47 protein-coding genes and 1 pseudogene (1 of these 48 only partly in view) are annotated in these 57,671 nt (G+C 44.8%); 24 read left to right on the plus strand and 24 right to left on the minus strand.

Annotation, left to right across the window (positions count from 1 at the left end; genetic code table 11):
• Nucleotides 1-203 precede the first annotated feature (203 nt).
• The 4 genes from K0I73_RS15850 to K0I73_RS15865 all read left to right on the plus strand — a co-directional run bounded on the left by K0I73_RS15850 (nt 204) and on the right by K0I73_RS15865 (nt 5,923).
• Nucleotides 204-1,847, plus strand: a complete 1,644-nt coding sequence (locus K0I73_RS15850) for an L-lactate permease (RefSeq protein WP_220062015.1) — start codon at nt 204-206, stop codon at nt 1,845-1,847.
• Nucleotides 1,848-1,916: 69 nt separating this feature from the next.
• Entirely contained in the window at nt 1,917-4,721 is a 2,805-nt protein-coding gene (locus tag K0I73_RS15855) for an FAD-binding and (Fe-S)-binding domain-containing protein (protein ID WP_220062016.1), read from the plus strand.
• A 265-nt stretch (nt 4,722-4,986) separates the two neighbouring features.
• Complete coding sequence (locus K0I73_RS15860; RefSeq protein ID WP_220062017.1) at nt 4,987-5,523, plus strand: DUF4124 domain-containing protein; 537 nt, start codon at nt 4,987-4,989, stop codon at nt 5,521-5,523.
• 88 nt (nt 5,524-5,611) lie between these two features.
• Nucleotides 5,612-5,923, plus strand: a complete 312-nt coding sequence (locus K0I73_RS15865) for a DUF4144 domain-containing protein (protein ID WP_220062018.1) — start codon at nt 5,612-5,614, stop codon at nt 5,921-5,923.
• Between the two features lie 50 nt (nt 5,924-5,973).
• Here the strand turns inward: K0I73_RS15865 and K0I73_RS15870 are convergent, their stop codons facing one another.
• From K0I73_RS15870 to K0I73_RS15900, 7 genes are all read right to left on the minus strand, one after another.
• A complete protein-coding gene (locus K0I73_RS15870) occupies nt 5,974-6,744 on the minus strand; it encodes an ABC transporter permease (protein WP_220064423.1) in 771 nt (256 codons plus the stop codon).
• 50 nt (nt 6,745-6,794) lie between these two features.
• The gene (locus tag K0I73_RS15875) at nt 6,795-7,733 is read right to left on the minus strand and encodes an ABC transporter ATP-binding protein (RefSeq protein ID WP_220062019.1); all 939 of its coding nucleotides are present in this window, start codon (nt 7,731-7,733) and stop codon (nt 6,795-6,797) included.
• Nucleotides 7,734-7,816: 83 nt separating this feature from the next.
• Nucleotides 7,817-8,347, minus strand: coding sequence for a hypoxanthine phosphoribosyltransferase (gene hpt, locus K0I73_RS15880; RefSeq protein ID WP_220062020.1), 531 nt, complete (start codon nt 8,345-8,347; stop codon nt 7,817-7,819).
• 18 nt (nt 8,348-8,365) lie between these two features.
• On the minus strand, nt 8,366-9,025 hold the full coding sequence (locus K0I73_RS15885) for a flavin prenyltransferase UbiX (protein WP_220062021.1): 660 nt from the start codon (nt 9,023-9,025) through the stop codon (nt 8,366-8,368).
• A gap of 28 nt (nt 9,026-9,053) precedes the next feature.
• The gene (gene mpl / locus K0I73_RS15890; protein ID WP_220064424.1) at nt 9,054-10,424 is read right to left on the minus strand and encodes a UDP-N-acetylmuramate:L-alanyl-gamma-D-glutamyl-meso-diaminopimelate ligase; all 1,371 of its coding nucleotides are present in this window, start codon (nt 10,422-10,424) and stop codon (nt 9,054-9,056) included.
• Nucleotides 10,425-11,011: 587 nt separating this feature from the next.
• Nucleotides 11,012-11,542, minus strand: a complete 531-nt coding sequence (locus tag K0I73_RS15895; protein WP_220062022.1) for a hypothetical protein — start codon at nt 11,540-11,542, stop codon at nt 11,012-11,014.
• Between the two features lie 757 nt (nt 11,543-12,299).
• Nucleotides 12,300-13,691, minus strand: a complete 1,392-nt coding sequence (locus K0I73_RS15900; RefSeq protein WP_220062023.1) for a hypothetical protein — start codon at nt 13,689-13,691, stop codon at nt 12,300-12,302.
• 135 nt (nt 13,692-13,826) lie between these two features.
• Here K0I73_RS15900 and K0I73_RS15905 point away from each other — a divergent pair, with 135 nt between their 5' ends.
• Nucleotides 13,827-14,981 carry an IS110 family RNA-guided transposase gene (locus K0I73_RS15905; protein WP_220061777.1) on the plus strand — a complete coding sequence of 385 codons (1,155 nt, stop codon included), beginning with the start codon at nt 13,827-13,829 and terminating at the stop codon, nt 14,979-14,981.
• 14 nt (nt 14,982-14,995) lie between these two features.
• On the opposite strand, the gene K0I73_RS15910 is transcribed toward K0I73_RS15905, so the two are convergent.
• From K0I73_RS15910 to K0I73_RS15930, 5 genes and pseudogenes are all read right to left on the minus strand, one after another.
• Nucleotides 14,996-15,154 (minus strand): hypothetical protein, encoded by a 159-nt coding sequence (locus tag K0I73_RS15910; protein ID WP_220061778.1) that lies wholly within the window; start codon nt 15,152-15,154, stop codon nt 14,996-14,998.
• 142 nt (nt 15,155-15,296) lie between these two features.
• Nucleotides 15,297-16,181: a DUF4231 domain-containing protein gene (locus K0I73_RS15915; RefSeq protein ID WP_220062024.1), complete on the minus strand. Its 885-nt coding sequence runs from the start codon at nt 16,179-16,181 to the stop codon at nt 15,297-15,299.
• A gap of 651 nt (nt 16,182-16,832) precedes the next feature.
• A pseudogene (locus K0I73_RS15920) lies at nt 16,833-18,057 on the minus strand (ISL3 family transposase).
• A gap of 518 nt (nt 18,058-18,575) precedes the next feature.
• Complete coding sequence (locus tag K0I73_RS15925) at nt 18,576-19,685, minus strand: glucosaminidase domain-containing protein (RefSeq protein WP_220062025.1); 1,110 nt, start codon at nt 19,683-19,685, stop codon at nt 18,576-18,578.
• A 137-nt stretch (nt 19,686-19,822) separates the two neighbouring features.
• The gene (locus tag K0I73_RS15930; RefSeq protein ID WP_220062026.1) at nt 19,823-20,902 is read right to left on the minus strand and encodes a methyl-accepting chemotaxis protein; all 1,080 of its coding nucleotides are present in this window, start codon (nt 20,900-20,902) and stop codon (nt 19,823-19,825) included.
• Nucleotides 20,903-21,222: 320 nt separating this feature from the next.
• On the opposite strand from K0I73_RS15930, the gene K0I73_RS15935 reads away from it, so the two are divergent.
• Both K0I73_RS15935 and K0I73_RS15940 read left to right on the plus strand, forming a co-directional pair.
• Nucleotides 21,223-24,312, plus strand: coding sequence for a DUF2339 domain-containing protein (locus K0I73_RS15935; protein WP_220062027.1), 3,090 nt, complete (start codon nt 21,223-21,225; stop codon nt 24,310-24,312).
• 458 nt (nt 24,313-24,770) lie between these two features.
• Nucleotides 24,771-25,880: a LysR family transcriptional regulator gene (locus tag K0I73_RS15940; protein ID WP_220062028.1), complete on the plus strand. Its 1,110-nt coding sequence runs from the start codon at nt 24,771-24,773 to the stop codon at nt 25,878-25,880.
• Nucleotides 25,881-25,913: 33 nt separating this feature from the next.
• Here K0I73_RS15940 and K0I73_RS15945 read toward each other — a convergent pair whose 3' ends face one another.
• The gene (locus K0I73_RS15945) at nt 25,914-26,891 is read right to left on the minus strand and encodes a LysR family transcriptional regulator (RefSeq protein WP_220062029.1); all 978 of its coding nucleotides are present in this window, start codon (nt 26,889-26,891) and stop codon (nt 25,914-25,916) included.
• A 511-nt stretch (nt 26,892-27,402) separates the two neighbouring features.
• On the opposite strand from K0I73_RS15945, the gene K0I73_RS15950 reads away from it, so the two are divergent.
• From K0I73_RS15950 to nrfD, 4 genes are all read left to right on the plus strand, one after another.
• Nucleotides 27,403-27,783 carry a DUF2726 domain-containing protein gene (locus K0I73_RS15950; RefSeq protein WP_258405213.1) on the plus strand — a complete coding sequence of 127 codons (381 nt, stop codon included), beginning with the start codon at nt 27,403-27,405 and terminating at the stop codon, nt 27,781-27,783.
• 108 nt (nt 27,784-27,891) lie between these two features.
• Entirely contained in the window at nt 27,892-28,362 is a 471-nt protein-coding gene (locus K0I73_RS15955) for a cytochrome c3 family protein (RefSeq protein WP_220062031.1), read from the plus strand.
• A gap of 10 nt (nt 28,363-28,372) precedes the next feature.
• Nucleotides 28,373-29,062: a 4Fe-4S dicluster domain-containing protein gene (locus K0I73_RS15960; RefSeq protein ID WP_220062032.1), complete on the plus strand. Its 690-nt coding sequence runs from the start codon at nt 28,373-28,375 to the stop codon at nt 29,060-29,062.
• Nucleotides 29,059-30,000: a cytochrome c nitrite reductase subunit NrfD gene (nrfD, locus tag K0I73_RS15965; protein WP_220062033.1), complete on the plus strand. Its 942-nt coding sequence runs from the start codon at nt 29,059-29,061 to the stop codon at nt 29,998-30,000. The genes K0I73_RS15960 and nrfD overlap by 4 nt, the downstream gene beginning before the upstream one ends.
• Before the next feature lie 846 nt (nt 30,001-30,846).
• Here the strand turns inward: nrfD and K0I73_RS15970 are convergent.
• Nucleotides 30,847-31,026, minus strand: coding sequence for a hypothetical protein (locus tag K0I73_RS15970; protein WP_220062034.1), 180 nt, complete (start codon nt 31,024-31,026; stop codon nt 30,847-30,849).
• A 278-nt stretch (nt 31,027-31,304) separates the two neighbouring features.
• Between K0I73_RS15970 and K0I73_RS15975 the strand changes: the two genes are divergently transcribed.
• From K0I73_RS15975 to K0I73_RS15985, 3 genes are all read left to right on the plus strand, one after another.
• Nucleotides 31,305-32,174 (plus strand): hypothetical protein, encoded by an 870-nt coding sequence (locus tag K0I73_RS15975; protein WP_220062035.1) that lies wholly within the window; start codon nt 31,305-31,307, stop codon nt 32,172-32,174.
• Between the two features lie 22 nt (nt 32,175-32,196).
• Entirely contained in the window at nt 32,197-35,766 is a 3,570-nt protein-coding gene (locus tag K0I73_RS15980; protein ID WP_220062036.1) for a zinc-dependent metalloprotease, read from the plus strand.
• A 209-nt stretch (nt 35,767-35,975) separates the two neighbouring features.
• Nucleotides 35,976-36,971, plus strand: a complete 996-nt coding sequence (locus K0I73_RS15985) for a diguanylate cyclase domain-containing protein (protein WP_220062037.1) — start codon at nt 35,976-35,978, stop codon at nt 36,969-36,971.
• Nucleotides 36,972-37,080: 109 nt separating this feature from the next.
• Here K0I73_RS15985 and K0I73_RS15990 read toward each other — a convergent pair whose 3' ends face one another.
• The 3 genes from K0I73_RS15990 to K0I73_RS16000 are packed head-to-tail and all read right to left on the minus strand — an operon-like array spanning nt 37,081 to nt 39,221.
• Nucleotides 37,081-37,806: an amino acid ABC transporter ATP-binding protein gene (locus tag K0I73_RS15990; RefSeq protein ID WP_220062038.1), complete on the minus strand. Its 726-nt coding sequence runs from the start codon at nt 37,804-37,806 to the stop codon at nt 37,081-37,083.
• A complete protein-coding gene (locus K0I73_RS15995; protein WP_220062039.1) occupies nt 37,799-38,479 on the minus strand; it encodes an amino acid ABC transporter permease in 681 nt (226 codons plus the stop codon). The genes K0I73_RS15990 and K0I73_RS15995 overlap by 8 nt, the downstream gene beginning before the upstream one ends.
• Nucleotides 38,480-38,486: 7 nt before the next feature.
• Entirely contained in the window at nt 38,487-39,221 is a 735-nt protein-coding gene (locus K0I73_RS16000) for a basic amino acid ABC transporter substrate-binding protein (RefSeq protein WP_220062040.1), read from the minus strand.
• 287 nt (nt 39,222-39,508) lie between these two features.
• On the opposite strand from K0I73_RS16000, the gene rluF reads away from it, so the two are divergent.
• The 4 genes from rluF to K0I73_RS16020 all read left to right on the plus strand — a co-directional run bounded on the left by rluF (nt 39,509) and on the right by K0I73_RS16020 (nt 43,431).
• Nucleotides 39,509-40,408, plus strand: a complete 900-nt coding sequence (rluF, locus tag K0I73_RS16005; RefSeq protein WP_258405214.1) for a 23S rRNA pseudouridine(2604) synthase RluF — start codon at nt 39,509-39,511, stop codon at nt 40,406-40,408.
• Between the two features lie 573 nt (nt 40,409-40,981).
• Entirely contained in the window at nt 40,982-41,227 is a 246-nt protein-coding gene (locus K0I73_RS16010; protein ID WP_220062041.1) for a transposase, read from the plus strand.
• 363 nt (nt 41,228-41,590) lie between these two features.
• A complete protein-coding gene (locus K0I73_RS16015; RefSeq protein WP_220062042.1) occupies nt 41,591-42,310 on the plus strand; it encodes an oxidative stress defense protein in 720 nt (239 codons plus the stop codon).
• Nucleotides 42,311-42,435: 125 nt separating this feature from the next.
• Nucleotides 42,436-43,431 (plus strand): WD40 repeat domain-containing protein, encoded by a 996-nt coding sequence (locus K0I73_RS16020; RefSeq protein WP_258405215.1) that lies wholly within the window; start codon nt 42,436-42,438, stop codon nt 43,429-43,431.
• 51 nt (nt 43,432-43,482) lie between these two features.
• Here the strand turns inward: K0I73_RS16020 and K0I73_RS16025 are convergent, their stop codons facing one another.
• The 4 genes from K0I73_RS16025 to K0I73_RS16040 form a co-directional block, all read right to left on the minus strand.
• Nucleotides 43,483-44,667 (minus strand): potassium/proton antiporter, encoded by a 1,185-nt coding sequence (locus K0I73_RS16025; RefSeq protein ID WP_220062043.1) that lies wholly within the window; start codon nt 44,665-44,667, stop codon nt 43,483-43,485.
• Between the two features lie 262 nt (nt 44,668-44,929).
• Nucleotides 44,930-45,715 carry a prolipoprotein diacylglyceryl transferase gene (lgt, locus tag K0I73_RS16030; protein ID WP_220062044.1) on the minus strand — a complete coding sequence of 262 codons (786 nt, stop codon included), beginning with the start codon at nt 45,713-45,715 and terminating at the stop codon, nt 44,930-44,932.
• A 250-nt stretch (nt 45,716-45,965) separates the two neighbouring features.
• Nucleotides 45,966-47,246 (minus strand): 4-aminobutyrate--2-oxoglutarate transaminase, encoded by a 1,281-nt coding sequence (gene gabT, locus K0I73_RS16035; RefSeq protein WP_220062045.1) that lies wholly within the window; start codon nt 47,244-47,246, stop codon nt 45,966-45,968.
• A 26-nt stretch (nt 47,247-47,272) separates the two neighbouring features.
• Nucleotides 47,273-48,730, minus strand: a complete 1,458-nt coding sequence (locus tag K0I73_RS16040; RefSeq protein ID WP_220062046.1) for an NAD-dependent succinate-semialdehyde dehydrogenase — start codon at nt 48,728-48,730, stop codon at nt 47,273-47,275.
• A gap of 115 nt (nt 48,731-48,845) precedes the next feature.
• Between K0I73_RS16040 and K0I73_RS16045 the strand changes: the two genes are divergently transcribed.
• Nucleotides 48,846-49,781, plus strand: coding sequence for a LysR family transcriptional regulator (locus K0I73_RS16045; RefSeq protein ID WP_220062047.1), 936 nt, complete (start codon nt 48,846-48,848; stop codon nt 49,779-49,781).
• Nucleotides 49,782-49,976: 195 nt separating this feature from the next.
• Here the strand turns inward: K0I73_RS16045 and K0I73_RS19195 are convergent, their stop codons facing one another.
• Both K0I73_RS19195 and K0I73_RS19200 read right to left on the minus strand, forming a co-directional pair.
• Nucleotides 49,977-50,231 (minus strand): hypothetical protein, encoded by a 255-nt coding sequence (locus tag K0I73_RS19195; protein ID WP_258405216.1) that lies wholly within the window; start codon nt 50,229-50,231, stop codon nt 49,977-49,979.
• Between the two features lie 78 nt (nt 50,232-50,309).
• Entirely contained in the window at nt 50,310-50,537 is a 228-nt protein-coding gene (locus K0I73_RS19200) for a hypothetical protein (RefSeq protein ID WP_258405217.1), read from the minus strand.
• A gap of 340 nt (nt 50,538-50,877) precedes the next feature.
• Between K0I73_RS19200 and K0I73_RS16055 the strand changes: the two genes are divergently transcribed.
• Entirely contained in the window at nt 50,878-51,615 is a 738-nt protein-coding gene (locus tag K0I73_RS16055) for a FadR/GntR family transcriptional regulator (RefSeq protein ID WP_258405218.1), read from the plus strand.
• Nucleotides 51,616-51,669: 54 nt separating this feature from the next.
• On the opposite strand, the gene K0I73_RS16060 is transcribed toward K0I73_RS16055, so the two are convergent.
• The gene (locus K0I73_RS16060) at nt 51,670-52,194 is read right to left on the minus strand and encodes a DUF3087 family protein (protein ID WP_220062049.1); all 525 of its coding nucleotides are present in this window, start codon (nt 52,192-52,194) and stop codon (nt 51,670-51,672) included.
• Nucleotides 52,195-52,563: 369 nt separating this feature from the next.
• Here K0I73_RS16060 and K0I73_RS16065 point away from each other — a divergent pair, with 369 nt between their 5' ends.
• From K0I73_RS16065 to K0I73_RS16080, 4 genes are all read left to right on the plus strand, one after another.
• Nucleotides 52,564-53,907, plus strand: a complete 1,344-nt coding sequence (locus K0I73_RS16065) for a Na+/H+ antiporter NhaC family protein (protein WP_220062050.1) — start codon at nt 52,564-52,566, stop codon at nt 53,905-53,907.
• 230 nt (nt 53,908-54,137) lie between these two features.
• On the plus strand, nt 54,138-54,839 hold the full coding sequence (locus K0I73_RS16070; RefSeq protein WP_220062051.1) for a DUF998 domain-containing protein: 702 nt from the start codon (nt 54,138-54,140) through the stop codon (nt 54,837-54,839).
• A gap of 12 nt (nt 54,840-54,851) precedes the next feature.
• Nucleotides 54,852-55,577: a pseudouridine synthase gene (locus tag K0I73_RS16075; RefSeq protein ID WP_220062052.1), complete on the plus strand. Its 726-nt coding sequence runs from the start codon at nt 54,852-54,854 to the stop codon at nt 55,575-55,577.
• A gap of 1,860 nt (nt 55,578-57,437) precedes the next feature.
• On the plus strand, nt 57,438-57,671 hold the 5' portion of the coding sequence (locus K0I73_RS16080; protein ID WP_220062053.1) for a hypothetical protein. The gene runs 75 nt beyond the window's last position; 234 of the gene's 309 nt are visible here — the first part of the coding sequence; its start codon is at nt 57,438-57,440; its stop codon lies off the right edge, out of view.

Below are 57,671 nucleotides of genomic sequence, written 5' to 3' on the forward strand. Positions count from 1 at the left end.
TAAGCTCACACACATTCCATCTCCTCCTACATAATCAATACAAGATGATCTAGATCATATTTGCTTTTAGTGAATTAGCGTTTAGTACGCATCAAAGCTTAATTGACCAATGAAATAATTAAGCCAACAAGCGCGGTGCTGTATCAATTGAGCCAGCCCTAACAAAAATTAGAATCCACAAGTAAAGACAGTAAGAGGCAATCATGACCCTACTTCAACTGCTCGCCAGTTTAACGCCAGTAATCAGCGTTATGCTATTTTTGGTACTATTAAAAATGCCAGCATCGCGCGCCATGCCGATCTCTATGGTAATGACAGGCTTAGCCGCCGTCTTTATCTGGCAGATGGACACCACGATACTTAGTGCATCTGTGGTCGAAGGACTACTTTCAGCCCTAACGCCGTTAACAATCATCTTCGGTGCAGTGTTCCTGCTCAACACCCTTAAATACTCCGGCGCTATGGACACCATTCGTGCTGGATTTACCAATATCAGCGGTGACGCTCGCGTACAAGTAGTTATCATCTGTTGGTTATTTGGCTCGTTCATCGAGGGGTCCGCCGGTTTTGGTACGCCTGCAGCAATCGGTGCACCACTGCTAGTACTGCTCGGTGTGCCGCCCATTGCTGCCGCCGTAGTCGCTTTGATAGCCGACTCTACCAGCGTATCGTTCGGCGCAATTGGCCTACCTGTATTATTCGGTATGGAGCAGGGCTTAATGTCTGGCGGTGTGAGTATGGCTGCAGACCAGATTGCCGAACATGGCGGTCATTTCTCTGACTATGCTCAGTTTATCGCAATGCACATGATCACTATCGATTTGATCATAGGCACCTTGATCCCATTAGTGTTGGTTTCTGTCCTGACAGGCTTCTTCGGTCGCAACAAGTCATTTAAGGAAGGCCTAGCCATATGGAAGTTTGCCCTCTTTGCAGGTTTAGCATTTACTGTTCCAGCTTGGTTAATCAACTTCTTCGCAGGCCCAGAGTTCCCATCAGTTATCGGTGCACTCGTCGGTATGGCCTTAGTTATTCCTGTTGCTCGTAAAGGCTATTTACTACCAGCAAAACCATGGAATGATTTTGCCGAAAACGACAACCAAGAGCAAAACAAAATAGAGACTAAAGCTCATTTTTCTCAAGTTGCTGCATGGACGCCATATATCATAATGGCGGCACTACTAGTGCTTTCTCGCACCGTAGCCCCACTAAAATCTTGGTTAACTAGCTTCAACATCAGCTGGACAGGTTTACTCGGCACAGAACTTAAAGCTGGCTTCGCCACGCTTTATGCGCCAGGCGCCTTCTTCGTTCTTGTCTGTATCCTTGGTTTCTTCCTGTTTAAGATGAAATCCCCAGCAATCAAAGAGTCTTTCACCGTCTCTTGCAAGTCAATGCTACCAACGATTATCTCTCTAGGCGCTTCGGTTCCTATGGTGAAGATCTTCCTAAACTCAGGCGCAAACGAATCAGGTTTAGCCTCTATGCCTGTGGCACTAGCCGATATGCTAGCTGGCTCTATGGGCGCAGTATGGGCTTGGATGTCACCGATAGTGGGTATCTTCGGTGCATTCCTATCTGGCTCCGCAACCTTCTCCAACATGATGTTCTCTGGTCTACAATATAGCGTAGCCGACAACATTGGCATGAACCACGCGGTCGTTCTCGCGCTTCAAGGCATAGGTGCTAACGCGGGTAACATGATGTGTGTGATGAACGTGGTCGCTGCTGCAACCGTTGTTGGTATGGCAGGTAGAGAATCTGAAATCATTCGTAAAACCATGCCTATTGCGCTTGGTTATGCCTTAGTCGCCGGTACGATTGCGACCGTGTGGGGCGGTTTCTAAGTATAAATTCTCAGGGAGGTGAGCAAATCATTGCTCACCTTTTACCCGTTCAAAATAAAGAGTAATCTCATGTCGATTAACTATTCAGCTGTTGTCGCAGATTTAAGAGCAAAACTAGGCCAAGATGCGGTCACCGATGATGCGGTGCGCCGTTTTGCCTGGTCAACCGATGCCAGTTATTTCCGTATTGTTCCTGAAGTGGTCGTACACGCAGAAACACTAGAGCAAGCTAAGCAAACTCTCGAGGTTGCGCGTGCTCATCAGGCTCCTATTACCTTCCGCGCCGCAGGTACCAGTTTATCGGGTCAGGCGATCGGTGAAGGTATTTTGTTGATCTTAGGCCATGATGGTTTTAGAAAAATTACTATCAGCGAAGATAAACAAAAGATCTCATTGGGGGCGGCCGTTATCGGTAGCGATGCTAACTTGGCGCTGAAGCCATTTAGTAAAAAAATCGGTCCCGACCCAGCAACCTTAGCCTCGGCGATGGTCGGCGGTATCGTAGCCAATAACGCTTCGGGTATGTGTTGTGGTACGGCGCAAAACAGCTATCAAACCATCTCATCAGCCAAACTACTGTTTGCCGATGGCACCGAGCTTGATACTGGTTGTGAGAAATCAAAAGCAGCCTTTGCTGCCAGCCATAAAGACCTACTTAACGAGTTGACCGAATTAAGCCAATTGACTCGTAATAACGAAGTGTTAGCTAACCGTATTCGTAAAAAGTTCTCAATAAAAAATACCACAGGCTACAGCATTAACGCCTTGGTTGATTTCGCCGATCCATTCGATTTAATCAACCACTTAATCGTGGGATCAGAAGGTACCCTTGCATTCGTAGAGGAAGTGACCTACGACACAGTTGAAGAAGCTAAGTTTAAAGCGTCTGCCATGGCGGTATTTTACAACATGGTCGATGCGGCAAGTGCGATTCCGCCGATTAAGTGCGACAGTGTTGCAGCAGCTGAGCTACTGGACTGGGCGTCCATTAAGTCAGTTACTGGCAAGAAAGGGATGCCAGAGTGGTTAAGCGAACTCCCTGAAGGCGCAGCAATTCTACTGATTGAATCCCGTGCTAACGATGAAGAAACCCTCAACCGTTACACTCAAGATGTGATCGCTAAGCTCGCCCATCTAGAAACTGAGCGCCCAATCACCTTCAGTAACGACCCTGAGGTTTATAGCAAATACTGGGCAATGCGTTCAGGTTTGTTCCCCATCATTGGTGGTGAACGTCCAAAAGGGACTTCGGTTATTATCGAAGATGTCGCGTTTGAGCTACAACATTTAGCCAACGCAGCGAGCGATCTAACCGCACTATTCCATAAACATGGTTACCCTGAAGGGGTGATCTATGGTCATGCGCTAGCGGGTAACTTCCACTTTATTATTACCCCAACCTTCGCCTCGCAAGAAGATATCAACCGTTTCCACGCCTTCATGCAAGACGTGGCCGAGATGGTTATCGACAAGTATGATGGTTCAATGAAGGCTGAGCATGGTACTGGCCGTGCGGTAGCGCCATTTGTCGAGATGGAATGGGGTGCTGACGCTTATACCTTAATGAAGCGCATCAAGCATATCTTCGATCCGCAAGGGCTACTTAACCCAGGCGTGATACTTAACAACGACGCCAATGTGCACGTGAAGAATATCAAGCCTTGTCCTGTGGTCGATGACTATGTCGATAAGTGTATCGAGTGTGGTTTCTGCGAAAAAACCTGTCCAACCTCGGCGCTTAACTTCACGCCGCGTCAGCGTATTGCGACCTTACGTGAAATTGCTCGTCTCGAAGCCTCGGGTGATAAGCAAGCGGCAGAAGAGATGCGCGCAGCCGCCAAGTATGATGTCGTTGATACCTGCGCCGCCTGTCAGCTATGTACCATTGCCTGCCCAGTTGACAACAGCATGGGTAATCTGGTGCGTAAGCTACGTACCCCTTATATCACCACCACTGAGCAGAAAGTACTGGATTTCCAAGCCAAACATTTTGGCGCGGTAAACCAAGTGATCAGCACAGGTTTCAACATACTCAACATCATTCATAAAGTGACCGGTGACAGCGTGACTAACGGGCTGATGAACGTTGGTCGTATGGTGTCTAAAGAGGTACCTTATTGGAACCCTGACTTTGCTAAGGGTGCTAACCTGCCTACCCCTTCGCCAATCAACCCAGACAAGGAAACCGTGGTCTACTTCCCAGCATGTGGCGGTCGAACTTTCGGGCCAACACCGCTAGATCCAGACAATCGCACCCTACCAGATGTCGTGGTGACGCTACTTGAACGCGCAGGCTACAACGTCGTGACGCCAGATAATACTCGTCACCTATGCTGCGGCCAGATGTGGGAATCAAAAGGTGACTTTAAAAACGCCGATGCTAAACGCGATGAGCTAATCGATGCTCTAAGCGCACTGAGCGAAAACGGCAAAGTCCCGGTAGTGGTCGATGCACTATCTTGTACATACCGCACACTAACAGGTAACCCTAAGGTTGAGATCACCGACTTAGTCGAGTTTATGCACGACAAGATTTTGCCTAAGCTGACCTTCACCAAGAAGGTCAACATCGCGCTGCACTTTGGTTGTAGTGCGCGTAAAATGAAGCTTGAGCCTAAGATGCAAGCGTTAGCCGACGCCTGTAGTGCTGGCGTTAAGCTACCTGAAGGTATCGAGTGTTGTGGTTATGCTGGCGAGAAAGGCTTGTACAAGCCAGAGATGAACGCTAGTGCCCTGCGCAACATTAAGAAACTGATCCCTGTCGATATCAAAGAGGGCTATTACGCTAACCGTATGTGTGAAGTGGGTCTGTCACATCACAGCGGTATCTCTTATCGTCACTTGGCTTATCTTCTAGAAGAATGTAGCCGTTAGTCACAAATTAGGTTTTAAATAACCCCACCCAAGCAAACTCCGCGATATGAACTGATTTCATATCGCGGTTTTTTATTTCTGGCCTCATTTGCCGTTATTACAGTTATTTAACGTTACAAATACTGGTGTTAATGACCGACTTGCGCCATAGTAAGGGGGTTTACTAGGCGAAATAGGGATGTGCGGCGCTGCCGATAAATTTCTCCCATCGACTAATATGATCACTAAACTGTCTTTTTTAGGCTGATAGAGGATATATCGCCAAATGGGAAAACTGCTCCTGACCCTCACTTTCATGATGCTATCTATGGGTGCCCATGCTAATAGTATTTATAAGTGTATAAAAGGAGACAAAATTGTCTTCAGCCAGTCATCTTGCCCTAAAGAGTTTCGCCAACATGAAATTCAGTATCAACTTGGGATCACCACTGAAACCGACACAGATAAAAAGCGCCAATCGGTCGACCCACTGCAAGCTCTGCTCACTAAAAACACCATCTCGAAAGAGAAACTATTGCTACTTATCGGTAGTGAGATCTATCGTCTCAAGCAGGAAAACAGCTATTACGAGATCTTACGCGCCAGTGAAAAACAGAAGCTTGATCGCAAGCGTTATTGGCAGAAGCAGGCTAAAGACGATCCTGAATTCATAACCAAAATCGATGAGATGAATGCCCATTTCGATAATTTGATTCAGATTAACCTTGAAGCGATAGACGTACTAAAACAGCATCAAGCTAAGATCCAAGCCGAATCGACCGAAGATGAAAAGCCGAGTCCCGCCTCAGAAGCTAAGCAGTAACAATACCAAGATATATTCATTAAGCTTGGGTAACTTTAGTTGCCCCAAATAATAGGTAACTTCAGTTGCCCAAATAACAGGTAACCTAATGCTACAGTGGCCGATACTCATCAAGCATCCACAACAACCCCAGTTACAACTGATTGAGCACTTAGCTCAATGGCAGCAAGAAACGCTTCACCTATCCCCACAAGAGTTGCAGATCATAGATAGCCAAGGCATGAGTTATCACTGGAGGGGATCGCAATTTCAGCTTGCAGCTGAGCAGATGACGCTAGCGACTATTATCGACTGGGTACGCGCCCATGCTAGCCTTAATGGCCACTGTTGTACGGCCAAACTTGGGGCTAACAGTATCGCCCAAGTGTTCGATATGATGCGGTATTTAGAGGATATCTAGTTCCTAGGAGCTAAAGCCTAGAAACTAGATAGAAGAAGTGATATCTGCAACTAGGTGCGCAGGCCTATACCTCGGCTGATCAGGTAATACGCAACCGCCCATAGCGCGCTGCAAAAGCCCACCATAATGGCTATCGATAACGGAATGCTGATATCGGCGTAGCCTAAGAAACCATAGCGAAATACGTTAATCATATAGACCACAGGGTTAAGCTGCGACACCCCTTGCCAAAACTCAGGCAACAGGCTCAGCGAATAGAACACCCCGCCCAGATAGGTCAGTGGCGTTAACACAAAGGTGGGCACTATGCTGATATCATCATAGCTCTTAGCAAATACCGCATTAATCAGTCCACCAAGGGCAAACAAAATCGCGGTAAGTAGCACGGTAAGCGCCACAAGCCCCGCATGGTGCAAGCTAATATCGACAAAGAACATCGCCACTAAGGTAACTATGGTGCCGACACACAAACCGCGAGCCACTCCGCCCCCAACATAGCCAGCAATCATCACATAGTGAGGCACAGGCGCAACAATCAACTCTTCGAGGTTACGCTGAAACTTAGCACTAAAAAACGAGGAAGCAACGTTAGAATAGGATGCGGTGATCACCGACATCATGATAAGACCCGGGGCAATAAACTCCATATAGGTAACGCCGCCCATCTCACCGATGCGCTTACCGACTAAGTTACCAAAAATGAGAAAATACAAGGTCATAGAGATCGCGGGCGGTACTAAGGTTTGCACCCAAATACGGGTAAAACGGGTGATCTCTTTGATCAAGATACTCTTAAATGCGGTGAAATAGACATGCTTCATGTTCGCACCCTGGGTCGCGTCTGTACTCAGCTGATTATTCATCTCTTTACTCATTGCGCAGCCCCCTTACCCTTCTCAACCAACTCAACAAATAGCTCCTCTAAACGGTTCGCCTTATTGCGCATCGATAACACCTCGATCCCTTGCTCACTGAGCTGAGCAAACACACTGTTGATACTATGCTCTTTGGCCACATCAACCTCTAAGGTGTGCGGATCGGTTAAGCGACAATTGATCCCAGAGATCTCGGGGGCTTGATTAAGATCCTCGCGCAGATCAAACACGAAGGTTTCCATGTTCAAGCGGCTTAACAAGGATTTCATGCTGGTGCACTCAACCAATACCCCTTTATCGATAATGCCGATATTGCGGCACAGCATCTCGGCTTCTTCAAGGTAGTGAGTGGTCAAGATAATAGTAACGCCTTGTTGATTTAGCTCGGTTAAAAAAGTCCACATCGAGCGACGTAGCTCAATATCAACCCCAGCCGTCGGCTCATCGAGGATCAGCAGTTTTGGCTCATGCATTAAGGCGCGAGCGATCATCAATCGACGCTTCATGCCGCCCGATAATGCGCGGGCTGGGGAGTTACGCTTCTCCCATAAATCGAGTTGACTTAGATACTTCTCCGCTCGCTGCAATGCCACTTCACGTGACACACCAAAGTAACCAGCCTGATTGACCACGATCTGCTGCACGGTTTCAAACTGATTGAAATTAAACTCTTGCGGCACTAAGCCTATCGACATCTTGGCTAACTCAAGATGAGTATCGATATCGTGCTCGAACACCTTTACCTTACCAGCGCTTTTCTGCACCAAGGAACAGATAATACCAATGGTGGTCGACTTACCCGCCCCGTTAGGGCCTAACAGGGCAAAGAAATCCCCGGCGTTAACCTTAAGGCTTATTCCTTTTACCGCTTCGACGCCGCCCTTATAGGTTTTCTTGAGCGAGTCGATGACTAAAGCATATGGCTCGTTGGTCATTACTTACTTCCGTTAGTTGGGTTAAACACAAAACAAAAACTCCCGCACAGGGCAGGAGTTATAGATCTAATTTACACTCGAACTTAATCGAGTGGCACCACTTTAGCGATATACGGCAAGTTGCGATACTGCTCCGCATAATCGATACCATAGCCAACGATAAACTCGTCAGGAATAGTAAAACCGATAAAATCGACATGTACGTCCACTTCGCGGCGCTCAGGCTTATCGAGCAGGGTACACAGCGTCAGACTCTTTGGTCCACGCAGCATCAACATCTCTCGCACCTTGTTCAAGGTATTACCAGAATCGATAAGATCTTCGACGATCAATACATCGCGACCTTCGATATCCGACTGCACATCTTTAAGGATCTTCACATCTCGTGAGCTGCTCATCGCGTTGCCATAGCTAGATACCGACATAAAATCGATCTCCACATGGCCTTTGATACGACGACAAAGATCGGCCATAAAGACCACAGAACCTTTTAATAAACCCACCATTAATAAGCGCTCGCTATTGGCGTAATGCGCATTAATCTGCTCTGCTAGGATATCCAGTTGTTGCTCAATCTCATCTGCGGAGATCATCACTTCGATGGTGTGTTTCATACTACTCTCAAAATTGTATTAATTGTCGCTATTGCTGGCACTGTGCTTATCATAGCCCCAACGCTTAGTTAACGCGTGGTCGACGCCCAGATGATCTAAAATCCGAGCGACCATGAAGTCTACCAGATCTTCGACCGATTTGGGATCATGATAAAACCCCGGTGCGGCGGGCATAATGGTCGCACCTAGCTTAGAGAGCGACAACATGTGCTCTAAGTGTATGCTGCTAAAAGGAGTTTCCCTAGGTACCAAAATTAACTGACCACGCTCTTTTATTACTACATCCGCAGCACGTTCTAACAAACTGTTGCTCATTCCGGTTGCAACCGCCGCCAAGGTGCCCGTGCTGCAGGGGCAGATCACCATCTGCTTAGGCGCTGCCGAGCCCGATGCCGGCGGCGAGAACCACTCCTCTTTGCCAAGCACGTGCAGTTCACCGCTAATATCTATTCCCTTTTCCGCAAACAAGGTTAGTAACTGGACCTTGGCTTTATCGCCATTGGCGCTGAGTTGCAAACCATGCTCCGTCGCCAACACGACCCGCGCGGCACTCGATATCATCAAGAACACTTGATAGTCGGCCACCAGCAAACACTCTAGCAACTTAAGCCCGTAAGGGGCGCCCGAGGCCCCAGTCCACGCTAAACTGATCGCTTTAGCCTTCTTTGGATAATTCATATAAATCTCTTCAATGCTAGCTCATAGCTTATTTTAGCCTTTGTAACAGCTTACCGTGTAAGCCACCAAAGCCGCCGTTACTCATTACAATAATGGTATCACCAGGTTTGGCCTCGCTAGCGACCGCCTCGACCACATCTTCTATTTGATATAACACAGCCACAGGCAGTGTCGCTTTAGCCATTGCCGCCTCAACATCCCAATCGATATTATCGGCCTGATACAAAAACGCGGCATCGGCGAGGGCCATAGATCCCGCCAACGTCGCTTTATGCACGCCACGCTTCATGGTGTTCGATCGTGGCTCAAGCACCACTAAAATACGCCCCTCACCCACTTTAGCTCGGCATCCCTGCAAGGTCGTGGCTATCGCAGTTGGATGGTGGGCAAAATCATCATATACCTCTATGTCATTAGCCGTACCAATCAACTCCATTCGGCGTTTGGGCGGGGCAAACTTGGCTAACGCCTCTATGGCCGCTTGAGGCTTAACGCCCACATGACGCGCCGCGGCGATCGCCATGGTGGCATTTTCCACATTGTGCTGACCAATCAACTGCCAATCTAAGATGCCTTGGGACTCGCCCTCGAAGAACAGCTCGAACCTGTGGCCATCTTCATTCAAAAGCTCAGTGTGCCAGCCCGTATTGGCCGTATTAACACTATAGGTTTCCTGCTCACTCCAGCAGCCCATGTCGATCACTTCGCGCACGGCAATGCTATCGCTTGGCCAGATAACCTTGCCTTGCCCCGGTACCGTACGTATTACGTGATTAAACTGACGTTGGATCGCTTTTAAATCATCGAAAATGTCGGCGTGATCGAATTCGAGATTATTGATCACTAAGGTACGTGGCTGGTAGTGAACAAACTTAGAACGCTTATCGAAAAACGCGCTGTCATATTCATCGGCCTCGACCACAAAAAAGGGCGAGCCACCAAGACGCGCCGACACACCAAAGTTTTGCGGTACGCCGCCAATCAAGAAGCCTGGCTCGTAGCCGCAATCTTGTAAAATCCACGCCAACATACTCGAGGTTGAGGTTTTACCGTGAGTCCCCGATACCGCCAACACCCAGCGATTGGTCAGAATATGTTCGGCTAAAAACTGCGGCCCCGAGGTGTACTTGAGGCCACGATTGAGTACCGCCTCAACACACGGATTGCCGCGACTCATGGCATTACCTATCACCACCAGATCCGGCGCATCATCTTCATTGTGTCCTAGCTGGCTAGGATCAAAACCTTGGATCAGTTCAATACCCTGCTCTTCGAGCTGAGTGCTCATCGGCGGATAGACGTTGGCATCGCTGCCAGTCACCTTGTGACCATTGGCTCTGGCAAGCAGTGCAAGGCCACCCATAAAGGTGCCGCAGATGCCAAGAATATGTACATGCATGGGGTTGGCTCTAGATGAGGAATAATCTGTCGGTATTCTATCGATTTGGGATGCCATTGTCAGTTAACAATACTTTAAATAACTATTTGAATTCTGGCTGGAGCCACTAGGAAGTGGTTTTCAAACTGCGTTTGAATGGCTGACGCCGAGAGTGCGGCCTTGCGGCCGAAGGGGATTTTCCAAACTCCGTTTGGAGCAACGTCGTGGGATTCCATCCCACACCCGGGCAAAAGGGGGATCAACAGCAATCCCCCCTCTTGCATCTCCCCGTGTCGCCCCAGACGAAGTTGTTATCCCTACGTGGCTATTTGAAAATGACTGACGCTTCCGATGGGGCGTCTGATAGGCAGGATGCCTGAATGTCTTGAAGTGCATGGATGCACGAGAAAGACCAAGCCCCCCGAAAGCTAGCCTCACATCCATGTGAGTCTCACGACCCTTTTGTTTGATAAAGAGCCTGCTATCCACTCCAGCAACTTCGATGGGGACTTGTCGTAGCCTCTACCTGCAACCTCACTAACTAGAACAAACTTAACTCTGACCCAACTTTTCATTTATAAGTATCATTAGTGATCGGGCGCAACGCTTCAAGCAGAGGCGCCAGCTTTGCTGGCGTCCTGCTGCCTTGACTTGTTATGCATTACTTCACTGGAAAGCTCTGGAGTAACTACTGGGAAAAGCAACTCAACTCCAAGCTGGTATATATGAAGTGCAACATACCATAGCAACAATGCTGAAACTCCAATCAATACATATATATCTAGTTGATCGAACTTTAGAAAGTAAGTTACATCATAGAACTGTTGGAGAAATGCACCCTCAAGCAAAGAACAAGCAGTCGTCGAAACGGCCATGTATGTGCCGATAGTTAATGATATATCGATAGGCAAAAAACCACTTTTAACTAATAGGCTACGACTACTATTTTGAGACTGTACTTTCAAAGAATGTGTAAAAACGATAATTCCTATCGCCATATTAAGAAATATTTTCAGGTACCCCTTTTCAAGTATCAGCCGCACTGTACCCATCGCTATATCTTGATAAAAGTAAGCGACTGTCGCCAATGCGGCTACAAATATGATTGAAATACCAGAGCTAAAATCAAATTTCCTCATGATAGGCTCCGATTGAAGGAATCTATAGCTAGCGATTCTTTCTTATCGGCCTCATTACCAAGAAGAGCCCCTAGGGCTCCTCCGATTAGTACCCCAGGCATTCCACCGAAAAGCCCAAGAGCGCTGCCAATGACGGTTGAAACAGGAGTATTATCATTAGACTTCTCTGCGTTAACTTGCGAAATATGATAGGTAGTTCCATCAACAGAAAAGTAAGCCCCACCTAGCTTTTGAGCAAGTTCATTCCTTGATACGGCGACTATATTTAAGTACCGTTTTTTTCCGTTCATATCACTAATGTATAGCTTCATAATTCATGTCTATTCTGTGCATAACGGTCGTGGTTCACGAGCCGAAGGTCTCGTGTAACGGGTTGTTCTTTAACTTTCGGAGAGAGGAGGTTATCGCAACTCAATCCGTGAGTTTATATTCCATGCCCTTGGGGCTTAATTGATGCCCCCTGCGGCGTGAGGGAAGCATCGCTTCTTTACTTGAAATCAATTGCAGGTCTCTTTGAAAGCTTCGCTTTACGAGCCTTAGCAAGTGCCTTCAAGCTATCATAAATGAGGCGTTTCTTCCATCGCGTTTGGCTCTATCTATTCCTTCGGCTAGACTTAAATATCACTTCTTTTTTGCTGAAAATCGTCTACCGCAGGTCAAGAACGCCTTACTAATGGGCGCATAAATGCTTGGCTAAAATTAGCGACGAAGGTGCGCAAGCCTAGCGTTTTGCGTCCTTTTGAGTAACTTGTTAGTTTTATTCGAATGTAGGTACTGTTGGCAAACCACACCATGATGCGACTTTGTTATATTTTTTAACTAAGTCTACCGCAACTTCGTAGCCTTGCTGAGTTGCGTCAACAGCTTTGCGTATTGAGCTATTTTCATCTAGCAAGCTATCCACAAAACGGGAGAATTTCGCCATTGCCGACGACTTTCTTACAACGTCTGTATTTTGCTCAGCTTCAATTCTTTCTAACGCTGAAGTTAAATCAGAGATTGGCAATGCAACATCATCATCTTTTGAGAGAAGTTCTTGTAGCTCACTCAAACAGCCCAAGCTTTCTGATACGTCTGAATTGACCGTAATAGCGATGTGATTTTGGATGCAAGGATTAACTTGAACATTAATGGGAACTGATTCACGTTGAAGTCCTAATCCAACCATTGAGAGAAGGGAGTCAACACGAGCTTCACTTGTTTGCAATTTCTGGTTTTGCAGTAGCATTATATCTTGCTGAGACTCGATACGGGCTTTTGCCACCCGTAGTTCACTACGCAAATCCAAAACTAGTTTATCGTTATTTGTGAATTTAGATGCTGACTCCTTACCTGTCATTATCTGCTCATACTCGTGTAATGCTTTCTCGATAACTTCTGAATTTCCATCCTCAGACTCTACAATCATTCTGACATTCATTCCACGTTGTTCAATTTTCACGGTGGCATCTTGATCAGGATAGTTTTGACTTAGATATGAAGAGAAAAAGTTAAGAATACCAACGCCAGCCTGATGATACTCAGGTGGAAATTCTATACTTTTATTTATAACTACATTTTTAGGCTCGTGGTTAGGAACATGCTCGGATTCGATTTCATGTACTGCCGTTTCGAGAAGTTGAGGATGCTTTGAGTAACCAATGATAACAAATGGAATACCCAAACTAAGTGGAGACAGCATCTCAAGTTGTTCTAAATAGTGCTCAAAAGATGTTCTTCGACTCATAGGTCGATTCCTATCGTTTTCTGGCATAGAGTCTTCCATGGGCACAACAAGTATTGCTACTTCACACACGTCATGACGCACAGCCATGTTCGCATAGTTGTATAGCCACCGATTAAGAAACTCAGGATTATTAAAACCAATCTGTGCAGCTAAGCCATTGCTAGTCGGCCCCGCAAATCTTACCGAAACCTTTCTTCCCGTGTTACTAAAAATACTTTTTTCGGACAAGTCCCAACCTTGATCGAAAAGTGCTTTTTCCCAGGTTTCTCTATAAGAAAAAGAAGATAACTTTCGTTCTTCCACCAAAGTGACGTTTCCATTGACATAATTTTCTATTGCCAATTGAAGAGATTCCAACTCTGCTGTTTTGTGGTGGCAGATTTTTTCCCACGCACCCATGAAACTAATGACACTATGTATCAAATTATACTCCTAGCCATAATTATAAAACTAGACATAATGACTCCCCACAAAGATGCTGATCTCCAATCAATCGTGGGTTAGCTGAAAGTCAGAGCCATACTAGTTTTGTTCATAAACTAAAAATTGGAGATCAGCATGAAACAACATAGCACACTTTTTATTGGCCTTGATACGCATAAAGAATTCGTTGAAGTTGCTTATATTGAAGAACAACGTGGAGCGCAAGCCGTTCATTACGGTAGAGTTTCTAGTGCGAAGGCCTCAATCACCAAACTCGCTCAACAATTCCAATCAAAATATCCTAACGCTATATTGCATTTCGTCTACGAAGCTGGACCTTGTGGCTATTGGGTTTATCGCTTACTCACAAGCCTTGGTCATTGTTGCTATGTAATAGCTCCTTCTCTAGTTCCTAAAAAGCCTGGGGAGAAGGTCAAAACGGATAAGCGAGATGCGCTTAAATTAGCAAAGTTACTTAAATCTGAAGACTTAACCCCAATATATGTACCAGAGCCAGAAGATGAAGCTATCCGTGACTTATCACGTGCGCGAGAAACGGCAATGAAAGATTTAAAAGATGCCAAATATCAGCTCAAAGCGCTGCTATTACGAAATAATATCAACTATAAAGGCACCGCTAACTGGTCACTACAACATTTACGCTGGTTAACAGAACTCATCTTGCCCCATCCTAGTCAACAGATTGTCTTACAAGAATATTTACAAACCATTACCGAACGCCTATCAAGGCTTAAGCGGCTCGATAATGAATTGGAACATCATGTAAAGAATTGGCGCTATTATCCTGTTGTGAAAGCAATCCAAGCTCTTAGAGGTGTAAGGCTGTTAGTGGCTACCGGAGTGATTGCTGAACTAGGAGATCTCACCCGGTTTGATCACCCTAGAAAACTGATGAGCTATCTGGGGTTAGTACCTTCAGAACATTCAAGCGGCGGGAAACGGCATATTGGAGCCATCACAAAATGCGGTAATAGCCGTGCTCGCCGATTATTAGTAGAAGGTGCTCATACTTACCGTTACTCAGCTAACATCTCAACGGATTTACAAAAACGACAAGAAGGCTTACCAAAGCAGATTATTGATATCGCATGGCAAGCGCAATTAAGGTTATGCAGACGCTATCAACGATTAATGTATAAAGGTAAACACTACAATGTCGTCGTGACGGCTATTGCACGAGAGATGATTGCTTATATTTGGGCTATTGCAAGAGAAGTGGTGTTAGTACAAGTTGACCCTAAATTACGGATAGCGAGAGTTCCTGCATGAGTAACGATTTTGAGTTAATGCGGTTGATTAGGCATCGGGTGTGGCACAACCACCGACGGCGTTAGGATGGCAATACGGCTAATCCTGTATTGAACCACGAACATAGACTGACGACAGGTGCCACGACGGATCAAGTAAGGTAGGCGCTGCTTATTGAAAAATGAGTAATCCACGGACCCAGCATGACAACCGACGAAAGTACTTGCCTCATCGTCTGCATTAACTCAATCCCATAGGGGGTAAACTAAAATTGGCTTAAAAATTTAGGCCTATATTGTTACGTTCTGCTTGACGTGGGGAGTCATACCAGACGCCTCAATCAGCCGCCGAAGGCGGTCGGCTGGATTGACTTGTTACATTCTGGTTGTGCTGCTCTCTTTGATTCTGTCTCTCTTCACGTATTTTCTCCCACTCCTTCTGCTCTTTTTCTCTTTCTTTGGAGTTGTAAGTGTCAACGCAGATTCGCTTGCTTGAGCCACGAGTTAAGCTCTCAGCCCATTTTGCAATTTTCTCAATATTTTTCGATATTCTGTGTGTTGGGTCACCATCTCCAACTTCCACAACACCATCATACTCAGAAGTGTCTATTGTCACTTCATTCTCATAGCTATGACCATTCGCATCTGCAAATGAAATTCTTACGATGAACCTTGTAGAGAATGCTGCTGTTTCACCCATTTCCCTCATCATATCCAAGAAGCTGAACAGGAATGAACTGTAGGTCTGCTCCACACCCAAGGAAGCTATACCAGTATTTACTGCACCTAATTTTTTTATTTTGCTAATGATTGCATTGTCCGTGGCAATCTCTCTTGTTTCTGGGTCGAGAAAGGTAAAGCTAATATTTTGAGCTATTCCTTTGCCTGTATTTTTTATTTCAAGCTCGATGAACTGCATCGATATTTTGCTTGTTACGAAAGTAAAATCTACGGATGGCCTTATCGCATCTAAGCGAAGCTGCTCCAGCTGTTCACTTTGAGCTGCTCGTAAGTACCATGTTTCTTTTGCGAGTATAAAGGTCAATATGGCAATTGAGACTGTAGCAATCGCTGAAACCCATGATGATAAAGAATCAGCTGTGAGTGTGAAATCTGTTTGCAGAGAACCACCAAAGATCATTCCACCAATGAAAGCCAAGGGTGCAACTACAGCAAGTATTATCACTGTTAGTATCAAAGTGTTGCTTTCATTTTTTCTCATGTTTACTCGATATTTGACTGAAGAATGTAACGGTCGTGGTTCACGAGCCGAAGGTCTCGTGTAACGGGTTGTTCTTTACTTTCGGAAAGAGGAGGTTATCGCTACTCAATCCGTGAGCTCTTATTCCATGCCCTTGGGGCTTAATTGATGCCCCCTGCGGCGTGAGGGAAGCATCGCTGCTTTACTTGAAGTCAATTGCAGGTCTCTTTGAAAGCTTCGCTTTACGAGCCTTAGCAAGTGCCTTCAAGCTATCATAAATGAGGCGTTTCTTCCATCGCGTTTGGCTCTATCTATTCCTTCGGCTAGACTTAAATATCACTTCTTTTTTGCTAAAAATCGTCTACCGCAGGTCAAGAACATTTTATTAGTGCGCATGCGCGTTTACCTCGTTGGACCAGTGAAAACGCGCACAGTTAACTATCTGTATGTAATGAACTTATCAGCATTTTGCCGCTTTTCATATAAGTAATCCATCAGGAAAAACGCGCATGCGCGTTTTCCAAACCTATTATCTCAAGTAGTCAACACATAACTGATTGATAAAAATGAATTATACGGATTAGTAGGTATATAAACGCGCAAAATTATTTCACTATTTTCCTTAATATTCGGAAATACCAAACAATACTGTATAAATAAGGCTCTTCGTCGTTAATGGTGGAACCCCATATCCAACTTCCCAAAGTGAAACAGTATTGCTCGCTTAAATCGCTCTGTATTTCTATACCCCATGGCCTTTACTCTCAGCAGCCTTATTTGACTATTGATAGCTTCTGCTAGACCATTTGAAACACCAAAACGCATCGCATTAAGTATTCCCCATAATTTAGACTCAACTGTTTCAGCTACGGAAATTAAAGGCTTGATATTACTTGCCTTGATTAAAGCTATCCATTCTAGCCATCTCTGCTTAGTGCCGCGAACGCAGTTCGCCATACCATATGTCACGAGCTTGCTCTTTAAAATACCAAGCTAGCGCTGTATTCATTAACGAAGGCACGAGTTTATTTAGTCTTTCTTTCCTATCTGCTGATAAGTTGTGCCTCTGCTTAAGCCAGAAGAAGCGTGTGCGATGAGCTTCTTGTCTCATTGAGGGAGACAGCCTGTATATTTCATCCCTTCGTATAGCATTGACGGCTTCAGTCAGTAATTTAGCAATATGGAAATGGTCAAATGCAATCCGCTTTTCAGCGTCAGGAAATGCTGCCTTTGCCGCTGAAATATAAGCAGGGCTCATGTCCATACAAATGGTTTTAGTTTGTGATTTCGTATATGAAGGCAATTGCGCAAAACAAGCGTTAAAACTGGCTTTAGAGCGACCGTCTGAGACGGCTAACACTTGGCCTTGAGAGTTGGAAAGCACAGTGACGTAATCATGCCCTTTTTTAATCGCTGTTTCATCAATCAGCAACGACTCTGTCGAACAAGCGGTTCGATGCGCTAACCCTCTAGAGACGGCTCTCTCCATTATTCGGTCAATGGCTCCCCAGCTTAGTTTAAAAAATTTACTGACCGCATTTAGCGTACTCATTGCTAACATCGCCAACACTCTCATTTCCAGTAATTCAGTGTAGCGACTGCTTTCATGCGCCCAAGGAACTTGGAGTGTCTGATAGCCATGGTTAGGACAATGAATACGAGGCACATTTGAGTGGATTATCGTTTCAAATTGGCAAGTATCTAGATGACGCCAAGTTCGAGGGCGTGAGTCATAATGACGAGCTAAACCCTGACAGACAGGGCAAACTGAATCACCACTATGTACATAGTCCACAACGACGATAATACGTTGATGCTCTTCATCAAGTTGAACTTTAGAAACTAACCATGGAGCCTTTAGGCCTAATACTTTCTGGTATAAAAGGGTTTCGCTCATGACTATCGGGAATATGAAATTGTACGAAGAAGTTTATCTTAAAAGCTACGTTTACCACCACTTTCGACGAAGAGCCATAAATAAACAGCACCTTAGGGTGAGGTAATCATGAGTCTAAAAAGCCCATTTCTAATCGGTGTTCAAGAAACAATGCGTATGCGTGGTTACAGTATTAGGAATAGTCGGGTCAGAGTAAACTTTTACTTACTTGCTGCAAATGCCGGTTGTGGCTACAACAGATCCCCATCGAAGTTGCCGAAATGCGTAGATGAAAATGCCGTATAGCCATCATGGACGATGGCTAAGACTCGGGGGGACAGGAGTCCCATCCGAGTCGTTAGGCGATTTTTATTGAAGCATGAGGAGCAACAACTTCGTCGGGGGCGCTGGGGGATTTCCAAAAGGGGAACAAGCGCTTTTCCCCTTTTGGTCGGGTGTGGGTTGAAAACCCACGACCTTAATCCAAACGAAGTTTGGAAAAGCAGACCTCGGTCGCAAGACCGCACTCCCTAAAACCTTTAATCATTCCCAGAAATCAGATGTAACGGCGCATCATCGCTAAGATAAGCTTCATCGACTTGATCGAGCTTGTTATAACGTATCATCTCGCGGATACCATCGATATACGCCAGCCCTCGCTCAGAATACTTATCTAAAGTGCCAGCAAGCTCCAGCCCGGTAATGGGCTGATCATCGGCACGCAGGGTAGCTCGCAGAGCACGTAACTTCTTATAGGCATTATTGGTATTTAGGTTAAGCAGATAACCTTCGACCGAATGCAGCGGCGTGTCGAAACGCGCTAATCCATAATTACCAAGCTCTTTGCGCTGCTGATTAGGGGTCATGCCATTACCGCTAAAATCCCATTGACCAAAAAAAGCGTTACCCTCAACCGTAAATCGAGAGGTTGCCCAGCCGCTCTCCTCTGCGGCCTGAGCTAAGACCAATGACGGCGGCATAATATCCACTTGTTCAAGCAGTTGCTTACGCTGCTCTTCAGTCAAGGCAGTGACAGCCTCGCCTCGACTCAGAAGTCGATACTTTACCGCCATATCGATCAAACTAGGATCATCTAACTCAGCCTCGGCAATAAGTTGACGGTCAAGCAGAATGTTTTCATTGGCGACTAGGATCAGTGGCGCCATCAAGCGGAAAAATATCATTTTCTTCTGTTGAACAGGAATGGTCGATGAGGCTTGTTGCCAGCTTTTACTTACAGCGTTAAAAGTTAATCTAGGAACCTCGCGATTGCCCTGCTGCCAACTTTCGGTGGTGTAATTAAGCTTATCAAATAGCGCCGATAACTCGTCCAAGGAACTTAGTTTAATATCTTTGGGCGCTTTTTCGGGACGATGTTGTGACACTGTTTTAAAGCTGGTCTGTGTCTTATCAGACCCAGGTGCGGTGGCTAACTCACTGGCATTAGACACCGGCATCTCCATCCCTGCCGAAGCGAGTGCCTCTTCCATTAACGCTTGCTCTGTATCACTACGCTGCTTTGTGAGATAGAAGATGAGTAATAAAATCGCAAGAGTGACAACAATGAATAGGCCGATATTCTTTTTAGTTACTTTTTTTACATCGCCATCGCCATCGCCATCGTTCGACTTTGTGTCATTTTGTGGCATAGGGTCGTCCCACATTTCAAGTATTTACCTTACTCTAGCCGTTTGTTGACCTCGAGTCAGCAGTGATTATTCGCTTATGAACATTCGCTCAACGATAGTAGCGATTTAAACCAAGTGTTTTAGAGCAAACGGTTTAGCTAAACCTCTGATAGCAAATTATCGATACAATGCACCACCCGCATACTGGCATCTTCCATCTCAGACAGTTGATTGACCGCCAAAGAAAGATCGCCTCGATTACGGGCCTCTAATGCAAGTTTACCCGCATCATGAACGGCCTTATGAGGTGCATCTATTGCTTTAAAATTATGTAGATGTTGATAGTGAGTACTGCCATAGCCAGTAAAATACCACTGCCCAAGGCGACACTCAGTATGGGAGTTAACCTCCTGACTATGATCTGGCTTTTCGATGAGGCGATAGATATTACTCTTCCAAACGGCGTGGTCGAGTTTAGTGGTATTTAAAAATGAAGTGGTCGCGGCAGTATGAATAACCTGTTGCATCTTTTGTGAACGTTGAAGTACATCTTCAACCACCTGACCTATCTGTGTCGATGAAGCGGAAACATCGGCGGCACTGGTTTGATTATCTAACACTATCTCTTTGATCTGCGTCGCTTGCGATACGATTTGTTTAACCAGATTTTCAATTTGGCTGCTAGCCTCATGTGCCTTACTGGCAAGTTGGCGAACTTCATCGGCAACAACGGCAAAACCTCGGCCCGCTTCCCCTGCTCGCGCAGCTTCGATAGCAGCATTTAGCGCAAGTAAGTTAGTTTGATCGGAAATCCCCTGAATCGCTGCCACAAATTGATTAATCGATGAAGTACTTTCATCTAAACGCGTTACCGCATTCATGTTCTTTTCGGCTTGAGCATTAATCTCTGTTGCTCGTTTTCCTAGGCTAACGATGGCACCACGGGTTTGGTCAAAAATCTTATCAAGTTCAGATAGCTCTGCTTTTTCGGCCACTAATAACTCAGCACTTCGGCCAAGAGCATCACGAACAGCGTTGAGCATATTCCCACCTTGATTTTGGCAAGCGATCACTGCCGTAAGGTGATCGGAGGCCTGTCGTGAACTTTGTTGCATGGTCTCATTTTCACGAATAATCGCCCGCAATTCTTCAACTTCAGCCTGATGTGCCGCTTTGAGTCGATTAATTTCCTGCTCGAGTAATTGATTTTTCGCATTAGCTTGAGAACTAAACCACATAGAGACCTCTAAAATACCTAAACACAAAGTTAATAAGGCGATAAAATCAATCTTACTCAACTTAACTATAAGTAATAAAAGATAAAAAACGACCAACGCATTATAGGTGAAAGTGTGATCGAAGTCCTACTTTTTACAGGGCTATTTTATCCACCTTTAGTCTAACGAGCAGACACGGTTAACCATCAAGAATCATGGATTAAACCTAAGCCATTGCAATACTTCATCGACAAAATAAAAATCAACAGCTTCCCTTGGGTCAAAATATCGAAGTACAATATCCGACATAAGAAACGCGAACAGATCATAGGGATAGCGTGATGCCGTTAATGGATGACGTCGAAAAGCTAAAAGCGGAACTTGCCGCTCTCAAATCACAACAATCATCGAGCCAGGCTGCGTTAAATAAACAACTCGCCCTATTCACACTTAAGCTAGAGCAACTGAATCAACAGGTCGCGTCACAGGCAGACGCTACTCAGGAAGCGGAACAAACAGCCGCCGTAAGCTCTACAGGATTAACAGATGCCCCTAGCGATGGAGCATCTAACATCGGCAGCACGTCTGAATATGGAAGCCAATATCGCGACGATGTTTGGCAATCTGTGGCGGCAAATCGCAAGGCTCAGCGACCAGAGCCAGCCCCAACACGACCGTCGCCAGCAGAAACTAAAACAGCCTCAAATCATCCTGTAAAACCTTCATTTATCAGCACGTTAAGCGAGCAGTTTAGTACTTCTTTTTACCAATTAACCGATTCTTTAGGTCAACTCATATTACTGTTACTCGGCCCATTTGCTGGTTTAGGCGAGCAAGCAAAAACCTTTTATCGACACTATCAAGCGAAAGGCATTGGGCCTGTATTTCTAATGACACTTGCAGGCATCATCACCTTTACCTTAGGTTTTGGTTACCTACTGCAATACTCAATCAATCATTGGTTCTCAGAGTTTGGAAAGGCGCTGTTGGGGTTCGCCACGGCCAACACCATTATTGCTGGTGGCGTATTCATTCGTCAAAAACGCTCCAGAATGAAAGACTTTGGGTCAGGTATCGTCGGACTCGGATTAATTCTTAACTATTTATCGATCTTTTTCCTCGGCCCCTATTTCGACATCATTCCCCAAAGCGCTAGCTTTGCGCTACTACTGATAAATACCCTGTTTGGCTATGGCCTCTCATTTAAGCTGGACACTAAAGTGATCGCAATTGTGGCACTGCTTGGTGGTTCTCTAGCCCCGTTAATGCTGCTCGACGGTGGTTATGTGCCACTGTTATATTTCCCCTATTTACTACTTATTGGCATTTGCTCTCTGGCTCAAAGCCGCAAACTCGCTTGGCCAATACTGATCGAAATAACCGCAGTGCTACACATCGGCTGTATCCAAATATTAAGCTATTTCTTGGCCTTGCCATTTAATGAGCTTAACGGGTTAACTGGCCTGGCATTATTGGCCATCAATGGCTTGTTCTACTTGTACGGCATTGGCAGTCTTTGGCTGCTGATCAAGACGCCCCTCACGGCGCGTCTGCTGATGGTGCCTATCGCCCTGCTGGTGTTTACGCTTTATACCGTCGGCGAGATGACCCCGCTTGCCGGAGAAGTTTTTCTCCTCAATGCCTTAGTCTGTGGCCTCATCTATCGACTCGTAAAACGAGACAAGCAGATCGCTGCACTGACCTTAGTTTCGATGGGAAGTTTCGCGGGCTTTGGTGCCTTGTATCTACTAAGCCCTGATCTATTGGGCTTAGTCTTACTACTCGAAGGTTTATTATTGCTCTGGCTAGGTAGCAAAGAGGACTTTGTTGCAGTGCGCGTCGAAGCCTATCTGGTGCTGCTTCTTGGTGTAATGAGTAATTTCATCACTCTGTTTGATCGCTTGAGCTTGGGTGGCTATGACAATAGCTCATTATTGGGGTATCAAGCGTCGCTTAGTATTAGCATGATATTAACCTGCGCAGCGATCTTCTTTGGTTGTCGACTCATGGCGAGCATGCCACTTGGAATGATGAGTTTTGAACAAAAAGTGTATCGCGCTTTTCAAGAATCCCTTGGTTTACTCTATTCCATTACACTGCTGTTATTAGGCTATTTTATTAGCGATGAATACTGTTTAAATACCCTGCCTTTAATCAGTATATTGCTGTTATATCTCAGCGCCAAACGGCAGCTGCGCCTAACAGAAATATTGGCTTGGCTATGGTTATTACCACTGTGTGGATTAGTGCTGTTTGGCGTAGTAGATGCTAATAGTCTGCATTTTGCCGATCAGGCATTCAATGTAAAACTGGCACGGATCGAGTTATTTATCAGCTTACTGCTAGCCTACTACTGGTATCAAAAATTTAGCCCTGACAGCAAGTTAATCCGCTTTGCTTTCTATGTGCAGTTACTGTGCTATATCTCGCTACCGCTATTGTTGTTACCGAAAATTGTTCACAGCTACCCCGACTATCTCGCTCCCTATTTATGGCTAGCGAGCTTTATGACGCTCGGGTTAGCCACTTGGGTAAAACATAACAGCCTAAAACTTGAGGCCCAAATACTAACTGGACTCGCCGTCGCGATGACAGCAATAAGCTGTCTAGAGCAATTATGGCAAGGCCTCGTTGCCCTCGCTCTTGGTGCGTTGTTTATGGGCGCGCTGACCATACGTTATGCAAGCCTTAGCGAACGTTGGCAAAACTGGCTCTCATTGCAGTGGCATATTGCCCCTTTCTATTTCGGTTTAGTCCTTGCGGTTATCATTCAGACACTTATGGACCAATCCAACCCAAGCTGGGCCATTACGGCATTTGTATTGTGCGGATATTTCGCCTTGTTGCTAGAGGCCAGATCGCCGATCGGAAAGATATTTCAACAAGCACTCAAACCCGCTTTTAGCCTGGCCTATGGGTTTCTATTTGCTTTTGGCTTTGCCCCGACAATAATGCATAGCGAAACAAGCTTGGCGCTCAATTTCGACAACCTGCTATTTAATCTGGCCGAAGTTGGAGTGCTGGCTATCTTAGCCTGGTATTTAAGTGGCAAACGACTTGCGATGAGAGTACACAGTAAATCAATTCCCACCGAGGTACTTATCTGGGGCTGGCACATCTTGCTGGCATTAAATTACTTCTCATGGAGTTATCAGTTAGATAGCCAGCTGACCGCTGCCGTCAGTGCGGTCTTATTGGTAATACATGGCTGCGCCTTGATGTTTATAAGCCTGCGTCCACATCGGCAGTCCATCATACGTCTCGCGGGTATCCTGTTTGCTATCACCATGTTTAAAGTGCTATTTGTCGATATGGCATCTTTCCAGCTGGTGCAGAAAGTCGGGGCCTTTATGCTCATCGGGGTGATTTTATTGACCGTGGCCTATTTTTACCAAAAAGCGCGCGACCGGGCAGAAGTCGTCAATGTCTAAAGCAGATTGATACAACTGGCGAAGCGTGAGTTTTCATAAGAAGACTTCGCCAGCAATTATCTTCTCACTAGGGCCAGTTGATCTTTGCTGGTTGAACCTTGTTCGAGACAAAAACGTTTTAACTGAGGTGAGTGGATTGCTGCCTAGTGATCTCAGCAAAACTCATTAGCTATTCATCGAATATCCATACCATCAAATATTAACCTCCCTTTCGGGACCGTGGCAGGGGTAATTAGAGTCGTTTTTCTATGCTTATCTCTTGTTACTATCACAGATCTCCAAACGACTCCGTCATAAATCCCGCTCCAAGTGTGATATCCGCCGCAGTTTTATTAACCAGTTCATGGTACAAACAGAAACTACCTACCGTTCATTTTTTAGCCAACTCAAGATGTGTAAAATTAACATCTTATAGCTGAAAAGGTGGGTTTTATGCAGTTAATGCAAAGGATATCGTTATGCTGAAAAAAGTCAGCCGCCTCGATTACTTTACACTACAAGTGTTTACAGGCTTGATTGAGCTTAAAAATGGCAGTGCGGTTGCCGATAAAATGCAGACGACTCAATCTAAAATCAGCCGTAGCCTCACCTGTTTACGTGAAGTATTGGAAGATGAACTCTTTGTACGCCAACAGTATGGCTTTGAGCCAAATCAAGTCGCACTCAAAATCTACCCCATGGTGCAAACCATCCTAGAGCAATACGACAAGATCGTCGCAACGACCATAGATAAAGGCGCCGAGCCATACCAGCTCAGTGTCGCTACCTATGAGCAATGGTCACTAATGGCAATGAACTGCGTGCATGAAACTTGTCACTGCATCGAAGGCGGCGTGAGTATCAATATTCAACCTTGGACTGACAATGTTGATCAGCGTTTATGTCAGGGAAAAATCGATTGCAGTATCTCGACCGAACCGATTAACCATCCTATGGTGAACAACTACAAGCTCGGCGATATTATCTACTTCTTTATCGTCGCCAAAACCGGCCACCCTATTTTGACCTCAAACCAGCCCTTGATTGAGTTATTCAACTATCCTCTTGCCCTGGTAAATACCAACTTGCATGAACAACAATCCCATCCGATTGAAGTGTATGCAAGGGCGAAAAAACTCGATATCAAGATCGCACTGAAGAGCCCAAGTCTAAGAATGCTGGTCGACCATGTAAGCCACAATGATGATATCGCCTTGCTGTCTTCGGCCATGTCGATGGTCTATTTTGAAGAGCGCAGCGATGTCGACTATATCGACATATCTCAGCTTTGGCGTGAAACCAGTGGGATAGAGTGCGAGAGCTACTATTTACATTGCCATAAAAGCATCAAGCCCCAATTAGCCAACTGTCTAAAAACAGTGCTTAGGGAGAAACTAACACAGATGCAGTCTCACTATGAGGCGGTCGCTTCGGGTCATAAGTTACCAAGTAGTAAGTCAACAGAGCATGTTTCCAAGCACTGCTGCTCCCATGAGGTAGGCAATGGCTCGTCGACAAGTTGCACGACGAAACCTCACTGCCCTAACGACACCAGCGATGATCCCGCGCCACGATGCTGCGATAACTAACTATCAATCAGTATAAGGCTTGAATGCCTTAAGTTAGTGGACGCTCTGATTGATCAGCAATGTGACCTCATTTTTAAGCCAATCGAGATGTGAACTAGGATGATGCTTTGCGCTGATAAGATAGAGCATAGGTTGCGGTTCCTCTCGGTAAAGCAACTCGGTATCGATAGCGGATAAACAACAAACGTGCAATCCAGGTAATAGATGACTCTGATCATATACCTTGTTGTAGGGCAGCAAACTCACCGTCTTGTTATCAGACAGGTAACGGAACAGATCGTGAAATCCCAGCCCCGTTTGCGCATTGTCATAGGGAGCCTGATGACAAAATAGTTTTTGCTGACGACAAAAGGTTTGGAACGGATCTAGGGACGATCTATTTAATAAACTAAATGCACTGAGATAGGGATAACTCGCAATATTAACTAAGCTAATCTCCTGACTTAATATGGGATGATGCAGGCCACACAAAAGATAGAGATGCTCTAATTGCTTTAGCGGCATCACCTCAAGACGAGGATCATTTTGTAATAATTCAGGGTTAGATTCACTCAGGATCGCAATATCAATCAGTCCATTAGCCGTATCTTCCAAAATATCTTCCGAGCCACTGCGTAACTCAAAACTGAGCGGCAGATGTGCAGCGTTGATCGCGGCGCTTAGCTGCTGAGGAAAATGCTGGATCAACAGGTCGCTGACATAAATCACCATAGCCGTGTTTAACTCTAGCGGGTTAAGTTGATTCAATTGATATAGATGCTCGGAACATTGCACCAACTCCTTCACGATTGGATAGAGTTGCCGAGTAAACTCGTTCGGTTCGAGGCCATGCTTTTTTCGAATAAACAGTGGATTATTAAAAATCATCCTCGCATGTTGTAGGCAACGACTTACTTTAGGTGCGGGTATATTCATATCTATAGCGACAGAAGAAGCTGAATGCTTTTCGTAAAGATTAACCAATATATTAGCACTAAGCATATCCAAGCTATCTAGAGTTATATTTTTCATTTGAAAATACCTCTCAAAACATTAAATATACCAAGTTAAATTATAGCCAGCATAATATCTTTAACAATAATTTTATGCACAAATAATTAAATAAATAAAATAGATCTAGATCATACTTCTTAATTTCAATGATTTACAAAAATACAGCAAACAGCTAATTTACAATAAAATTTAAAGCGGTAAGCCTTAAGCAACCAGATATCCTAAATTTAATAAACACATATCCAACTATCGATTATCTACAATTCGAAATAGCTAAAACCAGCTATCAGACCCACCACTAAATTTTAATAATTTGATTTTAATAATTGTTGTAAATATCGCGCATAAAGTAATAATTAAATGGAGAGTTAAGAAATAGAAGTACTATTGGAGGTTTATCATGAACGCCACCGCTACAGTTATTTTAAGTTATGCATTTATGTATTTTGTTTTATTCATAATTGTTCCTCTCGTAATCGTGACCTTCGTAATGACTTGCATAAAGTTCTTTAGATCAAATGAGGTTCAGATGGTCGATGCAACGGTAAGCATCAAACCCCACTTGCTCGATAAGGAATCTATGCATTTCCTAAAAAGCTTAAAATCAATTGCGAGTAATCGCTACGATGTGCTGTACGGGGCGTCTCTGGTTAATGTGGTCGATATCGATGATTCAGTAAAGAATCACGAAGAGGTTCAGGACTTCATGGAGCATTGCCACCTAGACTATGTGGTAGTAGACAATGAATCATCAGCGGTCAAACTAGTGGTTAGCGACCCAAATGCGAGCTCTGCTGAACAGATGAAGTTTGTCGAAAAATGCTTAGATTACATCGGTGTGCAATTTATCAAATTGGATAAAGATAAGCACTGTGATGAAGCCCTACTGCGCAATGCCCTCGCCGCCTAATGGTTAACAGTGCTCAAGCAGTAATCGCACAACCGAGCGTCAAACTAACCACTTGGCGCTCTCCTCTAAAGCCGAGATCATGTTCACCATGAGGTGTAAGGATACGGTATGTGCCAAATTAGCCGTTATATCTCAATTCTGCTCTATGTCGCCATGACGACATGCCTTTGGTACGGTATCCCTACCCCAAGCATTGCAGCAGATAATGCAACACGCAGCAACACATGCATGAAATGTCATAAGCGCAATGGTCAACTGTTAGGCATACATGCAAACCCAGGACTTGCGATCCAATGCCAAGATTGCCATGGCGAAAAAGGCAATCATCCTAAGAAAGGTTCACCCATAAATACCTTTGGCGCCGATAGCCAGATGCCCGTCGATGTGCAAGTTGCTATTTGCCTAACTTGTCACGATCATCAAGCCTTGGCCGAAGTTGAGTGGACCCACAATGTTCACGCAACCAAACTCGCCTGTGCCCAATGCCACCAGCTACATCCTGAATCCGATCCTATGTTGACGTTAGACAGCAAACAACATAGCCAATTATGTGTTACCTGCCATCGGGTCAATCAATAGGAGGCCTGTTATGGAACATTCAAAACGACAATTTCTCAAAGGCTGCGGCGCACTGCTTGCTGGGGTTTCGGTTTATACCGTCACTAAATCCCCTCTAGCTGAAAACACCGAGGCAGAGCCACACTCTGAGATAAAGTATGCCATGGTTCACGACGAGAACATCTGTATAGGCTGTAACGCCTGCGTCGAAGCCTGCCGTGAAGTCAATCATGTCCCAGAGGGCGTCACTCGACTTAACATTGAGCGTTCGGGCCCCTTTGGGGAATACCCGGAACAGAGCTACCGATTCAATCGCGTCTCTTGTCAACACTGTGAGGCCGCACCTTGCGTTAGAGTTTGCCCAACGGGGGCTGCTTACATAGATAAAGAAACCGGTATCGTCGCCGTGCACGAAGAGCGTTGCGTCGGCTGCCAATACTGTATTGCCGCCTGCCCGTATCAGGTCCGATTTATTAATCCTGAGACCCGCACAGCCGACAAATGCGATTTTTGTCAGCAGACCCAATTGAAAAAAGGATTAGCGCCTGCTTGTGTGCTTGCTTGCCCAACTAAGGCATTAACCTTTGGTAACTTGAAAGACCCTGACTCAGACCTAGTACGACTCCTAAAGAGTAAACCGACCTATCGCTCAAAAGTGGACCTAGGTACTCGGCCTAAGTTGTTCCATGTGCAAAACATTGATGGGGAGATAATGCTATGAGTGCTTTTCACTTTGAAGGCCTAGTATGGCATTGGCCTATAGCCATCTATCTGTTCTTAGCGGGATTATCAGCTGGCGCAGTGTTTTTCGCCATCATGCTAAAACATTTTAAATTAGCAGGCGAAGCCTATCACTCCCCCTTCGTACAGGCGGCGGCAATCATAGCGCCAATCGCCGTATTTGGCGGCCTTGGAATATTGGTCCTCGATCTGACCAAGCCATTAGATTTTTGGAAGATATTGGTGTTTTACAATACCACTTCAGTGATGTCGATGGGGGTCTTGGTATTGATGGCTTACCAGGTTGCACTATTTGCCTGGATGGCCTGTATCTTCAACCAGATGATACTTCAGCTGCTAGGCGATAGATTGGCATTTGTCAGCAGTTTCATTAAATGGCTAGTTAAACAAGAAGCGGCTATTACCGGCGTGTTGGTGATCCTATCTATCTCTCTGGGGGCTTATACTGGCTTCCTACTATCGGCGTTGATTGGCTTCCCATTGCTGAATAACCCTGTGCTGCCTTTGCTATTTTTAATCTCAGGTTTATCCTCTGGTGCGGCGGCAACACTGCTCGGTGGGGTGCTGTTACGAGGTAACCCTAATGGTATCGAAGTACGCTTCATCCATGGTATCGAAATTCCGATGATCTTGGTGGAGATAGGCCTAATATTCACCTTCTTTGTCGGGCTCATCCTCTCTGGTGGCCAAAGCCAAGTGGCTGCACTCAACGCCATAGGTTATGGCTTCTGGGGCTGGATATTTTGGGGCGGCGTGATCGGTGTCGGACTGACGCTACCCCTTGCCGCCAACCTATGGATGAAAGTGTCAGCCGACCGTAAGTTTACCTATGTCGCAGTGACCGCCAGCTTTAGCCTTATCGGTGTATTTTTGCTGCGAAACTTTATCCTCTACACCGGACAAATGACGGGGATCTAACGAATCTTTCTCAGAATAAAGAGGTGATCAAACAGTCAAAGTTTACTCCGTTGACGCCACGCCCTTAATTGATCCAGTATTGAGGGCGTTGTGCGCTTATCTACCCAATTATCTTTCACATCAATCGCCTTGTTAGCCCACTGCCATCCCATCAGGAAACTCAAAATAAACCATAAATAAAGTCAGGGTCAGTAGATCTATCAAGCTTGCTTTTTGCAGCGAGTTATTGGGTATTTATAGAAAGTAAGAAGCTTTATGGTGAAGTTATTCTACATAAAAAGCTGACAATGCGAGAAATGATTAACAAACGCAGACCGAAGAGTTCTGCTAAAAACATTCTACTCTTTATTAAGCGAATTTTGCTTAGATTACTTGGCTGTAATCCACTCGACTCGATTAGCACATTTCTGTCTCGAAAAATTAAAAAAGTTCATAAGCCCTAATCAACACTAAGACTATTTTCCTATCGATGACCATTAACATATACAAAAGTAATTTCTTCTAATTTAGCTCACCGGTGTTAATTAATTAGATGACAAAGTAAATCAACAGAAAACCAATAGTTAATACACGTTAAAAACACACAACAAAAATAGCAACCCTTGTGACAAAGCTCTCAATATCAATCACAAAACCGTATTTACATTGAATAAAAACCAGCTATTTCATACAGTGGTCTTTCGTCTAAAAAACAAATGTATCGCTTTGTATCACCAAAGCGAATAATAACTTTATTACACAGGTGCATTTTGAAACAAGGAACCGTATCAAGCTTAACACTACTTGTTGGTATTATATTACTCACAAACATCAGTGCCAGTCTGTTAGAAAGTGATTTAGCATTCCCTAATCAATCTCATCAAGAATCCAATATTGTTCAACATGGGACTGGACAACTAAATACCCTATTAAAATCTGATAACCAGACGGTAAGCCACTCACTATACTGGCATTACATTGAGAGATGTGGCAAGCAATACCTAAACCTTCTCCCAGCTGAAATAGCACAGAGCCAGTTAAGCTCATTAATGTTGACCTGTATGTTTTTTCTCTTATTCCTTTCTGCAGGCCTACCCTCTTATGAAAAACTAAAATATAGGACGCCTAAAAACATCCTAGAATTCACTTCACTTCTTATGAGGTGGATTAAACCGATCAAAGGTACACCCTCTTAACTTATCTTCACCCAATTATTAAAGGCGTTAGCCGATAATAATTTTAAAACTCGTCTGAGCCAACCTAATACACCATTACTACGGTTTATTAGTCAGTTTCTACAAACTTATTTAAATTAGGTTATTTATATGCCTTATAAAAACTCAAGCCATCTGAGGGTATGCGGCTGCGCTGATAATAAATGCCGACAAGTGATATCTACAGGCTTATTATTCGCAACGCTGCTATCAAACTCGGCTGTGGCCGATAATGAAAACGTTGCCGCGGCAATCAATAGCAAAACATCGCATTGGTCAGGCTATGTTAGTGCATCTGTCACCAGCAACACCTTCGAACAATCTGCACCTAGCTCCTATCAAGCAGTCAGTGGCAGTGGCCGTATTGGCTATCGTGATACCTGGGGTAGCATCCGCGTCTCTACTGGGGGTGAAATTGAGACTCATCACAATGAATCCTACTTCTACGACACCTTTCTTGAATACCGAACGCCAACGGCTCAACTCGGCGATAACTGGAGTTATATAGGAAGTGCAGGGGTATATCTCCCCACCAGCCATACCAGCAAGGAAAACAAGCTCAGAGCCGCCCCGAGGCTGGCGGGATATCTGTTCTATCGTCCGAGTCAGAATTGGAATTTCTATATATCACCACGGATAAAATACAACGCCTATCAATATGAAACGGGTCGCCATGGAGAGCATTTCGTTGAACACCGTATCGACATACTCGCCGATATGACCTGGCAGTTTATCGATAACTGGTATCTGGATATCAACGGTTCTTATGCCATGGCCAAAGCCTTTAATACCAACAGATACGACAACCGTTTCACCATTAGTGAGGAGATAGGTTGGTCGTTTTCCCCTAATTGGGTAGCGGCTATCGGGCATAACAACAGCGGCTATTTCTACGACCCGGATCGCGGCGCTTCCCATGGCTTTGAAGTCTATGACGAGCGCAATTCGGTGTTCTATCTATCAATCACAAAATACTTATAAAGTTAAGCAGAGAAGAGGTTTTATGTATAAAAGCAGTGTCGCTATCGCCATTTTAAGTGCGATAGGATTAAGTGCCTGTGGCACAGACGAGCCGTATCAAGAAGTCAAAAAAGATGAGCGAATGATCGTCGTACAAGACTTTAAAGATGCTACCACTAATGCTGACGCGAGCACAGATAAGCTCACCTCAGCCACCACACTTGCTGAACTGGCAGCCAAACAACCAGAGCGACTATTTCTTTACACTCGTAGTCTGGGTGAAGCCCCGCGTTACTCGGCGCCGATCCATGGTTTTTCTCAAGGCGCAGAGAAGTTAGTCACCCTAAGAATGACAGAAAATGGAATTCAAATCAGACAGATAGACCGTGACAACATAGGGCTAGGCCATGATTCTCGTTATGATAACGAGTACAACAAGGCGCCAGTGCTCACCATTCCTGGTGACTATATCGACTTCCAATGCCAACAGGACAACTGGGGCGATTGCACCAACAGAGAAGAGGAAGTTAACGATCGTAATGTCACTTGGGATCAAAAGAAATTCTTTATCCCTAAATTTGAAGCCGCCCAGATCGCCGAAGAGAACTATACCGATCTGGTAACCTTCAAACAGTGCACCACAGAAACTGAATCTGCCCACTTAGTACAAGATGGTAACTGGAAAGGCTACCAAATGGACTTAGCCGACGGTGTGCTTAACTTTGAGATTGAACATACTTATCAAGCTAATCCAGCCTGTTTTGGTAAGTTCTTCAAAGGGAACTTCGATAACCTTTCTTTCACTACCACAGAATACATATCTATTGTGGCGATCGATAAGTTGGCCAGCGACGACTTTGAAGCCGTACCTTATAGTGAAGATGAAAATGGGACCTTTGGTTTCTTTAGGACTCAACACCAGTATCGTGATGGTAACCATGCAGCGGGTAAAGATGGTTATGTTCGTCAATATTTAAACCACTTTAATCCCAAGAAGGAATCGATCACCTATTACCTGAGTAACAACTTCTATGAGCCGAAGAATAAACCATTCTTAACCGCTGCTCAGCAGAGCATTACTGCGATTAACATTCAGAATAAGTTGTTTGAAACAGGTTTACCCGAGATCAAACTGGCACAAGCCGGAGAACATCGTCATGGCGACCTGCGTTATAGCAACATCACCTTATTCGATGAGCCACTCGATAACGGCTTAGCAGGATATGGTCCTTCAGCGGCCAACCCACTCACAGGCGAAATCGTCAGTGGCCGCGTCGACCAATACAGTGCCAACTTAGAGCAAGGTTCAACACGTTACTATCGTCGTGTGCAGCTTGACTATAACCGCGGCATGTTAGATGCGAACTCAGTTAAGGATTTGACTGGCGTAGACTACACGCCGTCAGAGGAAGCGGTTAATCGTGCCAAAGAAGTAGCAGCCAATAAACTGATCGCTGCGCAAAATAGCACAAGCACAGATCCTATGGTGCATCAGCCAAGAAACCAAGCGTTGCCACAGACGGTGATCCCCGATCTGTCTACCACTGACGCAGATGATGCACCTTTCGAAGCACTAGTGGCTAAGCAAGATAAAACGGAGGCTTTCTGGGCCGAACATAACCTGATGAGCGTAGATAAAGCCTTTGGCCTCACTGGCGGCGCTTTACGCGAACTACCTAGAGGAATTAACGGCTATGAGATCGACTGGAAAGATGCCAACTTCTGGGTAGATGGTGTTGTGGGCGCTAAGCTTAAAGATATCGAGAGTATGCCTACAAGCTTCCAAACAAGCCTGGTTACTAAGTTAGCCGCGCAGGCATTTGCTGGCACACTAACCCATGAGCTGGGTCATACCTTAGGCCTAAGACACAACTTTGCAGGTAGCCGAGATCAGGCCAACTTCTTTAACGAGCAAGAGATAGCTAAGTTCAACGAGGCATTTGCCAAGGCTGGCTACCCTAACCTCAATGTGAAAGCCGACTTCTCCAGCCAAATGGATTATAACGCTGACCGCTTCGCGACGACTTTCCAAAAATATGATCTTGCGGCGCTGCGTTTTGGTTACGGACGAAATGTCGAAACTCAAGATGGCAACCTTGTCTCGTTGAAAGATGAAGATGCTAAACGTCGTGAAGAGCTAAGAGATGGCAATATCACCGGAGATACTCAATATGGGGCGCTGCACAATATCGCCGCAGAAAATGATCTTCGTTACTTTGCATTCTGTACCGATGGCCACGTGTCACTCAACAGCAACTGTAACCGCTTCGATGCTGGTACCAATAACGACGATATCGTGCAGTATTATATCGATAGCTACCATGACAGCTATGCCACTATGAACGTGCGTCATAATCGCCAGACGTTATTCGAAGATAATATCCTGCCTTACACCATTAACCGTCTACGTGGCTTCGACGACATCCGTCAGTTTGTCGAAGATACTGCGACTGTCGAAGCGCTATTTTCATTTAACCAAAATGATTTAGCCGAATTTTGTCCAGGCCATGAAAACTACTGGTTCTGTGCATCGCAACGAGCGGTAGACAAAGCAGCGGATACCTTTCTCACTGTAGCGGGACTCAACGATATCTACTTGCATGTGACCTACAGAATGAATAGCGACGACAGTCGTGCCTTAACTAAGGTGCATTCACTGGAAGATATCCTGACACGCATCTATCGACTTAATGCCAGTAAGCTTGATGAAGGTTTCGAACTGGGTAAGATCATCACTGATTATCATCAGGACAGCGAGAAGTTAAAAGAGCTACTGGTTAAAGCCGATATCGTCGCCGACTATCAAGATTTGGTTTACGCCGACATTAGTGTCAACAAGGGTCATCTACTTAACGGCCTTAAGGCGCCAGCTTCTAGTCCAAATCACCCCTATGTTAATGAGCGTGATGTTCTTGGCATGTGGCCTGATAAACTGCTGGCGATGCGTCAACTACTGACTCGAAAATCACCTCGCAGCACGACAGGCCGCACCTATTACGCGCTAGCCGACGCGCCAAAAGTGAAGGAGCAGTTGCAAGGCATGTTGTGCCAAATGACCATGGGGAACACGGTAGCCGAACTTAATGGATACCTGACTAACCCAGTGCTAAGTGATGAGTGTAAGCCTGTCGAGGCTAAATACTATATTAACGATGTGGACTATGCCGACCAGCATATTGAAGCTTTACCAAGTTATGCGACCTCGCTAGGACGTTACTTTGGCTTCCCTCAGACCAGCTATGACATGAAAGGCAAGAGCAACCTGCTACAGATGATGTTAAAGCAGGTGGTACTCGCGTCACATGATAGTGATTATCGCGGTGAAGAGAAGGCCAGAGTATGGCGCGAATATGTCGGTATTCATCTATCAAGTGATGCTATCGATGCAGCAAAAACCATCTCACTGCAAGGCAAAAACTATGTTGCCACTTCCGAGAATATACTGGCGAGTATGTTAATCGATCAGATCACCGTCCTTAAGGCACTGATCGCAAGCTCACCCACCTTAATGGATCATGTGATGAATAGAAATGGTGAAACATTCCAGCAACTGGTTGTCGACCCTATCATCGAACGTGATGAGCGAGTATTAACCTACCTGCCTGTGCTGTAATTTATTCCCTCGCATCGTCATACCAAAGAAGCCGTTTAACGGCTTCTTTTTTTGCCGTCGCAAAGATGAGTAAATACTTCCCTTTCAATAGTGAATAAGTCACTCTATAACGTTAAACATGTACTAAAACGTATCATTCCGTCGCCTAGAATGTTTAGTGTAATAAAACAGGTTAACAGATCCCGATAACCACCGAGGAGATATCCCAGATGGAGCCTGAACAGCAACCATCGATTGTTAAATTACAGGCTGAATTGGCCCAGTTAAAGCGAGAAAATGCCAAGCTAAAACTGCTAAATGCCCGCGCAGAAGAGAAGCTATTTGCCGCCTTAGATGGCAATGGCTTATGCCTTTGGGAGCAACATATTCCTAGCGGTAATCTCACCATCTTTAATATGAAATGGGGCGAACTGCTTGGGTTTAGCCGTGAAGAACTGGCTGCACATGTCGATAGTTGGAAACAGAACCTGCACCCAGAAGATAGAGAGTGGGTGATAAAGGAATTTGAAGATCACGTTAAGGGCGAGTCAGACTATTATCAGGCCGTCCATCGCATGATCCATAAAGATGGCTCTGTCACTTGGGTCTCAGATCGTGGCCGTATCGTCGAACGTAAGGCCGACGGCACGCCGCTGCGAATGATGGGAACCCACATGGATATCACCCAAGAGAAGCGTTACGAGCAGGAACTCTCTATCTTGGCTCACAGCGATCCACTGACTAACCTGAGTAATCGCAAAGCCCTAAGCCATGCCTTTGAAGAACATCAGACACAATCTAGTTTAGGTGGTGCGCTATTTTTCATCGATCTCGATGGCTTTAAAGGACTGAACGATAAACTCGGACATAAGTTTGGCGATCTATTACTGATCCATGTTGCCAATAACTTAAAGAGGATCGCAGGAGAGCAGGCTCACTGTGCCCGCATTGGTGGTGATGAATTTATCATTATGCTCCCCACCATAGATGAGCAACACTTGAGTCAGCTAGCACTGAAGATACTCAATACCTATGATGACGATTTCAGACTCGATGGCCATGATATATCACTGGGCTTAAGCATTGGCGTGTATTGCTTCGCAGCCGATGATTCATTTGCGATGAGCTTCGAGCGAGCAGATGCAGCGATGTACCAAGTCAAAAACCAGAGTAAGCATGCTTATCAATTTTGGCAGCCAAGCACCAAACTCATTCTCTCGAATTAGTGTTGAGCATTAATGGATAAATCTAAAAAAGGAAGCCTTTGCTTCCTTTTTTAATCCGCTAAAACTAACTTAAACGCCTGCTTATCTAAAACCTACCTAAGCAAATACCTTATCTAAGCACTTTGCTGAGAAACGCTTGTGTTCTGGGCTCTTTAGGCTGAGTAAATAGCTCATCGGGCTTGCTGTTTTCAACAATATAACCGCCATCCATGAAGATCACTCTATCGGAGACATCTCGGGCAAATCCCATCTCGTGAGTGACGATAACCATAGTCATTCCTGCAAGGGCCAATGATTTCATTACATCCAACACATCGCCAACCATTTCTGGATCGAGCGCCGAGGTAGGTTCATCGAATAACATCAGCTCAGGCTTCATCGCCAAGGCGCGAGCAATTGCCACACGTTGCTTTTGCCCGCCAGATAAACTTGATGGATATGCCAGCGCTTTATCCGCTAGACCCACTTGTTCAAGCAAGGCTAGCGCCTCAACATCCGCATCAAATTGGGTCATCAAACCTAGTTTGACTGGCCCTAAGGTGATGTTCTGCTTAACGGTTTTATGGGGAAACAGATTAAAGTTCTGAAACACCATCCCCACTTTTTGGCGAAGTTTATCGATGCAGGCACCTTTAGCCGTGATCGATTGACCATCGATAACGATATCGCCTTGGCTCGGCTGCTCTAGCAGGTTAATACAGCGCAGAAATGTGCTTTTTCCGCTACCACTTGGGCCGATAACACTAACGACTTCGCCTCGAGCGATATGCTCATTAATGCCTTTAAGCACTAGATTATCGCCAAAGCTTTTATGCAGGTTAGTTATATTAATCACTCTGCTTTAACCTCTTCTCAAATTTCGACAGCATAAAAGTGAAACTGTATGTCAGCAGCAGATAGATGAGTGCACAGGTAAACAGGGGCACACTATCTTCAAAGGTTCGGCTACGGATAATCTCTCCGGCGCGCATCAAATCCACTCCACCGATAAAGCCAATCACCGCGGTTTCTTTTAAGAGCACGATGAACTCATTACCTAAGGCTGGCAGAATATTCTTAATCGCCTGTGGCAATATCACCTCTTTCATGGTCATCCCTTGAGACAAGCCTAAGGAGCGTGCCGCCTCAGTTTGACCTTTATCTACCGCCTGAATTCCCGCACGAATGATCTCTGAAATATAGGCACCACTATTTAGGCCAAAGGCGATAATGGCGGCGCTGATTTTATCGACATCAAATGCAGCGAGCACGATAAAGTAAAGAATAACTAACTGCACAACTACTGGTGTACCTCGTATCACCCCAACATAAAGCTGCGCTGGCCAGCGCAGATACCATTTAGATGACATCTTCATTAGCGTGGTGGTAATGCCGAGTATCGACCCAAGTATCATGGCGAAAAAGGTCACGATTAGCGTGACCTTAAGACCATTTAAGATCAGTAAGCTCCCAACTAGGCCGTCGTCACCAATAGGGGTAAAGAGTGAAGCATTAATTGCATCTATCATTGTTGGCTCACTTTATATGCTGAGACACAAGCGCTTGATATTGGCCGCTTTGCTTCATATTAACCAGCGTATTATTGATGCTCGATAGCAGTTCTGGCTGCGACTTAGCCACGGCAAAACCGTAGAACTCAGGAGCAAATGCAAGCTTGATAAGTTTAAGATCTGGGTTCTTATCCAAGTAGTTTGCCGCTGGCTCACTGTCAAATAAAACGAGATCGACCTTGCCATTTTTCAGTTCCATAATGGCTTCGAACCCGGTATTAAATGCGGTGATCTCCTGGGTGTATTGCTTCGCCATCATATCGGCAGTAGAACCCAACTGCACCGCAAAATGTTTACCCGTTAGATCTTCGATAGTGTGAATACTATCGTCCTCTTTATTCACCAATACCACCTGGGTCGCTTCGTAATAGGGAGCAGAAAAATTCACGCTCTGTTGACGCTCAGGAGTAATGGTCATTCCCGATGCAATAAAGTCAATTTTGCCTGAGTTCAATGCTACGATTAACGAGTCAAACTTCATGTTTTCGATCTTAAGCGTTTTACCTGCATCCTTGGCGATTTGACGGGCTAAATCGATATCGAAACCTTTGATCTCATCGCCGCTGGTACCGCCAACATATTCAAAAGGCGGGAACGACGCGTTGGTTCCAACAACCAATACATCTTCTTTCTTGCCACATCCTGTTAACCCCAAGGCCGCCATTAATGCAACGCAGCCCAATAACATGGATTTTTTCATTGTTAACTCTCTTTTTAATAATAAACACTTAGCTAGGCACGACTATAAGTACATTCAACCTCACGGTCAATACTTATGCATATTTATTGATTATAAATTCAGTTATTTCACTATCCATTTACACTGTTAACAATTATCTCGAAAAATCTGTCACAGAAAACAGAGCGGAGGCTAATACCAAATGCCAGATTTGTGGTAGCATCTGGCCATTCCGCTACGCAGCTCAGATCTCATGTACCAGACACCAGGTCAAGCCTGCAACAGAGCCTAGATTACAGGAAGCCATTGTGAGCGATTCAGCAACCCGTCTTAATAAATACATCAGTGAAAGTGGCATCTGTTCACGTCGAGAAGCCGATCGCTATATCGAACAGGGCAATGTATTTATCAATGGTAAACGTGCCCAAATTGGTGACACGGTTAGCTTTGGTGACAAGGTTAAAGTCAATGGCCGCGACATAGAGCCTAGACAGGAAGAGGACTTAGTCTTCATCGCACTAAATAAGCCAGTAGGTATTGTCAGTACCACTGAAAGCACCGAGCGCGATAACATTGTGGATTTTGTTAATCACAGTGACCGGATTTTCCCTATTGGCCGCTTAGATAAAGACTCTCAAGGCTTGATATTCCTGACTAACAATGGCGATCTGGTCAATAAAATTTTGCGTGCAGGTAACAACCACGACAAAGAGTATGTGGTCACCGTCAACAAGCCGATCACCGAAGCGTTTTTAACCGGAATGCGCGCCGGTGTGCCCATGCTTGGGGTCATTACTAAAAAATGTAAGGTAGAGCAGATCTCGACTTTTGTGTTTAAGATCGTACTGGTGCAGGGCCTTAATCGCCAGATCCGCAGAATGTGTGAGCATTTCAACTTTGAAGTCACTAAGCTGGAACGTCAGAGCATAATGAATGTCTCCTTAAAAGGCTTACCTTTAGGAGAATGGCGAGACTTAGATGACGAGGAACTATCAACCCTATTTAAGCTGATAGAGAACTCCTCTTCTGAAGACAAAAAAGCCCCAAAAAAAGCGGTGAAAAAACCCACTAAGAAACCCAATAAGTCGCTACGGGATAAGATTGAAGGCCCTGAGCACTTTATGCAAAATCATGGTGGTAATAAGAAGAAAAAGCCTGCTGGTGCCAATAAAGGCAAGCCATCACACTCGAGACGTCCTAAGCGTTAGCAATATCAAATCGTCCCCCGACAGTAAAAAAGCAGACGACACCTCGCGTCGTCTGCTCTCTAAATCGATTCAGCTAACGCAGTGCACCTTCTTTACCGCCCTAGCCTTTGGCATTAAATCATTAGCCTACTCAATACATCTCAGGTTTTTCAATTCAATGCTGCCTAGAGGCCTTTGAATTCTCGCTGATTGCTCAGGTGCAGATACCATATTAGATGCACCAAGCTTAATCACACTTGCTCTATTTTGGTGAAGGCTTTGCTCAAAACAAAAATAGCCTAGTGACACTAAAAACAAAAATAAATATAACTATCAATACGTTAACCGGAAAATTAAAAGTTGGCACGAAACTTACATACCTATATATAGGTAGTCGATATTCTACCCAGTGATTAGTAGTTTACTAAGGAGTCAATCATGAAAAATCTTACTCAATTTAGTTCGTTAGTACAGCAGCAATGGCAGTTCTTCACTCATCTTGGTGTAAGCCAGTGGGATGTTGAATAACAGCGTAACGCACTAACTCGGCTCGAATACTCGCGCCCCAAAATATCTATTGATGAGGAGTTTCAAATGAGTCACTTAGGTAAAAATATCACCCCAAAGATGGCACAACGAATTGTAGAGGAAGTCAGAACTAACAATTACCTACTGTCGGACGTCGCTAAAAAATTTGGCGTCTCAAACAAAATGGTTTACCAGCTCGTTAGGCAGAGCGAACAACAAGGAAGTCGTGCCAATAGTTTAAAAGCAGAAATAGATAAAGTGACTCAGCAACTTAATCTATTAATGCGCGAACTTAAATTGCTCCAACATTAAAGAATCCGTGCTCGGATAAACAGAGAAATACAATAATAAAAATAACAGGTCGTCAGCAGGAAGCGTGTAGTAGAAAGTGAAAGGGCAGCAGTCATAATAGCTCATGCCAAAAGGCACAGTTTCTAGTACGACAACCATTTTAAATCGAGGTATCTTACAGGTGGTATCTCGAAGCGCACCCCCAAAGGCGCTTTTCGCCTAGTGAATGGCAGGATGCTCATTCACTAGGTTTTTTCTTTTCTACTTTCCCCAACTATAAAAATATTGCATTGCTATTAACCCTTTTTTAAAACACCCTCGTTTATACCGACAAGATTGACGATCTCATCAGCATGACTAACGAACTTAATTTCGGAGTAACCAATGAAAAAATCGGTATTAGCAGCCATATTGTCAGCAAGCTTATTAACTGCCACTTTTGCTATCACGGCACCTAAGGCACAGGCCAGTGACATTAACTTTCCTCATATTGAAACCATAGGCACTAGCCAAATCGTGGTCAAAGCCGATATGGCAGAGCTTAATGTAGAAGTGGTCACAGAAGCTAAAACCCCAGCAGAAGCTAAAGCAGGATCAGATAAAGCGGTAGCCGACTTTATCGGCAGGCTGACGAAAGCAGGAGTAAAGCGCGAGCAGATCCAAAGTGCGAATTTACAACTTTATCCGAACCATGTTTACGACCCACAGACACGCACTAACAATGAAGTGGGTTACAAAGCCAGCCGAAAAGTGACCGTGACCATTACAGAACTCGACACACTCAACGACATCTTAGACAGTGCATTAGCCCAAGGCATTAATCGCATTAACAACATCGCCTTTAAATCGAGCAAAGAAGCTGAGCTAATTGAAGAAGCTCGCTTACTTGCCATTAAGGATGCACAGCAAAAAGCAAAATTTCTCGCGAAGGGATTTGGTGAGCGATTAGCGGGCGTATGGGAAGTGCGTTATTTTGACCAACGTCCGATCCAGCCCGTAATGTATAGAATGGATGCGGCACCTAAAGGCAATGTAGCCGAGAGCTATCAAGAGGCGCAGATGACGATCAGCGACCGTGTCGAAGTGGTCTATCGCCTAAAATAAGCAATACTCGAAATCGAGCTCACGTGATCCAATATAAGGCGCACTGGTTAAATTAGTGCGCCTTATAAATCAACTCTATATGCTACTATCGCCTTAGAAACGCGTTCATTTACCTAAGGGCTCACTTGCATATTCAGCCTCTCAATCGTTGCCTATATTGCCTACTGTTATTATTGGCGCCACTTTTCCTTAGCGCTTGTCATGATGCGCCCCCAACAAAGACACCTCAACAGATCCATCGATTAGTGGAAGACACGCTTATTGATGGCACATTATCTAAAGATGCCCAACTCGCCATAACATTAGAGCGCATCAGAACCGTGACGGTTTGGAACACCAAAACCCACACCCCTATCTATCGTTGGCCTGCAGAGCAGTTTGATACTCCGGCCTACCTCGTTGCGCTGTCTGGTAATAACCGCTACGTAGCTGTCGCAGGTAAGCAACAGGTATCCCTGTTTGATTTGAGTAATGGCCAACTTGCACTGCGTTGGCAAGTTAGTGGCTTTGACCCAGATTCAAGCATTTCAACCTTGGCACTCAATCAAAGCGGCAAGCAACTCGCCATAGGGATGAACGAAGGCAGTATCATCCTAGTTAACCTATCAAGCCAACAGTTATCCATGTTTAAACAGCATGATACCGAAGTGAGCCACCTAGAATTCAGCCAGTTTAATGAACATATTCTGTCTGCTGGATACGATGGCAAAGTGCTTTGGTGGGCTAAGGGTAGTGGAGCGGTTATCAAGACGTTTTCACTGCCACAAAGAATCACCAGTACCAGTTTCGATGAAACCAATCGGCGCCTATTTTTTGCCGATAGCTTAGATAATCACCGCATTATCAACCCCACGTCAAACACAGATATCACTCAGTTAGATTATCCTGAACGCTATCGCTATTTTCGCAAAGCGCTGTTCATTGACCATGGGCATGAGCTGATCACAGCAACCTCAAAACAGGCCATCATCCACTGGGATGCCAAATCAGGAAAGGAGATCCAGCACTGGGATATTAGTGCATTTTCTCTCGGTACTACGGTTATGGACATGGTGCTGGATGACACAGGGGAATTACTGACATTAAGCTCTGATGGTGGCCTTGAGCGGTGGGCACTCTAGCGACCCATTTAGTCCGAGCTCAGGCAATTTGTCAGCTTTCTATATTAAGCATTAGATATTCAGCTTGAGCTTTTTAGCCAAAGGCTCTATCGCAGTGCCTTGCAATACAATCGAAAACAGCACAATAAAGAACACCACATGCACCAACTCGATAGCCCCTTCGACACCAGCAGCGGCCGGAATAAGTGAAAACACGATAGGAGTAGCCCCTTTAAGGCCAATCGATGAGATAAACAAACGCTTCTTCCAGCTAGCCTTGATAAACGGAAGATAGCAAAGCTGCACGGCTAGTGGACGGGCTACAAACATTAGCAGTGCAGCAGGAATCAAAGATAGCGCAAACACAGAGAACAAGGTTTGGGGAAAGATCTGCAAACCTAAGATAATAAACATCAGTGATTGCGCCAGCCAAGAGATGCTATTAAAGAAATGCTTAGTTATCTCACCACCACGCTTAATACCATTACCAATCACCACACCACAGACATAGGAGGCAATAAGAATATTCCCCCCCGCAAGATCGCTTCCATAAGCGGCAATGATAAAACTTGCGAGTACAAATACCGGAATAAGCCCATACTCTTGCAGCTGAATGCTATTGAGGGCTGCTACGGCTAACTGACCAACAACAAATGCAATACCAATCCCCAGTGCGATCTGCAGCGCCAGCATCTGGCCAATCTCCCATGCTGAAATCGCTTTGCCTGGGGCCAACGCAATCCCCGTTAAGATCATCACCATAACGAGAGCGACAGGATCATTGGTTGCCGATTCAAATTCCAGCACGGTATCTGTCTTCTCTTTTAGCTTGAGCTTTTTAGACTCAAGAATCGAAAACACCGCGGCGGCGTCAGTTGACGATACGATAGCGGCAAACAACAGGCAAATCACCAAACTCCAATCGGTTAACGGATACAGTAATCCACCTAAGATAACAGTGGTAAAAAACACCCCAAAGGTGGCTAACACCCCTCCCTCTTTATAAGCCAACTTAATGCTATCCGTAGAGGTATTTATCCCCCCGACAAACACAATAATGTTTAGTGCAACAGCCCCAACAGTAGAAGTGACAAGCAAATTATCATAGACAAATGAAAACTCGCCATTGCCTAAACTCAGGCCTACGCCCATGAAGATCAACAAGCTAGGAATGCCCAAGGTTTTTGAAGGATGGTGCAATAAAATACCCACCGCGATCAGTGCGGCGACACCAAGCAAGATAACTTCGTATGACATAGTGCTCCTTGATAGTCTTGTACCTATTCGAACAAATAGGTGATTAACCTGAATTTGGAATCAATCATATTAATGAATATTGCTTGTGAAAATGAGTGATATTTAGGACTCACCGGTTGATATGGCGGGGTAATTCTAGCAGAACCTTATAGATATTGATGAATATGACGCCCTGATTAACCGACTTTAATTTAACATTACTGATTAAAAGCACGTACAAAGAAGCTCAATCTAAAATTGAGCTTCTTTGTACGCCATGTGCTTAAACACTAGGCTTTCTCAGATAAGGCAGTAACAATAAAATCACGCCCACCACTAAAAATGGCACGCTTAACATCTGGCCTGCGCTCATAGTCCAATCTTGAGCATAGGCAGCCTGTTTAACCTTAACGAACTCAATGGCAAAGCGAGCACTGAATACCAGCACCAAAAACAGGCCAAATATAGCCCCTTGCTTTTGTTTCATCTGAGTTGATTTGTAGATAATCCATAGGGTAATGAAAATCGTAAGATAAGCGATCGCTTCATAGAGCTGGGCTGGGTGTCGAGGCAGCATATCGACACGCTCGAAGATAATCGCCCAAGGCTTATCACTAGGAACGCCCAAAATTTCAGAATTGGCAAAATTAGCCATACGAACAAAGAAGCCAAAAATGGCAGTCGCAATAGCAAGACGATCGAGCAGGAATAAAAACGGCAGTTTAACCTTACGCTTATAATAATACAGTGCCAAAATCGCCCCTAAACCACCACCATGACTGGCAAGGCCGCCCTCCCAAATAGCCAGAATTTTCACTGGATGAGAGAAGTAGTAACTTGGATCGTAAAACAATACATGAGCGAGACGCGCCCCGACAATAATACCAATAACACAATAGATCAGCAGGTTATCTAACGATTCAACATCTAAACCCTCTTTGGTATAGATATGTTTCATCACCTGAAAACCTGCGGCTATCGCAGAGGCAAACAGCACTCCATACCAATGTACAGTCAGCCCCATAAACGAGACCAGAACTGGGTCCATATTCCAAACTAAATGATCCAAACGCTTTTGCTCCCAAATCGATGACCAAATGATCGACATAAAAAATATCTGCTGACACGCAGTTTTACGCGCTTCGCCGAGGTTATTCAAGACTTTGACTTTGGATTAACTAAACTTTATCTAATATCAATCAGTAGAAAGAACATCTTCTAAAGCTGCAGGTATGAACGCTGAAAATAAAAAGGACTCAGTCACCAAAGCGACCAAGCCCTTAATCTACACCAATTAATATGAGTTAACGCTTAACGCGTTATTTTGCGACAGAGGCAAATAGCTGGTTAAACTTTTCTAAACCTTCATGAACGGTTGCATCACTAATGGTCAAAGCTGGCAGGAAGCGGATCACGTTGCCGTAAAAACCACAGGCGAGTAAAACCAATCCATGTTTGGCGGCACTGGCAATAATAGCCTGAGTCAGCGCGGTATTAGGCTGCTCTTTATCGCCATCGACAATCAACTCCATCGCGATCATCGCGCCTTGATTACGCACCTCACCAATAAGATGAGGATATTGCTGCTGCAACCCAGTCAGATGCTCATTGAAAGTCGCACCAATTTGCACCGCGCGTTCTACTAAGTTTTCCTCGGCCATCACCTCCAGTACCGCTAGCGCCGCGACACAGCCCACGGGCGATCCGCCATAGGTACCACCTAGACCACCAGACAGTGGCGCATCCATAATGTCGCTCTTACCCACCACAGCCGCTAGCGGGAATCCACCGGCGATCCCCTTCGCCATGGTGATCAGATCCGGTTCGACATCTGCGTGCTCAAAACTAAACATCTTACCTGTGCGGCCAAAACCACTTTGGATCTCATCGGCAATTAACACGATCCCATGCTGATCGCATAGCTTGCGTAGCGCCTGTAAAAACTCTGCTGGCGCGGCGTAGAATCCACCTTCCCCCTGAACGGGTTCGACAATAATGGCAGCGACATCACAAGGTGCAATATCTACCTTAAATAGGTTTTCAATCGCCTTGAGCGAATCTTTTACACTGACGTCATGCAACGCCATTGGATAAGGCGCGTGGAAGATATCCCCCGCAAATGGGCCGAACTGATGCTTGTAAGGGCTAATTTTTCCCGTCAGCGCCATGGTCAAATTGGTTCTCCCATGGAAGCCGCCATTAAAAGCGATAACGCCTCGACGGCCAGTATAAGCGCGCGCTATTTTGACGCAGTTTTCAACGGCCTCTGCACCCGTTGTTACAAAAATCGCTTTCTTATCACTGTCACCTGGGGCGATCTCAGTCAGCTTCTCTGCAAGCTCGACTGCCGATTCATAGGGATTCACCATCACGCAAGTATGGCTAAAGTTATCGAGCTGAGCCTTAACCGCCTCGACAATTTTTGGATGACTATGACCAGTATTGCACACCGCAATACCCGTACCGAAATCGATAAAACGATTGCCTTCCACATCCCAAATTTCGGCATTTTTAGCACGTTCGACATAAACTGGGTAAGCGTTGCCTTGGCCTCTTGCAATAGCCTTAACTTTACGAGCCTGTAATTCTGCGTTGTTCATCTGTTTGTCCTTTACTCAACCTAAACTTACTTATCCAATCCGCCAAGACACAAGTACTTAATTTCTAAGTAATCATCTAGACCATATTTAGAACCTTCACGACCATTACCCGACTGTTTCACCCCACCAAAAGGCGCGGCGGCATTAGAGATGATCCCTTCGTTAACTCCCACCATGCCATATTCCAGCCCCTCTGCGACGCGGAAGATACGACCGATATCACGAGCGTAAAAGTAAGCGGCTAAGCCATACTCGGTGTCGTTAGCCATGTTGATCGCTTCGGCTTCGTCATCGAAACTGATAATAGGTGTCACAGGGCCAAAAATTTCATTACGCGCCAGAGCCATATCATTGGTTACGCCAGTGACAATCACAGGTGCGAGGAAACTCTCGCCTAAATCGCTACGCTGACCGCCAGTCATCACCTTCGCGCCACTGGCAACAGTCTCTTCCACCAGTTTGAGCACATTATCGACGGCAGTTTTATTGATCATTGGTCCAACAGTAACGCCTTCGCTTAAACCGTCACCCACATTTAAGCCCGCCACCGCCGCAGCAAACTTTTCGGTAAATTCCGCAGCAACCTTACTTTGAACAAATATTCGGTTAGTACAGACACAGGTTTGACCCGCATTACGGTATTTAGAAATCAGAGCGCCCTGCACTGCGGCGTCGATATCGGCATCATCGAATACGATAAATGGCGCGTTGCCACCTAGCTCCATCGAGACCTTTTTCACACTGGTCGCACACTGTGTTAGCAAAATCTTGCCCACCGCAGTTGAACCAGTAAAGGTAAACTTGGCAACATCAGGATGTTGAGTCAATACCTTACCCATACCCACAGCATCTTCACCGACAACGATATTAAACACCCCAGCAGGAATGCCAGCGCGTTCCGCCAGTTCGGCCATAGCCAGCGCAGACAAGGGCGTGGCTGGCGCTGGACGAGCCACATAAGTACAGCCTGCCGCCAGTGCCGCAGCGGCCTTACGGGCGATCATGGCGTTAGGGAAGTTCCAGGGCGTAATAGACGCCACCACACCAACGGGTTGTTTAATGACTAAGATACGTTTGTCATTCGATGGTGCGGGGATAGTATCTCCGTAGACTCGCTTACCCTCTTCGGCAAACCAATCGATAAAGGCGGCACCATAGGCGATTTCCCCCTTTGCTTCAGCCAGCGGTTTACCTTGCTCAAGGGTGAGTATTCGCCCTAAATCCTCTTGATGCTCCATCATCAGGTTGAACCATTTACGCATTAACGCCGCGCGTTCATTAGCGGATTTTTTTGACCAAGCCGGTAACGCCCTCTTCGCCGCTAATATCGCCATCTCTGTTTCGGCGCATCCCGCATCGGATACGTGGGCAATCGTCTCTTGATTCGCAGGGTTCACCACCGCGAATCGCTTGTCGCTATGGATCCAGTTGCCATCGATATATGAGGCGAGTTTGATTAACTGGCTATCTTTAATTCCCTGCATAATTACTCCAAATCAAAAGGGTTCACTAACTTTTACTTATCTCTCTATTGAATAGCAAAACCAACTCAGGTTAAATACAAAAAAATCAACACAATGTTTTATAGCGGTAAAACTTATGAGCAAGCAATCGATAATTCCTAAAACGGTAACCGAATACGATCTACGATTGCTGCGTATCTTTCGCACCGTAGTAGAAAACGGTGGCTTCGCCGCAGCCGAAACAGAATTAGGCGTAACCCGCTCCACGATCAGCGTCCATATGTCTAATCTTGAAAGCCGTATGAAACTGAAACTCTGTAGCAGAGGACGGGGCGGTTTCGCCCTCACAGAAGCGGGCCAAGCTGTGTACCATGCCTGTATCGAGCTATTCGACTCACTCAACAATTTCTCAATGTTTGTCAATAACCTAGGTGAAGAGTTAATCGGCGAATTGGTGATACTCTGCGCCGACCAACTCGACCATACGATGCAACAGAAGTTGGCGCAAGTGATCGCCTATATTCATCGGCGCCAACCACAGCTGCACCTCATCTTAGATGGTGAAGCACTGCACCATATCGAGAAATCACTGCTACAAGATAAAGCCCATGTTGGGCTACTTCCCAGCTATCAACAGATAGAAGGTCTAAACTATCGCACCATCTTCAGTGAACCTATTTATCTCTGTTGCAGCGCGCAACACCCCTACTTTCACTTAACTGATCATGAGATCAGTGCCGAAATGTTGGCTAAGACCCACTCTATTCATCCGGGAGTCGATATCGATCCCGATGGCAGAGAGCAATTAAAGCGCCTAAACCTTTCGGCAAAGGCATATCAGTTTGATACTCGTAAAACCTTAATTCTATCGGGCTGCTACCTAGGTTATCTGCCGCTAAGCTATATACAGCAAGAACTTAAAGCAAAACAGATGAAGATAATCCACGCCGATGAAGCCAGTTATCAATTTAACCTATCTATGGTCAGTAAACATTCGGCGAGAGAGACAGCTAAAGTCGAGCTGCTAATGGCGGCGTTTAATGAGGTATTTGCACTGGGTGAAGTGGGATAAAAAATGCTGCGGCAACACCTTAAGTAACGATACTGCCAACAGCTAAAATGATGGAAACCGCAGTAATATAAAAATGAAATGCGATCATCCTGAACGCAAAAACATAAATAAAAGGCCCAACATCTAAGTTAATTGCAGGGAGCACAAAGAACGGGCCAAAACTAGATTTAACTAATTAACCTGAACTCGGGTTAGTTAGATATTACCAATCATAAATTTATATTTGATGTAAAAACGGGTATCGTTCAAATCTTCACCATTGTCAAAATCAACAATCGCGTGTCTCGCACGAACACTTAAACCTTTCATCACGTTATCGAGTGAATAACTGATTGATAAATCAGTTTCAGTAAAGTCAGAGCCTTGATCTTCAGGTACATCAAACTGACCATAGAAAACATAGCCACTCAGTCCTTTAACGCCTACACCGCGTGGTGCGTTTAACTTCACTTGCTACCGCCTCGGCAACTGATACAAAACTATTATCGAACCCGTTCATAGAATCAGTAATATAAAGTGCCGATAGAGTTAGGTTTTCAACACTATTGTTGTACGCAGAATATAGTAAAACAAGCCCCCCAATGAAGTGTCGTGTTTAGTATTCGTCGCACCGTCAAAGTCACGGGTAAAGTCATACAGCCTTAACTCACCTTTCATACTACCTTGACTGAACATCTTATTAATTGCGGTATCAGCCAGTGCTGGTATAGAGAGAGCCGATACAATCAGAAGCGATAAATATGTTTTTTTCATCATCTTATTTCCCTTTTTCTCAACAACAGACACGAAAATATTCAAAGCCTTGGGATAGTGTTATTTGTAATCGTTGTGACTAGGATTAAGTGTTCTCCAACTTTACAACCTGAGTTAACGGCTACTTTCTTTTAAAAGCTATTTAACAAATAACGCCAACCAACAAAGGGCATACATCAAATGCAATAGATTTAAATTTGACCGTATATTTAAACAACCGAGATCTAAAAAGTGGCTCACGAATTTGTGTAAAGTGGGAAATGACAAAACATGACGAGGATGCTACTCAGCCAATTGATAGCTATGTTATAATTTTAGATCTTTTATTTTTATGGAACTTACCTTGAATTATTTTAAACCAATCAAACAGGTTAAAGCTTCTGAAGAAGTATCGCAGCAACTCAAGCGTGCCATTTTTGAAGGTAAGTATGTTGCTGGCGATAAACTTCCCTCTGAGCGAGAGCTGATTGAGAACTTTGAGGTAAGTCGAACAGTCGTTCGTGAAGCGATAAAAGGTTTAGAAGCTCGTGGATTAGTAGAGATCAAACAGGGCGCGACTGGCGGAGCCTTCGTGAAGGAGCTTACATTCGAAAGGCTCAGCAACGACTGTAAAGATCTGTTTCTCTTGGGACAAATGTCTTTTACTGAGATCTGCCAAGCGCGTTTGGCCATAGAGCCCGTCGTCGCAGGTTTGGCAGCAAAGCATTGCACTGATGAGCAGGCAAAGATACTTATCGAAGCCAATAATAATGAAAGCAAAACCTTAGAGTATCCCGAAATCGTATTACTGCGCAGCCGCGTACACTATCTACTCGCAGATATGTGTAACAATCGCTTTTTAACCGCTATCGACAAATCATTAATTCAGCTAGTTGCTAATATTACTCATAAATTTCAACCCGATACCGACAAAATCCATCCAGCAGGACTACATCAATCGATTATTGATGCAGTGATCGCTCGTGATGAAGTTGGTGCAGAAAAGGCCATGCGAGCACATTTAACTGAATTCATCTCGCTGTTACAGGGCATCGAAGAGGAATACAGGGAATGGCTTAACGCCAGTCATACACTGAGCTAACATCACTCACCAATGAGATTAAACTCTGCTAACTTAATGCTGGAACGATAAAGCCTAAAATCGATTCAGCAATTCAACATCAAAATCTTGTTCGGTAATTGAAAGTTCAAGGGATGTCATACGCTGCTTGATCGCCTCTAGCTCAGTATCAACGTTATTCAACGTCAGCGTATTATCATCCAATAGATAAACCAGTTTTAAGCTAGCGAAATAGAAATTTAAGATGATCAAGGCATCATGACTGTCTTTATCTGCCCCGAGTTTAATCGCCTTCAACTTACGATAGATCCGATTTTGTAGCGCCTTTAAACGCGATACATAATAGATCTCTTTAAAATAATCTCTATGACGCTGTTGATATAATGCCCCCGCACAAAGAGCGAAACCAATGAGAACACCGAGAAAGTTAAGGTGTAAATTCCCTGTCGACTCACCACTTTGTATCTCGACATTACCAAAAATGCTAATCAACACTTGGCCAAAAAACAGTGATAACAGCGCTAGGCTGCCGATAAAAACCGCAATCACCCGATTTAAACGCTGGCGATAAAGCACCTTATCGACCTCGACTAACTTCATTCTACTTCTCTCTAATCACTAAAAAATATGACACAAGATTATCATGAGCCCCCTTGTAAGTCGCAGTCTTACTGCAATAAAACATTTGAACTATTGATTTAAGCTAGGCAAGTTAAGCTATAACTTAATTGGTTTGTTAAAGCGTGGTTACCACTAATTTAACAGCAACAAAACATTTGGAAGTAAAAACATCTAGACGTCTAAATTGACAGAAGTCTCTCAATCTCATATCCTCTCACCTATTGAGATGACCCATTTCGTTTTAAACGAAATGTTCCAGCAAGGAGGGCGTGGGAACCATTGGTGCACATCTGATTTTAAAGACACGTACTCATCAATGAGACGTTTAAGTGAAAAAGAGAGATCACATTGACAACTTCGACACATGCCCATCAATCAGCGACTAAAACGCAGGCTTCCTTTATTGCCTTGCTGCCATTATTTCTATTCTTAGCACTATTTATTGGTGCAGGGGTTTATTTCCAAAGTCAGGGGGTCGATTTCGCTTTCTATCAATTACCCAGCGTGATCGCGATCCTACCGGCGATCATCTTGGCATTGGTGATCTCTAAACAAAAGCTCAATAAAAGCATAGAGACCTTTATTGCAGGCATTGGCCACTCCAATATTATTGCCATGTGCCTTATCTACTTACTCGCAGGGGCCTTTGCTTCTGTAGCTAAAGCCACTGGTGGCGTCGATGCTACTGTCGCTTTAGGCTTATCCTTGGTGCCATCGAATCTATTACTTCCAGGGTTCTTTGTTATCGCCGCTTTTATCGCTACCGCAATGGGCACCTCAATGGGCACCATAGCAGCCGTGGCACCTATTGCACTCGGCGTTGCCAACGAAGCGCAAATTGATCATGCAGTTATGGCTGGCGCGGTAATTTCTGGTGCACTTTTTGGTGATAACCTTTCGATCATCTCTGACACCACCATTGCGTCTACTCGGACACAAGGTTGTGAGATGAAAGATAAGTTCAAAGAAAACCTTATCTTCGCCATTCCAGCCTCAATCATCACCTTAGTGATCTTCACCTTAGCGGGTCAAGGTCAGGCAGATGTAGCCGCACAAGAGATTGACTTTATCAAGGTGATCCCTTACCTCACCATCTTAATCCTTGCCGTCTCAGGCCTTAACGTATTTGTGGTGTTAACCCTTGGTATTTTACTCGCGGGTGTTACAGGCTTGCTCACCATGGACTATGGTGTGATCCAATTTGGCCAAGATATCTATAGTGGTTTCTCTAACATGCAGGAGATCTTTATTCTCTCAATGTTAGTCGGTGGTTTAGCCGCATTGATGCAACAGCAAGGTGGATTGGCTTTTGTCAGTAAACAGATTGAAAAGTTAATCACTCGTTTTTCTAAGGCGAAAGGCGAAGCCTCTACTCGCGCTTCAGAGCTAGGTATGGCGGGCATTGTCGCCATGACCAATACCTGTGTTGCCAATAACACAGTATCAATTGTCGTCACTGGGGATATCGCGAAAGAACTGGCACAAAAGCACAATGTAACGCCAAAGCGAGCCGCCAGTATTTTGGATATCTTCTCCTGTATCGTGCAGGGGTTGATCCCTTACGGCGCACAAGCACTATTGATCGCCTCAACCTTTGCCATTAGTCCATTAGAAGCCGTAGCTCATGCCTGGTACTGCATGGTGTTAGCTGTTGTCGCTGTAGCAATAGTGAGCTTTCGTAAACGTCATTAAGCACTAATATAAAGAGACTGTGAGACATAAGCTTCAAGATATAGTTTCACAATCGCTTACTATCGCTTAGACTGTAGCCATAGGGATATCACCAATGGCGCAGTATGACGTAACACGATCTTGGCAGAGTGATTTAACTCGCTAGCGATCATGACCAAAAGCGCCAGGTTTATCAAAGGAGTGCAATTATTGCGCTCCTTTTTTATATAACAAGAATAACTGGCGACTCTATGGCAGCTTACTACCCAATCAATTATGACTTCCACCGCATGGTGATATTTACGGCCTTAGCTGGGGCAATAGTCTCAGCCTTAGGTCTCAGCATCAGTCTCATTGCCAAATACCTGCAAATTGGCAGCTTGGTGTTTAATCAGCGACCCGATTTTTTAGGTAACTATATAGACTCTCCATTAGCCTATATCTTCAATATGGGACTCATCTTGGCGGGGATCTGTATTTTACTGGCCATGTATGGTCTTCAGCAGCTGCGCCTCGGTCATTTTGGCAACTATATATCAATTGCAGGGTTTACCGTTGGGGCATTTATTATCTTGATTGGGATCTATCCCATCAACTACCTCTTTGAACATAGGCTGTTTTCGACAGTTTTTTTGATATCCACTTTAATACTTTACTTTTTGACCCTTTGTTCGCGCCTCAATCATAAAGATATCTGTCCACTGCCGCTCTTTGGCGTCAGTTTATTAGGGTTTATCTCGGCATCATTATTAGCACTGATGCTCAATTGGAGCATATTGGACTTTTCGCCATGTACCCATCAAGAGACAGAGATCTGTGCCGTATCATTAGTCATGTGGTGTCAAACCAACCTAGTGATGGTTTGGTGTATCATGCTGGCCTTAACCATTAAAAAGCTGGCACGGCAGAGCTATCAAAAATCGATAGTCAACCAATTGACCGCCAGCTATTAGCGTGAGTTTTCAATGCGTTTAGCCCAATATATCGCCCTAACCGGGCTCAGCTCACGTCGCGCCGCAACCCGTCTTATCCGTGACGCACGAATCACTATCGACGGTAGAGTTGCCAATCATATCGATAGCATCTCGCTAATAACGACAACTCATGGCATTCAGCCCGTCCAACATGTCTGTGTCGATGGACAATCCCTTGCCGCAATTGAAGCAAAAGAGTATTGGCTCTTCAACAAGCAGGTGGGCACCGATTGTCGGTTATTACCAGATGATCCGTCGAGTCTGATTCACTTGCTGCCAAGGCAGCCGCGCCTCTATCCTGTGGGGCGTTTAGATAAAGATTCTCATGGATTACTGCTGCTCACCAATGATGGTTATCTAACCCAGCAGCTAATGCATCCCGATTATCACCACAGTAAAACCTATGAGGTCTGTTTAGACAGCCCTTTTAACGATGATTTTCTTAATAAGATGGCCGCAGGCGTGAGCTACAGATCAGTGCTGACTAAACCTTGCCAAACTCGGCGACTTAGCGATACCTGTTTCGAAATCATCCTAACTCAAGGGCTTAATCGACAAATAAGACGCATGAGTCAGGCTCTTGGCTATAAGGTGATTGACCTTAAACGAATCGCTATCGAATCATTACAGCTTGGTGAACTGCCAGCAGGAGAGATGCGCCCCCTAACGTGTGCGGAAGAGTCATCGCTCAAAGGTTTGATCAAGCATCAAACATAGGGTAAACATCTGTATTTTCTTGAGTAGCGGCAGGCTTCATTACATTTTCGCCGTATTTTTGAAGATGTACCGTCATGGCAATCTATCACCTGCGATGAGCGAATGTGCAGATGCGGCTTCGGGATGCTATAAAGCCATACTTGGCCGCTTAACGAAATCATCAGACCTACATGGATGTAGGGAATGCCGCAAGATGTCGGGAACATTTTCGGCCATGATTTCGAAGGCCAAAACCGCGCTTACACTAGGTGATTTTCTCTCTTCGATTTGACGGTATTTGATGTGACTTGAGAATTAAGATCTAAGAAGCTTTTGCCCCAAAAGTTAGCTAGCCTTCGAATGAAGGCCGATTGCATTTTTGGGTTTAGCTTCTGGCTGAGTTGGCATTGGTTAGTTTGTATGAAGGTTATTCCTTTATTGTTATCTATCGCTTCTCTGGGAGGGTATGTGCAGATACTTCTGCTCCACGGAGAGCTTGGCAACAGCCATATGCTTGCGAACGAGAGACAGGGATTGTCGAACTGGCTTTTAGATAGGGATATCGTTGTGAATCCATCCTTGGAGGCTCGACGATGGCATCCCTGCCATCAACGTCCGCAGCTGCATCTACACTAGGTTATTTTCTCTCTTCGATTTAGCTTCATTTGGTGTGAGTGGCGAGTAAAAAGCTAAGAAGCTTTTGCCCCAAAGTTTGGTAGCCTTGGAATGAAGGTTTGGCATTTTCTGGATTAGCTTATGTAGCGTTTGGCTGGGTGGGAATGGGTTAAGTGAGCTTGAAGGTCGTACCTTCGCTGTTACTGAACGCCTGTCCGGCGAGGAATGTGCAAGCACTCTTTTGGCACGCCGCCAGCACATCCATGTGGGCTCTGCGAAATCATCCATGATTTCGAAGGCCAAAACCGCGCTTACACTGGGTCATTTTATCTCTTCGATTTGACCGTGTTTGGTGTGACTTGAGAATTAAAAGCTAAGAAGCTTTGCCCCAATTCCGTGTTTCGACTCGTTATCTCAATCGAAAATTCCTACTTTTGTGCCATACAAAATCTCATCCATTTACCTAGTGTTTGGCCTTACCAGAAATCGGCTAATAATGTATGGGTATACAGTCGTATTTAAATTTAGATTTTTTGGTATAAATTTTAGACAAAATCAGTGCGCACCAATTCCATTCGCAATAAATAAAATCCCATAAAATCAATTAACTATGGTGATAGATTTTTAGTTAATAGGTTTGGAAAACGCGCATGCGCGTTTTTCCTGATGGATTACTTATATGAAAAGCGGCAAAATGCTGATAAGTTCATTACATACAGATAGTTAACTGTGCGCGTTTTCACTGGTCCAACGAGATAAACGCGCATGCGCACTAATAAAATGTGAATATAATCCTACATGGGAAAACGAGATAAATTGCAAAAATTTAGAGAGAAAATACTCAATAAATCATATAGCCGTTTCCGTAGAGTCAGCAGTGTTATCTTTTATAGTTTAGTTTCTTTACTAACTGTTTTTGCTGTGGGGTTTGTTATATTCACAATTCCAGGGTTAGAAACGAGAGAAAGTTTTTTTTGGTTAGCACTGTTTGGTGCTGTACTTCAGCTAATAATAATTTGGTATCTTTATTACTCGGGCGATGTTCCTTCATTTGCTAGAAATGCAATTTATGGTTGTATCATGCTGGGTAATATGTGGCTTTGTTTATTTATGTTTTCCTTAAAGCCATTGGAGTAGTGTAATGATCAAGCTATCACATAACCAACGGCTCCACCGGACAAATTTCCGCTGTCACCTTTTGTGCAAAAAGACGCACAAAAGCCGCCATCAAAAATTTGCGCGGTGAGGCGGGCGTTAAGTGTCACTATGGAAATCGAAGAAATATCTAAAATTGAAATATTAGAAAATGGTGAAATGTTTGTCGTGCTTGCTAGCGGCGGCAAGCCTATGTATCAATATATTTATCGAGAGGCAGCTGAAGTTTATTGGGATAATGAAGCAAAAGGTTTCAAAGCTCCCGTACCAAGAAAATGGACTAACACAGACTGGTTTAAGCAAATTGTCAGTGTTGCAGCTTCTGGATTGGCCATTACATTAAGG

The sequence above is a fragment of the Shewanella mesophila genome, from assembly GCF_019457515.1.
GTDB lineage: Bacteria > Pseudomonadota > Gammaproteobacteria > Enterobacterales > Shewanellaceae > Shewanella > Shewanella mesophila.

Bases quoted from the DNA above. Each gene is read 5' to 3' on its own strand.
- nrfD (WP_220062033.1), top strand. From the start codon at position 29,059: ATGAGTGCTTTTCACTTTGAAGGCCTAGTATGGCATTGGCCTATAGCC.
- K0I73_RS16040 (WP_220062046.1), bottom strand. From the start codon at position 48,730: ATGCAGGGAATTAAAGATAGCCAGTTAATCAAACTCGCCTCATATATC.
- K0I73_RS15860 (WP_220062017.1), top strand. From the start codon at position 4,987: ATGGGAAAACTGCTCCTGACCCTCACTTTCATGATGCTATCTATGGGT.
- K0I73_RS15930 (WP_220062026.1), bottom strand. From the start codon at position 20,902: ATGTGGTTTAGTTCTCAAGCTAATGCGAAAAATCAATTACTCGAGCAG.
- mpl (WP_220064424.1), bottom strand. From the start codon at position 10,424: ATGCATGTACATATTCTTGGCATCTGCGGCACCTTTATGGGTGGCCTT.
- K0I73_RS15945 (WP_220062029.1), bottom strand. From the start codon at position 26,891: ATGAAAAATATAACTCTAGATAGCTTGGATATGCTTAGTGCTAATATA.
- K0I73_RS15970 (WP_220062034.1), bottom strand. From the start codon at position 31,026: ATGAGCTTAACTGGCTCTGTGCTATTTCAGCTGGGAGAAGGTTTAGGT.
- K0I73_RS16075 (WP_220062052.1), top strand. From the start codon at position 54,852: ATGCGTTTAGCCCAATATATCGCCCTAACCGGGCTCAGCTCACGTCGC.
- K0I73_RS15960 (WP_220062032.1), top strand. From the start codon at position 28,373: ATGGAACATTCAAAACGACAATTTCTCAAAGGCTGCGGCGCACTGCTT.
- K0I73_RS16010 (WP_220062041.1), top strand. From the start codon at position 40,982: ATGAGTCACTTAGGTAAAAATATCACCCCAAAGATGGCACAACGAATT.
- K0I73_RS15875 (WP_220062019.1), bottom strand. From the start codon at position 7,733: ATGACCAACGAGCCATATGCTTTAGTCATCGACTCGCTCAAGAAAACC.
- K0I73_RS16045 (WP_220062047.1), top strand. From the start codon at position 48,846: ATGAGCAAGCAATCGATAATTCCTAAAACGGTAACCGAATACGATCTA.
- K0I73_RS15950 (WP_258405213.1), top strand. From the start codon at position 27,403: ATGGTCGATGCAACGGTAAGCATCAAACCCCACTTGCTCGATAAGGAA.
- K0I73_RS16000 (WP_220062040.1), bottom strand. From the start codon at position 39,221: ATGAAAAAATCCATGTTATTGGGCTGCGTTGCATTAATGGCGGCCTTG.
- K0I73_RS16025 (WP_220062043.1), bottom strand. From the start codon at position 44,667: ATGTCATACGAAGTTATCTTGCTTGGTGTCGCCGCACTGATCGCGGTG.
- K0I73_RS19200 (WP_258405217.1), bottom strand. From the start codon at position 50,537: ATGATGAAAAAAACATATTTATCGCTTCTGATTGTATCGGCTCTCTCT.
- K0I73_RS15925 (WP_220062025.1), bottom strand. From the start codon at position 19,685: ATGCCACAAAATGACACAAAGTCGAACGATGGCGATGGCGATGGCGAT.
- K0I73_RS15895 (WP_220062022.1), bottom strand. From the start codon at position 11,542: ATGAGGAAATTTGATTTTAGCTCTGGTATTTCAATCATATTTGTAGCC.
- K0I73_RS16060 (WP_220062049.1), bottom strand. From the start codon at position 52,194: ATGAAGTTAGTCGAGGTCGATAAGGTGCTTTATCGCCAGCGTTTAAAT.
- K0I73_RS15940 (WP_220062028.1), top strand. From the start codon at position 24,771: ATGCTGAAAAAAGTCAGCCGCCTCGATTACTTTACACTACAAGTGTTT.
- K0I73_RS15935 (WP_220062027.1), top strand. From the start codon at position 21,223: ATGCCGTTAATGGATGACGTCGAAAAGCTAAAAGCGGAACTTGCCGCT.
- K0I73_RS15995 (WP_220062039.1), bottom strand. From the start codon at position 38,479: ATGATAGATGCAATTAATGCTTCACTCTTTACCCCTATTGGTGACGAC.
- K0I73_RS15915 (WP_220062024.1), bottom strand. From the start codon at position 16,181: ATGAGAAAAAATGAAAGCAACACTTTGATACTAACAGTGATAATACTT.
- K0I73_RS15885 (WP_220062021.1), bottom strand. From the start codon at position 9,025: ATGAATTATCCAAAGAAGGCTAAAGCGATCAGTTTAGCGTGGACTGGG.
- K0I73_RS15905 (WP_220061777.1), top strand. From the start codon at position 13,827: ATGAAACAACATAGCACACTTTTTATTGGCCTTGATACGCATAAAGAA.
- K0I73_RS15975 (WP_220062035.1), top strand. From the start codon at position 31,305: ATGCCTTATAAAAACTCAAGCCATCTGAGGGTATGCGGCTGCGCTGAT.
- K0I73_RS15865 (WP_220062018.1), top strand. From the start codon at position 5,612: ATGCTACAGTGGCCGATACTCATCAAGCATCCACAACAACCCCAGTTA.
- K0I73_RS15955 (WP_220062031.1), top strand. From the start codon at position 27,892: ATGTGCCAAATTAGCCGTTATATCTCAATTCTGCTCTATGTCGCCATG.
- K0I73_RS16015 (WP_220062042.1), top strand. From the start codon at position 41,591: ATGAAAAAATCGGTATTAGCAGCCATATTGTCAGCAAGCTTATTAACT.
- hpt (WP_220062020.1), bottom strand. From the start codon at position 8,347: ATGAAACACACCATCGAAGTGATGATCTCCGCAGATGAGATTGAGCAA.
- K0I73_RS15985 (WP_220062037.1), top strand. From the start codon at position 35,976: ATGGAGCCTGAACAGCAACCATCGATTGTTAAATTACAGGCTGAATTG.
- gabT (WP_220062045.1), bottom strand. From the start codon at position 47,246: ATGAACAACGCAGAATTACAGGCTCGTAAAGTTAAGGCTATTGCAAGA.
- K0I73_RS15870 (WP_220064423.1), bottom strand. From the start codon at position 6,744: ATGAAGCATGTCTATTTCACCGCATTTAAGAGTATCTTGATCAAAGAG.
- K0I73_RS16070 (WP_220062051.1), top strand. From the start codon at position 54,138: ATGGCAGCTTACTACCCAATCAATTATGACTTCCACCGCATGGTGATA.
- K0I73_RS15855 (WP_220062016.1), top strand. From the start codon at position 1,917: ATGTCGATTAACTATTCAGCTGTTGTCGCAGATTTAAGAGCAAAACTA.
- K0I73_RS15850 (WP_220062015.1), top strand. From the start codon at position 204: ATGACCCTACTTCAACTGCTCGCCAGTTTAACGCCAGTAATCAGCGTT.
- K0I73_RS15980 (WP_220062036.1), top strand. From the start codon at position 32,197: ATGTATAAAAGCAGTGTCGCTATCGCCATTTTAAGTGCGATAGGATTA.